This window comes from Pseudomonas simiae, assembly GCF_000934565.1.
Classification (GTDB): Bacteria; Pseudomonadota; Gammaproteobacteria; order Pseudomonadales; family Pseudomonadaceae; genus Aquipseudomonas; species Aquipseudomonas simiae.
Genome location: NZ_CP010896.1, coordinates 4631679 through 4686655, shown reverse-complemented (window position 1 = coordinate 4686655; position 54977 = coordinate 4631679). Strand labels below are relative to the sequence as shown.

The 54977-nt window shown below is 60.1% G+C and carries 61 protein-coding genes and 1 tRNA gene (2 of these 62 cut by a window edge); 49 read left to right on the top strand and 13 right to left on the bottom strand.

What is annotated here, in order from left to right; all coding sequences use genetic code 11:
- Positions 1-959, top strand: the 3' portion of a protein-coding gene (locus PF1751_RS21230) for a S49 family peptidase (RefSeq protein WP_010208371.1). It extends 25 nt beyond the left edge of the window; only the last 959 of its 984 coding nucleotides appear in the window; its start codon lies beyond the left edge, outside the window; its stop codon occupies positions 957-959.
- Between the two features lie 133 nt (positions 960-1092).
- Here the strand turns inward: PF1751_RS21230 and PF1751_RS21225 are convergent, their stop codons facing one another.
- A complete protein-coding gene (locus tag PF1751_RS21225) occupies positions 1093-1671 on the bottom strand; it encodes a Maf family protein (protein WP_010208372.1) in 579 nt (192 codons plus the stop codon).
- 105 nt (positions 1672-1776) lie between these two features.
- Between PF1751_RS21225 and PF1751_RS21220 the strand changes: the two genes are divergently transcribed.
- The 20 genes from PF1751_RS21220 to PF1751_RS21125 all read left to right on the top strand — a co-directional run bounded on the left by PF1751_RS21220 (position 1777) and on the right by PF1751_RS21125 (position 19387).
- On the top strand, positions 1777-2307 hold the full coding sequence (locus PF1751_RS21220; protein ID WP_010208374.1) for a YceD family protein: 531 nt from the start codon (positions 1777-1779) through the stop codon (positions 2305-2307).
- Positions 2308-2320: 13 nt separating this feature from the next.
- Positions 2321-2503 (top strand): 50S ribosomal protein L32, encoded by a 183-nt coding sequence (gene rpmF / locus PF1751_RS21215; RefSeq protein WP_003179396.1) that lies wholly within the window; start codon positions 2321-2323, stop codon positions 2501-2503.
- 4 nt (positions 2504-2507) lie between these two features.
- Positions 2508-3518 (top strand): phosphate acyltransferase PlsX, encoded by a 1011-nt coding sequence (gene plsX / locus PF1751_RS21210; protein ID WP_021491482.1) that lies wholly within the window; start codon positions 2508-2510, stop codon positions 3516-3518.
- Between the two features lie 126 nt (positions 3519-3644).
- A complete protein-coding gene (gene fabD / locus PF1751_RS21205) occupies positions 3645-4583 on the top strand; it encodes an ACP S-malonyltransferase (RefSeq protein WP_044287715.1) in 939 nt (312 codons plus the stop codon).
- A 24-nt stretch (positions 4584-4607) separates the two neighbouring features.
- Complete coding sequence (fabG, locus tag PF1751_RS21200) at positions 4608-5351, top strand: 3-oxoacyl-ACP reductase FabG (protein ID WP_005790544.1); 744 nt, start codon at positions 4608-4610, stop codon at positions 5349-5351.
- 191 nt (positions 5352-5542) lie between these two features.
- Positions 5543-5779 carry an acyl carrier protein gene (gene acpP / locus PF1751_RS21195; RefSeq protein ID WP_003175607.1) on the top strand — a complete coding sequence of 79 codons (237 nt, stop codon included), beginning with the start codon at positions 5543-5545 and terminating at the stop codon, positions 5777-5779.
- Between the two features lie 128 nt (positions 5780-5907).
- Complete coding sequence (fabF, locus tag PF1751_RS21190) at positions 5908-7152, top strand: beta-ketoacyl-ACP synthase II (protein ID WP_010208386.1); 1245 nt, start codon at positions 5908-5910, stop codon at positions 7150-7152.
- On the top strand, positions 7152-7967 hold the full coding sequence (pabC, locus tag PF1751_RS21185; protein ID WP_010208387.1) for an aminodeoxychorismate lyase: 816 nt from the start codon (positions 7152-7154) through the stop codon (positions 7965-7967). The genes fabF and pabC overlap by 1 nt, the downstream gene beginning before the upstream one ends.
- A 1-nt stretch (position 7968) precedes the next feature.
- Positions 7969-9114: an endolytic transglycosylase MltG gene (gene mltG / locus PF1751_RS21180; protein ID WP_010208389.1), complete on the top strand. Its 1146-nt coding sequence runs from the start codon at positions 7969-7971 to the stop codon at positions 9112-9114.
- 19 nt (positions 9115-9133) lie between these two features.
- Positions 9134-9766 (top strand): dTMP kinase, encoded by a 633-nt coding sequence (gene tmk / locus PF1751_RS21175; protein WP_010208391.1) that lies wholly within the window; start codon positions 9134-9136, stop codon positions 9764-9766.
- Positions 9759-10748 carry a DNA polymerase III subunit delta' gene (locus tag PF1751_RS21170; RefSeq protein ID WP_010208392.1) on the top strand — a complete coding sequence of 330 codons (990 nt, stop codon included), beginning with the start codon at positions 9759-9761 and terminating at the stop codon, positions 10746-10748. Before tmk ends, PF1751_RS21170 begins: the two co-directional genes overlap by 8 nt.
- 63 nt (positions 10749-10811) lie before the next feature.
- Positions 10812-11597 (top strand): TatD family hydrolase, encoded by a 786-nt coding sequence (locus PF1751_RS21165; RefSeq protein ID WP_044287709.1) that lies wholly within the window; start codon positions 10812-10814, stop codon positions 11595-11597.
- Between the two features lie 445 nt (positions 11598-12042).
- Complete coding sequence (locus PF1751_RS21160) at positions 12043-12696, top strand: TetR/AcrR family transcriptional regulator (protein WP_010208394.1); 654 nt, start codon at positions 12043-12045, stop codon at positions 12694-12696.
- Positions 12697-12811: 115 nt separating this feature from the next.
- Positions 12812-13780, top strand: a complete 969-nt coding sequence (locus PF1751_RS21155; RefSeq protein ID WP_010208395.1) for a GTP 3',8-cyclase MoaA — start codon at positions 12812-12814, stop codon at positions 13778-13780.
- 75 nt (positions 13781-13855) lie between these two features.
- Positions 13856-14461, top strand: a complete 606-nt coding sequence (locus PF1751_RS21150; protein ID WP_010208396.1) for a DUF4823 domain-containing protein — start codon at positions 13856-13858, stop codon at positions 14459-14461.
- A gap of 16 nt (positions 14462-14477) precedes the next feature.
- Positions 14478-15038 carry a DUF1285 domain-containing protein gene (locus PF1751_RS21145; protein WP_042571979.1) on the top strand — a complete coding sequence of 187 codons (561 nt, stop codon included), beginning with the start codon at positions 14478-14480 and terminating at the stop codon, positions 15036-15038.
- Positions 15039-15108: 70 nt separating this feature from the next.
- A complete protein-coding gene (locus tag PF1751_RS21140) occupies positions 15109-15822 on the top strand; it encodes a GntR family transcriptional regulator (protein ID WP_021491488.1) in 714 nt (237 codons plus the stop codon).
- Positions 15819-16820: an ADP-ribosylglycohydrolase family protein gene (locus PF1751_RS21135; protein ID WP_010208399.1), complete on the top strand. Its 1002-nt coding sequence runs from the start codon at positions 15819-15821 to the stop codon at positions 16818-16820. The genes PF1751_RS21140 and PF1751_RS21135 overlap by 4 nt, the downstream gene beginning before the upstream one ends.
- 190 nt (positions 16821-17010) lie before the next feature.
- Complete coding sequence (locus PF1751_RS21130; RefSeq protein WP_010208400.1) at positions 17011-18477, top strand: purine-cytosine permease family protein; 1467 nt, start codon at positions 17011-17013, stop codon at positions 18475-18477.
- On the top strand, positions 18470-19387 hold the full coding sequence (locus tag PF1751_RS21125; protein WP_042571976.1) for a PfkB family carbohydrate kinase: 918 nt from the start codon (positions 18470-18472) through the stop codon (positions 19385-19387). The genes PF1751_RS21130 and PF1751_RS21125 overlap by 8 nt, the downstream gene beginning before the upstream one ends.
- A gap of 51 nt (positions 19388-19438) precedes the next feature.
- Here PF1751_RS21125 and PF1751_RS21120 read toward each other — a convergent pair whose 3' ends face one another.
- The 3 genes from PF1751_RS21120 to PF1751_RS21110 are packed head-to-tail and all read right to left on the bottom strand — an operon-like array spanning position 19439 to position 20521.
- Positions 19439-19819 (bottom strand): termination factor Rho, encoded by a 381-nt coding sequence (locus tag PF1751_RS21120; RefSeq protein ID WP_010208403.1) that lies wholly within the window; start codon positions 19817-19819, stop codon positions 19439-19441.
- 51 nt (positions 19820-19870) lie between these two features.
- A complete protein-coding gene (locus tag PF1751_RS21115; protein WP_010208405.1) occupies positions 19871-20137 on the bottom strand; it encodes a hypothetical protein in 267 nt (88 codons plus the stop codon).
- Positions 20138-20188: 51 nt separating this feature from the next.
- Positions 20189-20521 (bottom strand): hypothetical protein, encoded by a 333-nt coding sequence (locus PF1751_RS21110; RefSeq protein ID WP_010208406.1) that lies wholly within the window; start codon positions 20519-20521, stop codon positions 20189-20191.
- Between the two features lie 190 nt (positions 20522-20711).
- Here PF1751_RS21110 and PF1751_RS21105 point away from each other — a divergent pair, with 190 nt between their 5' ends.
- The 6 genes from PF1751_RS21105 to PF1751_RS21080 all read left to right on the top strand — a co-directional run bounded on the left by PF1751_RS21105 (position 20712) and on the right by PF1751_RS21080 (position 26758).
- Positions 20712-21191 (top strand): GNAT family N-acetyltransferase, encoded by a 480-nt coding sequence (locus PF1751_RS21105; RefSeq protein ID WP_010208407.1) that lies wholly within the window; start codon positions 20712-20714, stop codon positions 21189-21191.
- 269 nt (positions 21192-21460) lie between these two features.
- The gene (locus PF1751_RS21100) at positions 21461-22282 is read left to right on the top strand and encodes an SDR family oxidoreductase (protein WP_010208408.1); all 822 of its coding nucleotides are present in this window, start codon (positions 21461-21463) and stop codon (positions 22280-22282) included.
- Between the two features lie 32 nt (positions 22283-22314).
- Positions 22315-23295 (top strand): substrate-binding domain-containing protein, encoded by a 981-nt coding sequence (locus tag PF1751_RS21095; protein WP_031290642.1) that lies wholly within the window; start codon positions 22315-22317, stop codon positions 23293-23295.
- Positions 23292-24791, top strand: a complete 1500-nt coding sequence (gene araG, locus PF1751_RS21090) for an L-arabinose ABC transporter ATP-binding protein AraG (RefSeq protein ID WP_044287705.1) — start codon at positions 23292-23294, stop codon at positions 24789-24791. Before PF1751_RS21095 ends, araG begins: the two co-directional genes overlap by 4 nt.
- Positions 24792-24808: 17 nt before the next feature.
- Positions 24809-25774 (top strand): L-arabinose ABC transporter permease AraH, encoded by a 966-nt coding sequence (gene araH / locus PF1751_RS21085; RefSeq protein ID WP_029529058.1) that lies wholly within the window; start codon positions 24809-24811, stop codon positions 25772-25774.
- Between the two features lie 180 nt (positions 25775-25954).
- Positions 25955-26758: an IclR family transcriptional regulator gene (locus PF1751_RS21080; protein WP_010208412.1), complete on the top strand. Its 804-nt coding sequence runs from the start codon at positions 25955-25957 to the stop codon at positions 26756-26758.
- Here the strand turns inward: PF1751_RS21080 and PF1751_RS21075 are convergent, their stop codons facing one another.
- Complete coding sequence (locus PF1751_RS21075) at positions 26759-27811, bottom strand: NAD(P)-dependent alcohol dehydrogenase (RefSeq protein ID WP_021491492.1); 1053 nt, start codon at positions 27809-27811, stop codon at positions 26759-26761.
- 182 nt (positions 27812-27993) lie between these two features.
- Between PF1751_RS21075 and PF1751_RS21070 the strand changes: the two genes are divergently transcribed.
- A complete protein-coding gene (locus PF1751_RS21070) occupies positions 27994-28887 on the top strand; it encodes an AraC family transcriptional regulator (protein WP_010208414.1) in 894 nt (297 codons plus the stop codon).
- Between the two features lie 177 nt (positions 28888-29064).
- Here PF1751_RS21070 and PF1751_RS21065 read toward each other — a convergent pair whose 3' ends face one another.
- Positions 29065-30729, bottom strand: coding sequence for an electron transfer flavoprotein-ubiquinone oxidoreductase (locus PF1751_RS21065; protein ID WP_010208416.1), 1665 nt, complete (start codon positions 30727-30729; stop codon positions 29065-29067).
- A gap of 507 nt (positions 30730-31236) precedes the next feature.
- On the opposite strand from PF1751_RS21065, the gene PF1751_RS21060 reads away from it, so the two are divergent.
- From PF1751_RS21060 to PF1751_RS20995, 14 genes are all read left to right on the top strand, one after another.
- Positions 31237-31986: an electron transfer flavoprotein subunit beta/FixA family protein gene (locus tag PF1751_RS21060; protein WP_010208417.1), complete on the top strand. Its 750-nt coding sequence runs from the start codon at positions 31237-31239 to the stop codon at positions 31984-31986.
- A gap of 2 nt (positions 31987-31988) precedes the next feature.
- Positions 31989-32918 (top strand): electron transfer flavoprotein subunit alpha/FixB family protein, encoded by a 930-nt coding sequence (locus PF1751_RS21055; protein ID WP_010208418.1) that lies wholly within the window; start codon positions 31989-31991, stop codon positions 32916-32918.
- Between the two features lie 70 nt (positions 32919-32988).
- Positions 32989-33804 (top strand): substrate-binding periplasmic protein, encoded by an 816-nt coding sequence (locus PF1751_RS21050; protein ID WP_010208420.1) that lies wholly within the window; start codon positions 32989-32991, stop codon positions 33802-33804.
- 9 nt (positions 33805-33813) lie between these two features.
- A complete protein-coding gene (locus PF1751_RS21045; protein WP_010208421.1) occupies positions 33814-34176 on the top strand; it encodes a DUF4398 domain-containing protein in 363 nt (120 codons plus the stop codon).
- Complete coding sequence (locus tag PF1751_RS21040; protein ID WP_010208422.1) at positions 34173-34988, top strand: OmpA family protein; 816 nt, start codon at positions 34173-34175, stop codon at positions 34986-34988. The genes PF1751_RS21045 and PF1751_RS21040 overlap by 4 nt, the downstream gene beginning before the upstream one ends.
- Positions 34989-35258: 270 nt before the next feature.
- The gene (locus PF1751_RS21035) at positions 35259-36698 is read left to right on the top strand and encodes an aminotransferase-like domain-containing protein (RefSeq protein ID WP_010208423.1); all 1440 of its coding nucleotides are present in this window, start codon (positions 35259-35261) and stop codon (positions 36696-36698) included.
- 104 nt (positions 36699-36802) lie between these two features.
- On the top strand, positions 36803-37288 hold the full coding sequence (locus tag PF1751_RS21030; protein WP_044287703.1) for a hypothetical protein: 486 nt from the start codon (positions 36803-36805) through the stop codon (positions 37286-37288).
- 162 nt (positions 37289-37450) lie between these two features.
- Complete coding sequence (locus PF1751_RS21025) at positions 37451-37705, top strand: YkgJ family cysteine cluster protein (RefSeq protein WP_010208425.1); 255 nt, start codon at positions 37451-37453, stop codon at positions 37703-37705.
- A 41-nt stretch (positions 37706-37746) separates the two neighbouring features.
- The gene (locus PF1751_RS21020; RefSeq protein ID WP_042571971.1) at positions 37747-38352 is read left to right on the top strand and encodes an START domain-containing protein; all 606 of its coding nucleotides are present in this window, start codon (positions 37747-37749) and stop codon (positions 38350-38352) included.
- Positions 38353-38455: 103 nt separating this feature from the next.
- Positions 38456-38692: a hypothetical protein gene (locus PF1751_RS21015; RefSeq protein WP_010208428.1), complete on the top strand. Its 237-nt coding sequence runs from the start codon at positions 38456-38458 to the stop codon at positions 38690-38692.
- A gap of 213 nt (positions 38693-38905) precedes the next feature.
- Entirely contained in the window at positions 38906-39247 is a 342-nt protein-coding gene (locus tag PF1751_RS21010; protein ID WP_010208429.1) for a ribonuclease E inhibitor RraB, read from the top strand.
- 413 nt (positions 39248-39660) lie between these two features.
- Complete coding sequence (locus PF1751_RS21005) at positions 39661-41070, top strand: circularly permuted type 2 ATP-grasp protein (protein WP_021491497.1); 1410 nt, start codon at positions 39661-39663, stop codon at positions 41068-41070.
- A 4-nt stretch (positions 41071-41074) separates the two neighbouring features.
- On the top strand, positions 41075-42025 hold the full coding sequence (locus PF1751_RS21000) for an alpha-E domain-containing protein (protein ID WP_044287701.1): 951 nt from the start codon (positions 41075-41077) through the stop codon (positions 42023-42025).
- The gene (locus PF1751_RS20995; RefSeq protein ID WP_010208433.1) at positions 42022-42825 is read left to right on the top strand and encodes a transglutaminase family protein; all 804 of its coding nucleotides are present in this window, start codon (positions 42022-42024) and stop codon (positions 42823-42825) included. Before PF1751_RS21000 ends, PF1751_RS20995 begins: the two co-directional genes overlap by 4 nt.
- Before the next feature lie 132 nt (positions 42826-42957).
- On the opposite strand, the gene PF1751_RS20990 is transcribed toward PF1751_RS20995, so the two are convergent.
- Positions 42958-43761, bottom strand: a complete 804-nt coding sequence (locus PF1751_RS20990; RefSeq protein WP_044287699.1) for a c-type cytochrome — start codon at positions 43759-43761, stop codon at positions 42958-42960.
- A gap of 646 nt (positions 43762-44407) precedes the next feature.
- Here PF1751_RS20990 and PF1751_RS20985 point away from each other — a divergent pair.
- The 3 genes from PF1751_RS20985 (at position 44408) to PF1751_RS20975 (ending at position 48586) form a co-directional block, all read left to right on the top strand.
- Positions 44408-45613 (top strand): acetyl-CoA C-acetyltransferase, encoded by a 1206-nt coding sequence (locus PF1751_RS20985; protein ID WP_010208436.1) that lies wholly within the window; start codon positions 44408-44410, stop codon positions 45611-45613.
- Between the two features lie 16 nt (positions 45614-45629).
- On the top strand, positions 45630-47777 hold the full coding sequence (locus PF1751_RS20980; RefSeq protein WP_044287697.1) for a 3-hydroxyacyl-CoA dehydrogenase NAD-binding domain-containing protein: 2148 nt from the start codon (positions 45630-45632) through the stop codon (positions 47775-47777).
- A gap of 83 nt (positions 47778-47860) precedes the next feature.
- On the top strand, positions 47861-48586 hold the full coding sequence (locus PF1751_RS20975; RefSeq protein WP_010208438.1) for an amidotransferase: 726 nt from the start codon (positions 47861-47863) through the stop codon (positions 48584-48586).
- Here PF1751_RS20975 and PF1751_RS20970 read toward each other — a convergent pair.
- The 3 genes from PF1751_RS20970 to PF1751_RS20960 all read right to left on the bottom strand — a co-directional run bounded on the left by PF1751_RS20970 (position 48583) and on the right by PF1751_RS20960 (position 51326).
- Positions 48583-49554 (bottom strand): magnesium and cobalt transport protein CorA, encoded by a 972-nt coding sequence (locus tag PF1751_RS20970; protein WP_010208441.1) that lies wholly within the window; start codon positions 49552-49554, stop codon positions 48583-48585. The two genes, PF1751_RS20975 and PF1751_RS20970, sit on opposite strands and share 4 nt — an antisense overlap.
- Before the next feature lie 138 nt (positions 49555-49692).
- Positions 49693-50421: a 1-acylglycerol-3-phosphate O-acyltransferase gene (locus PF1751_RS20965; protein ID WP_038453656.1), complete on the bottom strand. Its 729-nt coding sequence runs from the start codon at positions 50419-50421 to the stop codon at positions 49693-49695.
- A 212-nt stretch (positions 50422-50633) separates the two neighbouring features.
- On the bottom strand, positions 50634-51326 hold the full coding sequence (locus tag PF1751_RS20960) for a crotonase/enoyl-CoA hydratase family protein (RefSeq protein WP_010208444.1): 693 nt from the start codon (positions 51324-51326) through the stop codon (positions 50634-50636).
- A 336-nt stretch (positions 51327-51662) separates the two neighbouring features.
- Here PF1751_RS20960 and PF1751_RS20955 point away from each other — a divergent pair.
- The 4 genes from PF1751_RS20955 (at position 51663) to PF1751_RS20935 (ending at position 53066) form a co-directional block, all read left to right on the top strand.
- A tRNA-Ser gene (locus PF1751_RS20955) sits at positions 51663-51752 on the top strand.
- Between the two features lie 213 nt (positions 51753-51965).
- A complete protein-coding gene (locus PF1751_RS28970; protein WP_144407270.1) occupies positions 51966-52493 on the top strand; it encodes a hypothetical protein in 528 nt (175 codons plus the stop codon).
- Between the two features lie 34 nt (positions 52494-52527).
- Positions 52528-52773, top strand: coding sequence for a hypothetical protein (locus tag PF1751_RS20940; protein WP_044287692.1), 246 nt, complete (start codon positions 52528-52530; stop codon positions 52771-52773).
- 86 nt (positions 52774-52859) lie between these two features.
- Positions 52860-53066, top strand: coding sequence for a hypothetical protein (locus PF1751_RS20935; RefSeq protein ID WP_044287690.1), 207 nt, complete (start codon positions 52860-52862; stop codon positions 53064-53066).
- 161 nt (positions 53067-53227) lie between these two features.
- On the opposite strand, the gene PF1751_RS20930 is transcribed toward PF1751_RS20935, so the two are convergent.
- The 3 genes from PF1751_RS20930 to PF1751_RS20920 form a co-directional block, all read right to left on the bottom strand.
- The gene (locus tag PF1751_RS20930; RefSeq protein ID WP_010208447.1) at positions 53228-53497 is read right to left on the bottom strand and encodes a hypothetical protein; all 270 of its coding nucleotides are present in this window, start codon (positions 53495-53497) and stop codon (positions 53228-53230) included.
- 389 nt (positions 53498-53886) lie between these two features.
- The gene (locus PF1751_RS20925; protein ID WP_010208448.1) at positions 53887-54519 is read right to left on the bottom strand and encodes a hypothetical protein; all 633 of its coding nucleotides are present in this window, start codon (positions 54517-54519) and stop codon (positions 53887-53889) included.
- A gap of 119 nt (positions 54520-54638) precedes the next feature.
- A protein-coding gene (locus PF1751_RS20920) for a DUF4337 domain-containing protein (protein ID WP_044287688.1) crosses the window boundary here: on the bottom strand, positions 54639-54977 show its 3' portion. It continues 240 nt past the right edge of the window; the window shows 339 of its 579 coding nt (coding positions 241-579); its start codon lies off the right edge, out of view; its stop codon occupies positions 54639-54641.

Genomic DNA, 54977 nt, shown 5'->3' with positions numbered 1-54977 from the left:
AAAAGGCTGAAAACAGCGATGATAAAAGCTGGAAGCTACTGGAGAAGACCCTCCTGGCCAGCGTCCAGGAACAGCGTCGTGCACGGCGTTGGGGGATATTCTTCAAGCTGCTGACGTTTATCTGGCTCATCGCCATGCTGGCGCTGTTCAGCCCGTTGATGGACATGGAAAAAAGCGCTACCCGGGGTGCCAACTACACCGCCCTTATCGAAGTGCGCGGGGTGATTGCCGACAAGGAGCCCGCCAGCGCCGACAATATCGTCAGCAGCCTGCGTGCCGCGTTTGAAGACCCCAAGGTCAAGGGCGTGATCCTGCGCATCAACAGCCCTGGCGGGAGTCCGGTGCAGTCCGGTTATGTGTATGACGAGATTCGTCGCCTGCGTGCTCTGCACCCTGATATCAAGCTGTACGCCGTGATTTCTGACTTGGGTGCTTCGGGTGCCTATTACATCGCCAGTGCCGCTGACCAGATCTACGCCGACAAGGCCAGTCTGGTGGGTTCCATCGGTGTGACAGCGGCCGGTTATGGCTTTGTCGGCACCATGGAGAAGCTGGGGGTGGAGCGTCGTACCTACACCTCGGGTGAGCACAAGGCATTTCTCGACCCGTTCCAACCACAAAAGGCAGATGAAACCCAGTTCTGGCAGGGCGTGCTCGACACCACTCATCGCCAGTTCATCGCCAGCGTGAAGCAGGGGCGCGGCGACCGCCTGAAGGATAAGGACCACCCCGAGCTGTTCTCCGGTCTGGTGTGGTCGGGCGAGCAGGCGTTGCCGCTTGGCTTGATCGACGGGCTGGGCAGTGCCAGTTCGGTGGCGCGGGATGTGATTGGCGAGAAGGAGTTGGTGGATTTCACGGTTGAGGAATCGCCGTTTGATCGGTTCTCCAAGAAGCTCGGAGCGAGTGTGGCGGAGAAGCTGGCGCTGTATATGGGCTTCCAGGGTCCGACTCTGCGCTGAAATCCTGAGGCTGGCATCGCTCAAAATGTGGGAGCGGGCTTGCTCGCGAATGCGGTGGTTCAATCAGCACATCAGTGACTGATACACCGCATTCGCGAGCAAGCCCGCTCCCACAATTGGTTTTGTGGTGGGCTTAAGGGATCTGCACGCCTTCGACCAGTAGCATGTCTACTAGGCGGATCAGCGGTAGGCCGATAAGGCTGGTTGCATCCGGCCCTTCGGTACTCTGGAACAGGCTCACACCCAGCCCCTCAGCCTTGAAGCTGCCCGCGCAGTCGTACGGCTGCTCAATCCGCAGGTAGCGCTCAACGCGCTCAGCGTCCAGCTCACGCATGTGCACAGTAAAAGGTACGCAGTCCACCTGGCAGTGCCCTGTCTTGCTGTTCAGCAGCGCCAAGCCGGTGAGGAAGCTGACACGCTTGCCGCTGGCGGCCAACAGTTGTTCGCGGGCGTTCTCGAACGTGTGCGGCTTGCCGATGATCCGGCCGTCGAGCGCAGCCACTTGGTCGGAGCCGATAATCAAATGCCCAGGATGGCTGGCCGCAAGCGCGCGTGCCTTCTCTTCGGCCAGGCGCTTGACCAGCTCAATGGCGGATTCATTCGCACGGTGGCTTTCGTCGATATCCGGCGAGCTGCAGATGAACGGCAGGTGCAGGCGGCTCAGCAATTCCCGGCGATAAACCGAGCTGGATGCGAGTAATAAAGGCAGCATGGGCGTCTCCTCAGGGCAGCCGGGGATTCTAGCGGGGTGACCGGCTGACGCACAGGGCTGAATTTCCTTTGACATGGCTGGGTGCATCCCTATAATGCTGCGCCTATGTTGAATGACCCGATTCCACCTCACGTTGACCCGCGCAAATTGGCTGATCGTGGCACTTCCCTTCAAGGTGAGTTGCTGCTGGCCGATTTGGAGAGACTCTGCGACCCGCTTTCCGACACTGTCGGTAGGGTGCAGGCCAAATTCGTTTTTGAACGAGATGAACGTAAGTCTGTGGTAATCCACAGCTTTATCGACACCGAAGTCAAAATGGTTTGCCAGCGTTGTCTTGAGCTGGTCACCCTGCCGATCCACAGCGAGTGCAGTTATGCTGTGGTGAAGGAGGGTGCGAATACCCAGTCGTTGCCGAAAGGTTATGACGTGCTGGAACTGGGCGAAGATCCTTTGGATCTGCATGCACTGATCGAGGAGGAGCTTCTGCTCGCCTTGCCCATTGTGCCTGCTCATCATCCGGAAGAATGCCAGCAGCCGGCGGGCCTCGATGACGAGCCCGAACCGAGCGAGGACGAGGTAACGCGGTCCAACCCGTTCAGTGTATTGGCGCAGTTAAAGCGTGACCCAAACGTTTAGGAGTTAATCAATTATGGCTGTTCAGCAGAACAAAAAATCCCGCTCCGCCCGTGACATGCGCCGTTCGCACGACGCTCTCGAGGCAAGCACCCTGTCCGTAGAAAAGACCACCGGTGAAGTTCACCTGCGTCACCACGTATCGCCAGAAGGCGTATACCGTGGCCGTAAAGTGATCGACAAGGGCGCTGACGAGTAATCACTTGTCTGCTCTAGTCATCGCGATAGACGCAATGGGCGGGGACTTCGGTCCCCGCAGCATTGTTCAGGCCTGCATTGCCAGCCTGTCCGCTACACCCTCGCTGCACCTGACCCTCGTCGGTCAACCCTCCCTCCTTGAAGAACTGATTGCCAGCCATCCGGCGGTGGATCGCGCGCGCCTGACGATTACGCCGGCCAGCGAAACCATCACCATGGATGACAAGCCGGCGGCGGCCCTGCGTGGCAAACCCGACTCTTCGATGCGGGTGGCGCTTGAGCTGCTGCGTGATGGCAAGGTGCAAGCCTGTGTCAGTGCCGGCAACACCGGGGCTCTGATGGCGCTGTCGCGCTTTGTGCTGAAAACGTTGCCCGGCATTGATCGGCCGGCCATGGTGGCGGCGATTCCGACGCAGAAGGGCTATTGTCAACTGCTGGACCTGGGCGCGAATGTCGATTGCAGTGCCGAGCACCTGTTCCAGTTCGCCGTGATGGGCTCGGTGGCCGCCGAAGCGCTTGGCGTGGCCCGCCCGCGGGTGGCCTTGCTGAATATCGGTACCGAAGACATCAAGGGCAACCAGCAGGTCAAGCTTGCTGCTACGTTGTTGCAGGGTGCGCGCGGCTTGAACTACATCGGCTTTGTCGAGGGTGACGGCTTGTATCGCGGTGAGGCGGATGTGGTGGTGTGCGACGGTTTTGTCGGCAATATCCTGCTCAAATCCAGCGAAGGCCTGGCGACCATGATCGCCACGCGCATCGAGGCGTTGTTCAAGCAGAACCTCGCGTCGCGCCTGGTCGGCGCCCTGGCGCTGCCGTTGATGCGCCGCCTGCAGGCCGACCTGGCGCCAGCGCGGCATAATGGTGCGAGTTTTCTGGGCTTGCAGGGCATTGTGGTGAAGAGCCATGGTTCTGCGGGCGTTGAAGGCTTTCAAAGCGCGATTGCGCGGGCCCTGATCGAGATCCAGGAAAACCTGCCGCAACGCTTGCACGGCCGTCTTGAGGACCTGTTGCCTTAGGCGAATCGGCTCGGGAGTGCTTAAATGTGACCGGCCAGTTCAATTGACCATCCAATCTGTCAGTTTCGTGCACTCCCACCGTAGGCGTGCGCATTTTCGACGACCAGATCATTAGGGGCTTGTTACATGTCTACATCCCTCGCATTCGTCTTTCCAGGGCAGGGTTCGCAGTCCCTCGGCATGTTGGCCGAGCTGGGCGCGCAATACCCGCTGATCCTGGACACCTTTAAAGAAGCGTCCGACGCCCTGGGGTACGACCTGTGGGCACTGACCCAGCAAGGCCCGGAAGAGCAGCTCAATCAAACCGATAAAACCCAGCCGGCCATCCTGACCGCTTCGATCGCCCTGTGGCGTTTGTGGCTGGCGGAAGGCGGCGCGCGTCCGGCATTTGTCGCGGGTCACAGCCTGGGCGAATACAGCGCCTTGGTGGCAGCGGGCAGCCTGACCCTCGGTGAGGCGGTCAAGCTGGTCGAGCGCCGTGGCCAACTGATGCAAGAAGCCGTTCCGGCCGGGCAGGGCGGTATGGCCGCTATCCTGGGCCTGGACGATGCCGTGGTGATCGAAGCCTGTGCCGAAGCGGCCCAGGGCGAAGTGGTCAGCGCCGTGAACTTCAACTCCCCTGGCCAGGTGGTCATCGCCGGTGCCAAGGCTGCGGTCGAGCGTGCCATCGAAGGCTGCAAGGCCCGTGGCGCCAAGCGTGCGCTGCCGTTGCCGGTGAGCGTGCCGTCGCACTGTGAGCTGATGCGCCCGGCAGCCGAGCGTTTTGCCGAGTCCATCGCCGCCATCAACTGGCAGGCACCGCAGATCCCGTTGGTGCAGAACGTCAGTGCAGCCGTGGCTGCCGACCTCGACACTCTCAAGCGCGACCTGCTGGAGCAACTCTACAAGCCCGTACGTTGGGTTGAATCGGTCCAGACCCTGGCGGCCAACGGCGCCACCGAGCTGGTCGAGTGCGGTCCGGGCAAAGTCCTGGCCGGCCTGAACAAGCGGTGCGCCGAAGGCGTGTCGACTGCCAACCTCAATACCCCGGATGCCTTCGCTGCCGCTCGCGCGGCACTGGCCTAATCCCCGAACTAAGGAGAAGCCTGCATGAGTCTGCAAGGTAAAGTTGCACTGGTTACCGGCGCAAGCCGTGGCATTGGCCAGGCGATCGCCCTGGAACTGGGCCGTCAGGGCGCCGTTGTGATCGGCACCGCTACGTCCGCTTCGGGCGCCGAGCGTATCGCCGCGACCCTGAAGGAAAACGGCGTGCAAGGTACCGGCCTTGAGCTGAACGTGACCAGTGATGAGTCCGTGGCTGCCGTACTGGCCGAGATCACCGCACAGTTCGGTGCGCCGGCGATTCTGGTGAACAACGCCGGTATCACCCGCGACAACTTGATGATGCGCATGAAAGACGACGAGTGGTACGACGTGGTCGACACCAACTTGAACAGTCTGTTTCGCCTGTCCAAGGGCGTTTTGCGCGGCATGACCAAGGCGCGTTGGGGTCGAATTATCAATATTGGCTCCGTAGTGGGTGCCATGGGCAACGCAGGCCAAGTAAACTACGCCTCTGCCAAAGCCGGTCTGGAAGGTTTCAGCCGTGCATTGGCACGTGAAGTCGGCTCGCGGTCGATTACGGTCAACTCGGTGGCCCCAGGGTTCATCGACACCGATATGACCCGCGAACTGCCAGAAGCACAGCGTGAAGCCTTGCTGACGCAGATTCCGCTGGGCCGTTTGGGCCAGGCTCAAGAGATCGCGAATGTGGTCACTTTCCTGGCATCCGACGGTGCGGCATACGTGACTGGGGCTACAATCCCGGTGAACGGCGGGATGTACATGAGTTAAATTGTGACGGATCGCTTCAAAAAAATGTCATACGAGCTGTCTAAAATCCGTTATAAAGCTGCAACTTAATTTATAGGCAGGTGGCCGACCGGGTACAGGGTGAAGCTTTCAGTTGAAAAGCTGAAATGGCTTTCTATACACTTACCCACTGGCCAGCTGCCTGAATTTGTCCATTAGGAGTTAAACAAGGTATGAGCACCATCGAAGAGCGCGTCAAGAAAATCGTCGCCGAGCAACTGGGCGTTAAAGAAGAAGAAGTGGTCAACACTGCTTCCTTCGTAGAAGACCTGGGTGCCGATTCCCTTGACACCGTTGAGCTGGTGATGGCTCTGGAAGAGGAATTCGAGACCGAAATCCCGGACGAAGAAGCTGAAAAAATCACTACTGTTCAAGCTGCTATCGACTACGTTACTAGCCACCAGGCGTAATAGTTTGTAGTCGTCGTTTGCTTTCAGGGAAAAACCGCACTGCTGTAACGGCGTGCGGTTTTTTCTTTAGCCCTGATCAAAAGTAAACGTTGAAGCAAAAGTGTCGTCATTAGAAAAAGGAGAGTGCTGTGTCGCGTAGACGCGTCGTAGTCACCGGTATGGGTATGTTGTCGCCACTGGGCACGGATGTGCCGAGCAGTTGGCAGGGCATTCTGGCTGGCCACAGTGGTATTGGTCTGATCGAACACACGGACCTTTCTGCCTATTCCACCCGTTTTGGCGGCTCGGTAAAGGGTTTCAATGTCGAGGAATACCTCTCGGTCAAAGAATCCCGCAAACTCGACCTGTTCATTCAATACGGCCTGGCAGCCGGTTTTCAGGCAGTGCGTAATGCCGGCCTGGAAGTCACCGACGCCAACCGTGATCGCATCGGCGTGGCGATGGGTTCGGGTATTGGCGGTTTGACCAATATCGAAGAAACCAGCCGCACGTTGCATGATTCCGGCCCTCGTCGAATTTCACCGTTCTTCGTCCCGGGATCGATCATCAATATGATTTCCGGTTTCCTGTCGATCCACCTGGGCGCACAGGGGCCTAACTACGCCATCGCCACGGCGTGTACCACTGGCACGCATTGCATCGGCATGGCGGCGCGCAACATCGCCTATGACGAAGCCGACGTGATGATTGCCGGCGGCGCCGAAATGGCGGCCTGCGGCCTGGGCATGGGCGGCTTCGGCGCCTCCCGGGCGCTGTCGACCCGTAATGACGAGCCGAGCCGTGCCAGCCGTCCATGGGACAAAGGCCGTGACGGTTTCGTACTGTCCGACGGTGCCGGTGCGCTGGTACTGGAAGAGTTGGAGCACGCCAAGGCGCGTGGTGCCACGATTTACGCCGAGCTGATCGGCTTCGGCATGAGCGGCGACGCTTACCACATGACCTCGCCACCGTCCGACGGTGCCGGTGCTGCGCGTTGCATCACCAACGCCCTGCGCGACGCGAAGGTCAATGCGGACCAAGTGCAGTACATCAACGCCCATGGCACGTCGACCCCGACCGGCGACCTGGCTGAAGCCGAAGCCATCAAGTCGGTGTTCGGCGAGCACGCCTACAACCTGGCGGTCAGCTCCACCAAGTCGATGACCGGCCACTTGCTGGGCGCAGCGGGCGCGGTCGAGGCGATCTTCAGCGTCATGGCCATCAAGGATCAGGTCGCTCCACCGACCATCAACCTGGATGAGCCGGATGAAGGCTGTGACCTGAACTTCGTGCCTCACGAAGCACAGCCGATGCCGATCGACGTGGTGATCTCCAACTCGTTCGGTTTTGGTGGCACCAACGGTTCCCTGGTGTTCCGCCGGTTCGCCGAGTGATGCACAGCTGGGTCGACGGTCAGCCAGCGGACAGCGTGCCCCTGAAAGATCGCGGCCTGGCGTATGGTGATGGGCTGTTCGAGACCATCGCCGTCAGGGCCGGGCAGCCTGTGCTGCTCGACCGCCACCTGCAACGCCTCGATGAGGGGTGCAGGCGCCTCGCCTTGGTTGCGGATCGTGAATTGATCCGCAGCGAAGTGCTGGCCTATGCCGCCGCCCTCGGCGACGGTGTTCTCAAATTGATCCTGACCCGCGGCGACAGCCTGCGCGGTTATGGCATCAACCTCGGCGCTCCGGTGCGCCGCATCTTGCAGGGCAGTCCGCCTGCTACCTATCCCCACGCCCATGCAGCCGACGGCATCCGTCTGTTCGCCTGTGCGACCCGCTTGGCCGAACAGCCGTTGCTGGCCGGTCTCAAGCACCTCAATCGCCTCGAACAGGTGATCGCCCGCGCCGAGTGGCAAGACACTGAGCACGCTGAAGGCTTGATGCTGGATGTGTCCGGACGCGTCATCGAAGGCGTATTCAGCAACCTGTTCCTAGTGCGCAACGGCTTGTTACTAACCGCTGATCTGACCCGTTGCGGCGTTGCCGGTGTGATGCGCGCCGAGATTCTGGCCCAGGCACAAAGCCTGGGCATCCCGGTGGCCGTGGCCGACATCGATCTTGAGCAGGTACAGCAGGCCGACGAAGTCTTTGTGTGCAACAGCGTTTATGGCATTTGGCCGGTGCGCGGGTACGCTGCGATGAGCTGGCCGGTTGGGCCGCTCACCCGTAAACTGCAGGCCATTGTTCGCGCGCTATTGGAAATTTGAGTTGATACGAAAACTGGTTGTACTGCTGCTGGTCGGTCTGTTCTCGGCGGCTTTGCTGTTGGGCTATGGCGTCTGGAAATTCGACGCTGCCTTGAAGCAGCCCTTGAACCTGACCCAGGAGCAATTGCTCGACGTGCCGGCGGGGGCAACGCCCACAGGCACCTTCAATCGCCTGGAAGCCGATGGCGTGCTGGATGGCGCCTTCTGGTTGCGCCTGTACTGGCGCTTTAACCTCGACGGCCAGCCACTGCACAGCGGCGAATACCGCATGACCCCCGGCATGACGGCGCAGGGCTTGATCGGCCTATGGCAGCGTGGCGAAGTGGTGCAATACAGCCTGACCCTGGTCGAAGGCTGGAACTTCCGCCAGGTGCGCTCGGCCCTGGCCAAGCATGAAAAGATCGTGCAGACCCTCGCAGGCCTGAGCGACACCGAGGTCATGGACAAGCTCGGTCACCCCGGCGTGTTCCCGGAAGGTCGGTTCTTCCCTGATACCTACCGCTTCGTGCGTGGCATGACCGACGTCGAGTTCCTGAAAAAAGCCTACAACCGCCTCGACGATGTACTCGCTCAGGAGTGGAGCAAGCGTGCCGCCGATGCGCCGTACACCGACCCTTATCAAGCGCTGATCATGGCCTCCCTGGTGGAGAAAGAGACTGGCGTGCCTGAAGAGCGTGGGCAGATTGCCGGTGTCTTTGTGCGTCGCCTGAAGGTCGGCATGTTATTGCAGACCGACCCGACGGTGATCTATGGCCTGGGCGAGCGCTACAACGGCAAGTTGACCCGCGCTCACCTCAAGGAAGCCAATCCCTATAACACCTACATGGTGGCCGGCCTGCCGCCGACGCCCATTGCCATGGTCGGGCGCGAGGCGATCCATGCCGCGCTTAACCCGGTGCCGGGCAGCAGCCTGTATTTTGTCGCGCGGGGTGACGGCAGCCATATTTTCTCCGATGACCTGGATGCGCATAATGCCGCCGTGCGGGAGTTCCAGCTCAAGCGCCGGGCCGATTACCGCTCCAGCCCTGCGCCTGCCGTGAAGCCTGAGGAAGACGCAACGCCTGCGGTGGATGTGCCCGCGCAAGCGCCGGTTGAAAAGCCGACCGAGCCTGCGCCGGACACCGCCGCCCCGCAAAGCCCGCAATAATTCTGACTAAGGACTGCCTGTGACTGGCTTGTTTATTACCCTGGAAGGCCCCGAAGGCGCCGGCAAAAGCACCAACCGCGATTACCTGGCCGAGCGTTTGCGCCACGAAGGTATCGAAGTGGTGCTGACCCGCGAGCCCGGCGGCACGCCGCTGGCCGAGCGTATACGCGAGGTGCTGCTGGCGCCGGGTGAAGAGCAGATGAACCCGGATACCGAACTCCTGCTGGTGTTCGCCGCCCGTGCCCAGCACTTGGCCGAAGTGATTCGCCCGGCCCTGGCGCGCGGTGCCGTGGTCATCTGCGACCGATTCACCGATTCCACTTATGCCTACCAGGGCGGTGGCCGAGGCCTGTCCCTGGAGCGCATCGCGACGCTCGAAACCTTCGTCCAAGGCGACCTGCGCCCTGACCTGACCCTGGTCTTCGACCTGCCGGTGGAAGTCGGCCTGGCCCGTGCCAGCGCCCGTGGTCGCCTTGACCGTTTCGAGCTCGAAGGCCAGGCCTTCTTTGATGCGGTACGCACGGCGTTCCTCAAACGGGCTGCGGCCGAACCTGCGCGTTACTACCTGCTGGACGCCGCCCAACCGCTGGCCCAGGTGCAGCGCGCCATCGACGGCCTGTTGCCCACACTGCTGGAGCGCGCCCGTGGCTGAAGCCTACCCGTGGCAGGACAGCCTGTGGCAACAACTGGCCGGCCGTGCCCAGCACGCCCACGCCTACCTGTTGCATGGGCCGGTGGGTATCGGTAAACGTGACCTGGCCGAGCGCCTCATGGCTAGCCTGCTGTGCCAGCGCCCGGTCAACCTGGAAGCCTGCGGCGAGTGCAAATCCTGCCTGCTGCTCAAGGCCGGCAGCCACCCGGATAACTACCTGTTGGAACCCGAGGAAGCCGACAAGGCGATCAAGGTCGACCAAGTGCGCGACCTCGTCAGCTTTGTGGTGCAGACCGCGCAGATGGGCGGGCGCAAAGTCGTGTTGATCGAGCCGGTGGAGGCGATGAACATCAACGCCGCCAACGCCTTGCTCAAGAGCCTGGAGGAACCGTCCGGCGACACCGTATTGTTGCTGGTCAGCCACCAGTCCAGCCGCTTGTTGCCGACCATTCGTAGCCGCTGCGTGCAGCAGGCGTGCCCGCTGCCGAGCGAGGCGATGAGCCTCGAATGGCTCGCGCAGGCGTTGCCGGCGTGCAGCCAGGATGAACGGGTCGAGCTGCTGACCCTGGCGGCCGGCTCGCCCCTGGCGGCGGTGAAGCTGCAAGCCCAGGGCGTGCGTGAGCAACGCGCGCTGGTGGTGGATGGCGTGAAGAAACTGATCAAGCAGGAAGTGTCTGCCACTCAACTGGCCGAAAGTGCCTGGAAGGACATTCCCCTGTTGTTGCTGTTCGACTGGTTCTGCGATTGGTCGAGCCTGATCCTGCGCTACCAGCTGACTCAGGATGAAAGTGGCCTGGGCTTGCCGGATATGCGTAAGGTGGTGCAGTACCTGGCGCAGAAAAGTGCCCAGGACAAGGTGCTGACGATCCAGGACTGGATCCTCGCCCAGCGCCAGAAGGTGCTCGGCAAGGCCAACCTCAACCGCGTGCTGTTGCTCGAAGCGCTGCTGGTGCAGTGGGTCGGCTTGCTTGGCCGCCGTTAAATTCCGTGGCCGACAGGTGTATCGTCGGTCAGACACTTTTCGTGACTGAAGTTGTAGAGCCTTATGCTAGTAGATTCCCATTGCCACCTCGATCGCCTCGACCTGGCCCAACACGGCGGTTCCCTTGATGCGGCCCTCGACGCTGCGCGCCAGCGTGGGGTAGGGCATTTCCTGTGCATCGGCGTCAGCGCGCAAAACGCGGCTGACGTCAAAGCCCTGGCTGATCGCTATGCCGATGTGGATTGTTCGGTGGGTATACACCCGCTGGACCTCAAGCCCGGTGAAGCGCCTGCGCTGGACTGGCTACTGGCTGAGCTCAATCACCCGCGCGTGGTTGCCATCGGCGAAACCGGCCTGGATTATCACTACGAGCCCGAAGCCGCCGAGTTGCAGCAGGCCTCCTTCCGTTTGCACCTGCAAGCCGCCCAGCAAACCGGCAAACCGGTGATCGTCCACACCCGTGGCGCCCGTGCTGACACCCTGTCCTTGCTGCGCGAAGCCGCGCTGCCCCAGGCCGGCGTGTTGCACTGCTTCACCGAAGACTGGGACATGGCCAAGGCGGCCCTGGACCTGGGGTTCTACATTTCCCTCTCGGGCATCGTCACCTTCCGCAATGCCGACGCCCTGCGTGATGTCGCGCGCCAAGTGCCGGCCGACCGCCTGCTGGTGGAAACCGACTCGCCGTACCTGGCGCCCATTCCTCATCGCGGCAAGCCGAACCTGCCTGAATACGTGCGCGATGTAGCGGATTACCTGGCGATGTTGCGCGGCGAGTCCTACGAGCGCTTTGCCGAACAGACTACCGAGAACTTCAAACGCCTGTTCCCGCTGGCTCATGTAACCGTTTGACGCGGCCACATCGCAGGCAAAAAAAACCCGGCTTCTGGGGGGGGAATCCGGGCTAAGACCATTAGGAGTAAAACAAGGGTACGCGGTCCGTTGGTACCCAGGTCGGCGCTTCACTTGGGGGAGATGTCGCGCCGACAGTTGAAGTATTGATCAGTATCCGATTCAGTCCAGTCGCGGCTGATCGTTTTTTAAACAGATTTGGAATACGCGCGCTTCGCTTGAGTTCTCATCGGACAGGAGCACGGTGGCAGTTTTTGCGTGTTATTTCTGACTGGGATCCATGAAATCGTTGGCGCACTGAAAGTAAAGTGCGTTTCGGGTTCACATAGGCATTGCCCAGCGACCGTTCAGTCGGGATAATCCCTCGTACCGGGTAAATCGTATCGCCGCGTATCCGTGGCCCTGCGTTACCCTCCCTATTTTGACCTTTGCAGACCTCTTCCTCATGCACAAAGAACCCCGTAAGGTCCGTGAGTTTCGCCGCCGTGAGCAGGAAATTCTCGACACCGCACTCAAGCTGTTCCTCGAACAGGGTGAAGACAGCGTCACCGTCGAGATGATCGCGGATGCCGTGGGTATCGGCAAAGGCACGATCTACAAGCACTTTAAATCGAAGGCCGAAATCTACCTTCGCCTGATGCTCGACTACGAGCGCGATTTGAACGAACTGCTGCATTCGGCCGATGTGGACAAGGACAAGGAAGCCTTGTCCCGCGCCTACTTCGAGTTCCGTATGCGTGACCCGCAGCGCTACCGCCTGTTCGACCGCTTGGAAGAGAAGGTGGTCAAGGGCCATCAGGTACCGGAGATGGTCGAGGAACTGCACAAGATCCGTGCTTCGAACTTCGAGCGCCTGACCCTGTTGATCAAGGGCCGCATCAGCGAAGGCAAGCTGGAAGACGTGCCGCCGTATTTCCACTACTGCGCCGCCTGGGCCTTGGTGCACGGTGCCGTGGCGCTGTACCACTCGCCGTTCTGGAGCAATGTGCTGGAAGATCAGGAAGGTTTCTTCCAATTCCTGATGGACATCGGCGTGCGCATGGGCAATAAGCGCAAGCACAGCGCTGAGCAGCCACCGGCTGAAACGCCCGCCACGTAATGATTTGCTGCCACGCGTAGTACCCCAGGAATATACTCAGGCATGGACTCTTGCTAAAAGCTGATTTATCAGTCAGCTTTTAGCGCGCCCGAATCATCCTCTGCCGGAGTGATCCATGATCGTTGATCGTCAAGGCAGGCGTTTTCGCAATTTGCGGATCAGCCTGACCTCAGCCTGCAATTACGCGTGTACCTACTGCGTGCCTAACGGCAAGCGGCTGGTGGCTGCCCAGGACGAACTCTCGGCCGAGGCCATGGCCCGTGGCGTGGCTTACCTGATCGAGGCGGCGGGCATTGAGCGCCTGCGCATCACCGGCGGTGAACCGCTGGTCAGCCCCAAGCTGGAAGCCTTCATGGGCGCCGTCGGGCAGATGGGGCTCAGTGACATCAGCCTGACCACCAACGGCCAACTGCTGGCGCGCAAACTGCCGCTGCTGGTCGAGGCCGGGATCAAGCGCATCAACGTCTCCCTCGATACCCTGGATGCGGACGCCTTCCGCAGCATCGCCCGTGGCGGCGACCTGGCCACCGTACTCGACGGCATGGACCAGGCCCGTGCTGCCGGGATCAAGATCAAGGTCAACATGGTGCCGTTGCGCGGCCAGAACCTCGACCAGGTAATGCCGCTGCTCGAATACTGCCTGGCGCGCGGTTATGAACTGCGCTTTATCGAGCTGATGCGCATGGGCCACCTGGCCAAGGACTCCAACGCGTTCCTGCAGCAATTTGTCAGCTTGCAACAGCTGTTGGGCCTGATCGGCGAACAGCATGAATACTTGCAAGCCAGCGCGCCCATTGACGCGACGGCGGTACGTTATGAAATACCTGGCAAGGGCTACTTCGGGGTGATTGCCAACGAAAGCGTGCCGTTCTGCCGTACCTGTTCGCGGTTGCGGTTGTCGTCCACCGGTTGGCTGCATGGCTGCCTGTCGTCGAGCAATCGTCACTATGTCGGCGACTTGCTGGACAAACCGCGCCACCAAGCGCTGCCAGCGTTGCAGGGCCTGTTGATGAAGGCGTTGGGCGACAAGCAGGAAGTTGCCTTCTCCGGGGGCGCGACCATCATGAAGATCATCGGCGGCTAGTCTTCCAAGCTGGCGCAGAACCTGCATCTCACGCCCATTCGCCGGTTTTCCGTCACCGGCTTCTGGAGGATTAGGATGCGTAGTCTGGTTTTGTTGCTGGCGTCGTTGACGCTGAGTGGTTGCATGACCGTCAGCGATATGGCCGAAGGCACCCGCTATCAGATGAGCGATGCCGGTTTGCTGGATCACAGCGATACCCGTCGCACCGCCTCGGTTCGCATACAGCCGGATTCTTTCGTGTTTATTGCCCAAGGCGCCTTCGTACCGCCGGGTAGCGCTTATCCGCGTCCGAACGTGGTGGCTGAGGAAGCCTTCAACGGTTTCATCGAGTATTTCCCCATGGTGCGTCGTGCCCGTCAGCCAGAAGGTCTTGAGCAGGCAATGTCCGAAGCCCGTGCGGCCGGCGCTCACTATCTGCTGTACTGCCGCTTCGCCAAGGCGGATGACCGTATCGGCAATGCCGATGAGTGGTCCGATCAGGAAGCTCTCGACCGTGTCGGGCTGGACAGCGGCGTCATTCAGATCATGTTGATCGAGACCAGCACCCAGTATTTGATTGATACTGCACGTATTCGCAGTCGTGGCGGTTTACTGACGTTCCACGACAACAAGCCAGAAGATCTGATTGCCCGCCCGCTGAGGCAGTACGCCCGCAGTCTGCTGGGTATGAGTGATCAATAAGCACCAGGAGAACGCTATGACCGATTCCGCCAAGGCCAACGATCTGTTGGCCCAGCTGCCCAAGGGCAAGGGACCGGCGCCGGTACATCTGTGGAACCCGGACTTCTGCGGCAACATCGACATGCGCATCGCCCGCGACGGCACTTGGTTCTACCAGGGCACGCCGATCGGGCGTAAGCCGATGGTCAAGCTGTTCTCCAACATCATTCGCCGCGATGGCGATGACTACTTCCTGGTCACTCCCGTGGAAAAGGTCGGCATCAGCGTCGATGATGCGCCGTTTGTCGCGGTTACGCTGGAGGTCGAAGGGCAGGGCGACGGCCAGGTACTGCGCTTCACCACCAACGTGGACGATCAGATCGAAGCGGGCCTTGAACATCCCTTGCGGGTGGTGATCGACCCGGTTACCCAGGAACCTGCGCCCTATCTGCGGGTGCGCACCAACCTCGAAGCCCTGGTGCATCGCAATGCCTTTTACCAATTGGTGGAGCTGGCGGTGAGCCGTCCGATCAATGGTCAGAACTGGCTGGGTGTCTGGAGCGGCGGGGAGTTTTTCCGTATCGGCCTGGAACCTTGAGGCCGGTTTTTTTATTTCCCTGAAATAATTCGCTTGCTGGAATCGGGCACTTTCGGTTATCAATTTGTACATGATTAGACATGTCCGATTTGATAAGAAAAAACGCGTCGTCGACGAGCTCATCCGCCGTATCGAAGGTGGAATGATGGCCGACGGTTTCCTGTTGCCGGGCGAGCACCAACTGGCCGAAGAATTTGCGGTCAGCCGTGGCACCCTGCGCGAAGCCCTCGCCGAGCTGAAGCGGCGCAACTACATCGCCACGCAGAGCGGCGTCGGTTCCATCGTCACCTTTGACGGCATGGTGCTCGACCAACGCAGCGGTTGGGCCCAGGCCCTGGCCGACACCGGAGCGCGGGTGAACACTGACATCCTGCGCCTGGAAGCGGTGACCCGCCCCGACCTGTTCAGCCGCTTCGGCAGCGACCAGTTCATCGCCCTTGATCGCCGCCGCCGTACCACCGATGGCACGTCGGTATCCCTGGAACGCTCATTGATGCCCGCGTCCGGCGGCCTGGAAAGCCTGCCGACAGTCGGCCTGATCGATGACTCCCTGACCATCACCCTGGCCGCCTACGGTTTTATCGGTGCCGAAGGTGACCAGTGGATCGGTGCCGAACCCCTCAGTGACGAAGATGCCGAGTTGCTCGGCCGTCCCGCAGGCACAGTGTTTCTCAAGGCGTCACGAACCACCTATGACCGTCGCGAGCGTTTCATGGAGTATGTGGAAAGCTTGCTCGATCCTCTGCACTTTCGCCTGCACCTCCAGTTTGGACGTTCGACATGACCTCGCTCAACCACGCCATCGGCGCTTTCTACGGCCTGGCCTTGGGTGATGCCCTGGGCATGCCGACCCAGTCCTTGAGCCGCGAGCAAGTCCGCGCGCGTTTCGGCGGCATCACCGGCCTGGAAGATGCCGACGCCGACCAGCCTATCGCACCGAACATGCCCGCCGGTTCCATCACGGATGACACCGAGCAGGCGATCCTGGTGGGTGAGTTGCTGGTCGAAGGGCAGGGCGTCATCGAACCGACGGTGCTTGCCCAGCGTTTGATCGAATGGGAAGCGGTGATGCGTGCCAAGGGCTCGCAGGATTTGCTCGGCCCCTCGACCCAGCGTGCGATCAGCATGATCCTCGCCGGCCACACCCCGGAAGAGTCCGGCCGTTACGGCACCACCAACGGCGCTGCGATGCGCATCACGCCGGTAGGCATTGCCGCCGATGTCAGCGACCCGGCGACATTTATCCAGGCGGTGATCCAGGCCTGTCAGGTGACCCACAACACCACGCTGGGAATCTCCAGCGCGGCGGCGGTGGCGGCGGTGGTATCGGCCGGTATCAACGGCGTGGACCTGGGGGGAGCGCTGAACATCGGCACCCAGATTGCCCAGCAGGCGGAAGGTCACGGTCACTGGGTTGCCGGCGGGCGTATCTCCACCCGCATCAGTTGGGCGCGCACGTTGAGTGTCGGCAGCGGCGACAAAGCCCTGTTCGCCGACCTGCTGTACGAATTGATCGGTACGTCCGTTGCGTCCCAGGAGTCGGTGGTGGTGTCGTTCGCCCTTGCCCAACAAGTGGCGGTGGGTGAGATGAGTGCGTTGGAGGCGTTGTGCCTGGCCGCCAGCCTTGGCGGTGACACTGACACGATTGCCGCCATTCTCGGCGCCATGCTGGGTGCGTGCCTGGGCATGCAGTGCTGGCCTGACGCGATGATCGAGCAGGTCAAACAGGTCAATGGCCTGGATTTGCAGCCGCTGGTTCTGGGGCTGCTCAAATTGCGCTGAACACCACAGAGCAAAAATCTGGGCGCTGGCTTGCCTGCGATATCAGTGTGTCATTCATTGATGCACTAACAGGTTGACCGCTATCGCAGGCAAGCCAGCTCCCACACTGATTGCGTCGAGTCAGGATGACCGGTTAACGCTTTGATTCTCTGCCACAACCACAACAATACAGGCACTTGGAGCACCCCTCATGAGCACGACTTCTTCCGGCCAGAGCGCCGGGCAATTGGAAACACGCGGCATCGAACCGGTCCCAGAAGGCGAGTGCAACGGGCACCCGCTGCAACTGTTCTGGGTGTGGTTCGCCGCCAATATCAGCATCCTTGGCTTACCGCTCGGCGCCACGTTGGTTGCGTTTCGCGGCCTGGCGATCTGGCAGGCCATTATCGTGGCGATCCTCGGCGCTGCCGGGTCGTTCGCGGTGGTGGGCATCATCTCCATCGCCGGTCGTCGTGGACGCGCGCCGAGCCTCACCCTTTCCCGCGCCATCTTCGGCGTGCGTGGCAATATCGGGCCGACGCTGGTGTCGCTGATGTCGCGCCTGGGCTGGGAAACCGTCAACACCACCACGGCCGCCTTTGTACTGCTGTCGTTGTGTTCGATCCTGTTTGGTTCGCCGGTCGAGGCGAAAAGCGCGCCGGTGCTTACCCTGATCTTTATCGCGATCTTCGTGCTGCTGACCCTGTCGGTGTCCGGGCTGGGCCACGCCACCTTGCTGGTGATCCAGAAGTGGGCCACCTATGTGTTCGGTGCCTTGAACATTCTGGTCGGCGGCTTCCTCTGCGCGACCATTGATTGGAGCGCGGTGTTCAACGCGACCCCGGCGCCGCTGAGCGCGATGATCATCGGCGTCGGCACCATGGCCGCCGGCACCGGCATTGGGTGGGCGAATGCCGGTGCCGACATGTCGCGCTACCAGCACCGCAGTGTCACCGCCGTGCGCCTGGTGGCATCGGCCGCGTTTGGTGCAGGCATTCCGCTGGTGTTGCTCATCACCCTCGGCGGTCTGCTGTCGGTGGGCAACAACGACCTGGCCTCGGCCACCGACCCGATCGTCGCGATCCGCGACATGCTGCCGACCTGGATGGCGGTGCCGTACCTGATCACCGCGTTTGGTGGGCTGCTGCTGTCCAACAACCTGTCGGTGTACTCGGCAGGCCTCACGACCTTGACCCTGGGCTTGAAGGTCAAGCGCGTGCATGCGGTGATCGTCGACATCGTGGCGATCTTCGCCGGTTCGATCTACTTCATGCTGATCGCCGACAGCTTCTACGGCCCGTTCATCACCTTCATCTCGTTACTGGCCGTGCCGATCACGGCGTGGGTCGGCATTTTCGTGGTTGACCTGATCCACCGTCACTACTACAGCCCCAAGGACCTGCTGGACGTGAGCCCAAGCAGCGCCTACTGGTATCGCGGCGGTGTGGAATGGCGTGCGTTCGGCGCCTGGGCTGTGGCGATCGTGCTGGGTTTCAGCTTCACCACCATTGGCACCACCGCCGAAAACATCTGGTTCGCCGGGCCTTTGTCCGACTCCTGGCTGGGCCACAACGGTCTGGGCTGGATCGTCACCTTCCTGGTGGCCGGCGGGATTTATGCAGTACTGGGTGGCGCAGCTGACCGTCGCCCGGCTTTGGTAGAGCGTCCTAATGTCTAGATTGCTGCACACCGGCCAGGTCATCGTCGACTTGGTCATGGCCCTCGATACCTTACCCGCCACTGGTGGCGACGTGCTGGCGCAATCGGCCAGCTTTGAGGCCGGCGGTGGCTTCAACGTGATGGCCGCTGCTCGGCGTAACGGGCTGCCAGTGGTCTATCTGGGGCGTCACGGTAACGGGCGCTTTGGCGACCTGGCCCGTGCAGCGATGCAGGCCGAGGGCATTGAAATGGCCCTGGCCGCCAGTGCTGGCAAGGACACCGGCTTGTGTGTGTCCCTGACCGAAGCCACCACCGAGCGCACCTTCATCTCCCACATCGGTGCCGAAGGTGAGCTGAATGCCGAGGACCTGGCCAGGGTTGTGCCGCAGCTTGACGACTATGTATACGTCAGCGGCTATAGCTTGCTGCTGGAGGGCAAGGCGCAGCCGCTGATCGATTGGTTACTGGCGTTGCCACGGGAGATCGTGGTGGTGTTCGATCCAGGCCCGCTGGTGAAGGCACCGGACTCGGCCTTGATGCGCACGTTATTACCGCGTATCGACATCTGGACCAGCAATGGCCCGGAAGCCCTGGCCTTTACCGGTGCATTGGATATCGCCGCCGCGCTGCCCGAGCTGAGCCAGCACCTGCCCGCCGAAACGCTGCTGGTGGTTCGTGATGGGCCCAATGGCTGCTGGGTAGGGCGAACGGGCTCGGTTGAGCATGTGCCCGGCTTCAAGGTGCTGGCAGTGGACAGCAATGGCGCCGGGGATGCGCATGCGGGGGTATTTATTGCTGGCCTGGCGAAGGGGCTGAAGCCTGCTGAAGCGGCACGTCGAGCGAATGCAGCCGCAGCCTTGGCGGTAACACGCTGGGGACCTGCAACGTCTCCAGGCACCGCCGAAGTCGACGCACTTCTTACCGAATAAACACACCAAAACCTGTAGGCACCGGCTTGCCCGCGCCTACAGGTTTTTTGTTCAACCGGCTTTGCGCAGTGCTTCGATCAATTGATCCTTGCGCATGCTGGATCGGCCCGGTATGTCCTTGGCCCGCGCTTCTTTCAGCAGGCTTTCCTTGGTCTGGGTCGCCAGCGAAGCGCGGCTGCTGCGTGGGTGGCCCTCACGGGTGGCCGCGGCACGCTTGGCTGATGCTTGCCGGTCCGCGGCTTTCCTGGCCGGCGCTTTGCGCTGACCCGAGCCGCCGGCCTTTTCGCCCCCGCCGGACTGCTTGTTCACGGTGGCCCAGGCACGGGCTTCAGCTTCATCCTTGGGTACGCCTTTGTGCTCATAACTTTCTTCGATACGAGCAGCTTTGCGCTTCTGTGCGGCGGTGTATTTGGCTTTGCTTCCAAGAGGCATTGCGATACTCCTACTGGCCCCGGCAGCGGGGCCAGACCAGACAAAAATGAATTACTGCGGGCCTGCACCGTCGAGCTTGCGCGCCTCATCCACACCGGACGCGGTCAGCTTGATCGGCAAGTTCAACGAATATTCACCGGCGTCGTCGGTGGTCACATGCCCATCCTTGATCAACCCACGGTCCTGCAGAAACGCCAAGACACTGGCGACCTCTTTTTCGCCGCGGTAGTTATCCAGCACCTCCTTGCCTAGACCTTGCGGGTGAGCGTGCAGCAGGCGGGTGAGGACTTCTTTTTCAAGGTTTCTATCGACGTTCATGCGTACCTCTTCATTGGGAGATGATCGGGTGTTCGTCTAGCGTTCGATGGATCAAGGCGCAGGTTGCTTTGGTGCACCTGGGACGTTGGAGTCATCGCCCTTGTTGATGTTGGGCTGATTGATCGCCGGGCCCATTTTGCCGTTACCGACGGCAGCAGGCGCTTGGCGTTGGGTGTCATTGCCTTTGGTGCGCGGGTCAGCGCCGTTATCGATGACCGCACCACCGTTGGTGTCCATGCCGGTGCCCATGGACTTCTGCGACTCGGTGGTGGCGTCAGGCGTTGGATCGGTCGGTCCGGTGGTCGAGCTGGCGGCGAAGGCGCTCAGCGACGCAGCAGACAACAGGCCAGTGAGGGCGAGGGCGGCAAACTTGGAATTTTTCATGAGGGTGTCTCCATATGATTAATGTCCTTACCTACTATTGGTCAGCCCTCGTTTCGTGTTCGTGCCTTGATGGCGACGAACGGTCTTGTGTCACCTGTAAGATTTTGTGTGCCGGTAACCGCGAAAATGCGCTGCAACTCGTCATGAAAGCGCCTTAGTATGTGTGCTTTGAAATTGCCAAGGCTCGCCCATGACCATCGAGATTCGCCCCGCCGTGCCCAGCGATGCTGCGCAGATCCTGACTTTCATCACCGAGCTTGCCGAGTATGAGAAAGCCCGGCATGAAGTGATCGCCAGCGTGGTGGATATCGAGCGCAGCCTGTTCAGCGAGGGCGCCACGGCCCATGGCCTGATCTGCTTGCGCGACGGCTTGCCGATTGGTTTTGCGGTGTTTTTCTTCAGCTATTCGACTTGGCTGGGCAGCAACTGCCTGTACCTGGAAGACCTTTATATCAACCCGGAACAACGCGGCGGCGGGGCGGGCAAGAAGCTGTTGCGCCACTTGGCGAAGATTGCTTTCGATAACGGCTGCGGGCGCTTCGAGTGGAGTGTGCTGGACTGGAACGAACCGGCGATTGCCTTCTACAAATCCATCGGTGCCCAGCCGCAGGAAGAGTGGGTGCGCTATCGCATGGAAGGCGATGCGCTGCGGGACTTCGCCCTGGGCTAGCACCGTTCTGTAAACACTGAAGATCAAAAATGTGGGAGCGGGGCTTGTGTGGGAGCTGGCTTGCCTGCGATAGCATCACCTCGATGCAACTGAAGAACCGAGGTGCCTGTATCGCAGGCAAGCCAGCTCCCAGACGGGCCCGCTCCCACATTTTTTTTGTGACTGTGCTCAATATATGGGATGAGAATTTATATATTGAGATATTTCAAATGATGGGTTTATAGTCGCCTGCATCAGCACTCACTACCAAAAATAAAACAGGTGAAGCGATGCAGGCACAACCCTTGTCACTCCCCGCCGTGCCCGAGCCAACCTATGGCGAGCGGCTCAACGGCAAAGTGGTGATCATCACCGGCGCCGCCCAGGGCATTGGCGAGGCCATCGTCGCGTGTTTCCAGGCCCAGCAGGCGCGGTTGATCATTGCGGATATCCAGGGCGAAAAGGTCGAGAAGGTCGCCGCCCACTGGCGTGAACGCGGCGCGGACATCTACGCGCAAGCCGTCGACATCACCTCAAAAGATCAATGGCAGGCGCTGGTCAATCTGGCCATCGAACGCTTTGGCCGCGTGGATGTATTGGTCAATTGCGCCGGGGTCAACGTGTTCCGCGACCCGCTGGAAATGACCGACGAAGATTGGCGCCGCTGCTTCGCCATCGACCTCGACGGGGCCTGGTTCGGCTGCCGCGCGGTGTTGCCGCACATGATCGAGCAAGGCATCGGCAACATCATCAACATTGCCTCCACCCATTCCAGCCATATCATCCCCGGCTGCTTTCCCTATCCCGTGGCCAAGCACGGCTTGCTCGGCCTGACTCGCGCCCTCGGCATCGAATACGCGCCCAAAGGCATCCGCGTGAATGCCATCGCGCCGGGCTATATCGAAACCCAGCTCAACGTCGACTACTGGAACGGGTTCCCCGACCCCCACGCCGAGCGCCAGCGCGCCTTCGACCTGCACCCGCCCAAGCGCATCGGCCAGCCGATCGAGGTGGCAATGACGGCACTGTTCCTGGCGACCGACGAGGCGCCTTTTATCAATGCAACCTGCCTGATGATCGATGGCGGGCGTTCTGTGATGTACCACGACTAAAGCGTTTTCCAATAACAAGAAGGAGGTGGTCCATGTTCAAGAAGACTCTAGGCACCCTGGCGCTGGCCATGGCGTTCAGCAGCGTGGCGCTTGCCGAGGAAGTGAAGATCGGCTTCCTGGTCAAACAGGCTGAAGAACCCTGGTTCCAGACCGAATGGGCCTTTGCCGAAAAAGCCGGTAAGGACCAGGGCTTCACCGTGATCAAGATCGCCGTGCCTGACGGTGAGAAGACCTTGTCTGCCATCGATACGCTTGCCGCCAACGGCGCCAAGGGCTTTGTGATCTGCCCGCCGGACGTGTCCCTCGGCCCGGCGATCATGGCTAAGGCCAAACTCAATAACCTCAAAGTGCTGGCGGTGGACGACCGGTTTGTCGACGCCAAGGGCAAGCCCATGGAAGACGTGCCCTACGTCGGCCTTGATGCCTACAAGATCGGCCAGAAACAAGGCGAAGCCATGGCCACCGAAGCCAAGCATCGCAACTGGGACTGGAAGGACACCTACGCCGTCATCAACACCTTTGACGAGCTGGAAACCGGCAAGAAACGCACCGACGGTTCGGTAGAAGGCCTCAAGGCCGCCGGTCTGCCCGCTGACCACATCCTGTTCAGCGCGCAGAAAACCCTCGACGTGCCCGGCAGCATGGACGCCACCAACTCGGCCCTGGTGAAACTGCCCAGCGCTGCGAAAAACCTGATCATCGGCGGCATGAACGACAGCACCGTGCTGGGCGGCGTGCGGGCCACCGAAAGCGCCGGGTTCAAGGCGGCCAACGTGATAGGCGTCGGCATCAACGGCACCGATGCGATTGAGGAACTGAAAAAATCCGACACCGGCTTCTACGGCTCGATGTTGCTGAGCCCTGACGCCTCCGGCTACAAGACTGCCAGCGCCATGTTCGAGTGGGTCACCCAAGGCACGGAGCCGGCCAAGTTCACCGCCCTGGACAACGTGACCCTGATCACCCGCGCCAACTTCAAGGAAGAGTTGAGCAAAATCGGGCTGTGGAAATGATCGGCGCGGCCTTGCGTTTCAACGGCATCGGCAAAGAATTTCCCGGTGTGAAAGCCCTGTCGCAGATCAGCTTTGAAGCGCGGCCGCGCGAGGTGCATGCGTTGATGGGCGAGAACGGCGCGGGCAAGTCGACGCTGCTGAAGATCCTCGGCGGTGCCTACCTGCCCAGCAGCGGCACGTTGCAGATCGGCGAGCAGACCATGGACTTCAAGTCCGCCGCCGATAGCATTGCCTGCGGCGTGGCGGTGATCCACCAGGAGTTGCATCTGGTGCCGGAAATGACCGTCGCTGAGAATCTGTTTCTTGGGCATTTGCCGACGCGCTTCGGGGTGGTCAATCGCAGCCAGTTGCGCAAGCAAGCGTTGGCCTGCCTCAAAGGCCTGGCGGATGAAATCGATCCGGATGAAAAGCTCGGTCGGTTGTCCCTTGGCCAACGCCAACTGGTGGAAATCGCCAAGGCACTGTCCCGTGGTGCCCATGTGATCGCCTTCGACGAACCCACCAGCAGCCTGTCGGCGCGGGAGATCGACCGTTTGATGGCGATCATCACGCGCCTGCGCGATGAGGGCAAAGTGGTGCTCTATGTGTCGCACCGCATGGAAGAAGTATTCCGCATCTGCAACGCGGTGACAGTCTTCAAGGACGGCCGTTATGTGCGCACCTTCGACGACATGAATGCGCTGAGCCACGACCAGTTAGTGACCTGCATGGTCGGTCGCGATATTCAGGACATCTACGATTATCGACCACGGGAACAAGGCGAAGTGGCGCTGAAGGTCGAGGATTTACTCGGGCCAGGCCTGCGTGAACCGGTGAGCCTGAACGTGCACAAGGGCGAGATTCTCGGCCTGTTCGGATTGGTCGGGGCGGGGCGCACGGAGCTGTTTCGGCTGCTGAGCGGTTTGACCCGTAGCACCGCTGGAAGCCTGGCACTCTGCGGGCAAACGCTGCAATTGCGGTCACCCCGCGATGCCATCGCCGCCGGCGTGCTGCTGTGCCCGGAAGACCGCAAGAAGGAGGGCATCATTCCGCTGTCCAGCGTGGCCGAGAACATCAACATCAGCGCACGCGGTGCCCATTCCACCTTTGGCTGGCTGCTGCGTGACGGCTGGGAAACGACCAACGCTGATCGGCAGATCAAGGCGATGAAGGTCAAGACCCCTAACGCCGAACAGAAAATCATGTACCTCTCCGGCGGCAACCAGCAGAAGGCCATTCTCGGCCGCTGGTTGTCGATGCCGATGAAGGTGCTGTTGTTGGACGAGCCGACCCGAGGCATCGATATCGGCGCCAAGTCGGAGATCTACCAGATCATCCACAACCTCGCCGCCAGCGGTATTGCGGTGATCGTGGTGTCCAGCGACCTGATGGAAGTGATGGGTATCAGCGACCGCATCCTGGTGATGAGCGAGGGCGCCTTGACCGGCGAACTGACCCGCGATCAGGCGGACGAAGCTCGGCTGTTGCAACTGGCTCTCCCGCGTTCGCGGGCTTGAAGAACTCGAGGTGAATGATGTCTGAGGTAAAAACTGCAAAGGGCTTCTGGCCGGGTTTCAACCAGCGCAAGTTTCTCGATGACTGGGTGATGTTGCTCGCTGCATTGAGCATCTTTGTGCTCAGTGCGTTGTTTATCGATAACTTCCTGTCGCCCCTGAACATGCGCGGGTTGGGCCTGGCGATTTCCACGGTGGGCATCGCTGCGTGCACCATGTTGTTCTGTCTGGCGTCGGGGCATTTCGACTTGTCGGTGGGCTCGGTGATTGCCTGTGCCGGGGTGGTCGCGGGCATCGTGATCCGCGACACCGACAGTGTGGTGCTCGGCGTGTCCGCCGCGTTGGCCATGGGGCTGGTGGTGGGGCTGATCAACGGTATTGTCATCGCCAAGCTGCGCATCAACGCCTTGATCGCAACGTTGGCGACCATGCAGATCGTGCGCGGCCTGGCTTACATCTTCTCCAACGGCAAGGCCGTCGGCGTGATGGACGAAGGTTTCTTTGTGTTCGGCAACGGCCAGCTGCTGGGCGTGCCGGTGCCGATCATCATCACCGTGCTATGTTTTGTGTTCTTTGGCTGGCTGCTCAACTACACCACCTACGGGCGCAACACCATGGCCATCGGGGGCAACCAGGAAGCGGCGTTGCTGGCCGGGGTGAACGTTGATCGCACCAAGATCATCATCTTTGCCGTGCACGGCCTGATCGGCGCTTTGGCCGGAGTGATCCTCGCCTCACGCATGACCTCGGGCCAGCCAATGATCGGCCAGGGTTTTGAGCTGACGGTGATTTCTGCCTGTGTGCTGGGCGGGGTGTCGTTGAGCGGCGGCATCGGCATGATCCGGCATGTGATTGCCGGGGTGCTGATTCTGGCGATCATCGAGAATGCGATGAACCTGAAGAACATCGACACCTTCTACCAGTATGTGATCCGGGGTTCGATCCTGTTGCTGGCGGTGATCATCGACCGCATGAAGCAACGCTGACGTCCTGCCATGTGACGATCAACATGCGGGAACTGGCTTGCCAGGCTGTGCCAGCCTATAAATTTACTGACTGACACTCCCTCATCGCAGGCAAGCCAGCTCCCACAATGGATCTCCTCTGTTCTGGAGGATGGTATTTGCCATAATGGCGCCGTTTTCGTACTTCCCAATAGGCCCGATATGCAGGAAAACGCCCACACCCCCGTCAAAGACGCTGCCCCCACCGGCACCCAGACCCTGTTGCGTGGCCTGGGCGTGGTGCAAGCGGTGGCGGCCGGTGCGCGGGATCTGAAAGAGATCGCCAAGCGCATCGGCACCACTCGTAGCACCACCCACCGCCTGGCCAGTTGCCTGGTGGAGGAGCGTTACCTGCGCGTGGTGCCGCAGGTCGGTTACCTGCTGGGGCCGAAGTTGATCGAGCTGGGTTTCCAGGCGCGGGAAGAACTGCCGCTGGTGACCTTGGCCATCCCCTATCTGGACGAGTTGTCGGCGCTGACCGGCGATACCATCCACCTGGCGATCCGCGAATACGACGATGTGCTGTACCTGCACAAGAACCCCGGTCGCAATGGTCCGGAAATGCGTTCGCGGGTCGGCCATCGCATGCCGCTGGCGCGCACCGGGATCGGCAAGGCATTGCTGCTCGATGACAGCGTCGCAGAGTGGCAGCGCCTGTACGAAGTCAGCTTGCCGGCGGGTGGTAAAAGTCAGCAATGGCCGCAGCACCCGGAGCAATCCTGGGCGCAGTTCGAGCAGCGCATGCATGAATACGTGGTGGGCGGTTATGCGTTCGACCTGGAAGACAACGAACCGTCGATCCGTTGCGTGGCGGCTCCGGTGCGCGATGCCAGCCGGCGAATTATCGCCGGCATCAGCATCGCCAGTACCGTGCCCTACATGCCGCTGGAGAAAATGGCCGAGCTGATCCCTGTGGTCAAACAGGTCGCAGCCCGGCTGTCGGCGGAGTTGGGGGCAAAGGCCTGATCAGGCCTTCAGGGTCGCCATGTCGATGACAAAGCGGTACTTCACATCGCCGGCGATCATGCGGCTGTAGGCTTCGTTGATGTGGCGGATGTCGAGCATTTCGATGTCACAGGTGATGCCGTGCTCGGCGCAGAAATCCAGGACTTCCTGGGTTTCGGCAATGCCACCGATCAAGGAACCGGCCAGGACTTTGCGGCCCAACACCAGCTTGGCCGCGTTCACGGGCGGGTCCACCGGTTCGATCAGGCCGACCAGGATGTGCACGCCGTCAAAGCGCAGCACGTCGAGGTAGGGGTTCAGGTCGTGTTGCACCGGGATGGTGTCCAGCAGGAAATCGAAGCTGCCGGCGGCGGCTTTCATCTGGGCTTCGTCGGTGGACACGATCACATGATCGGCGCCCTGGCGGCGGCCTTCCTCGGCCTTGCTTGCCGAGCGGGTGAACAACGTCACTTGCGCGCCCATGGCCTTGGCAAACTTGATGCCCATATGGCCCAGGCCGCCCATGCCGAGTACACCGACTTTATCGCCGGCCTTCACGCCGTAGTGCTTGAGCGGCGAGTAGGTGGTGATGCCTGCGCACAGGATCGGCGCGGCGCTGGCCAGGTCGAGCTTGGCCGGGATCTTCACCACGAAGTGCTCGCTGACCACGATGCTGTCCGAGTAGCCGCCCATGGTGTTGCTGCCGTCGACGCGGTCCGGGGTGGCGTAGGTCATGGTCGGGCCTTCGAGGCAGTATTGCTCCAGGTCCGCTTGGCAGGCGTCGCAATGACGGCACGAATCGACCATGCAGCCTACGCCAACCAGGTCGCCGACTTTGTGTGCGGTGACGTTGGCGCCGACGGCGGTGACCTTGCCGACGATCTCATGGCCGGGCATCAGCGGGTACACCGCGATGCCCCACTCGTTGCGCGCCTGGTGGATGTCGGAGTGGCACACGCCGCAGTACAAGATCTCGATCGCCACGTCATCGGCGCGTGGGCTGCGGCGCTGGAAGGACATGGGGGCGAGGGGCGTGGTGGCCGACTGGGCGGCATAACCGATGGCGGTGTACATGGGGGAAACCTCGCTAAAGCAATGACAGGTGAGGCGGCGCATTCTCCGCGCCAGCCCTGGCTACGGCCATGGTGATTGCTCCGAGTCTCATGCCTATTCGTCCGGGAGTGCCCCGTGTTTGGGCCTATGTGACGCCAGACCTGCGATGATGTTCTCATCCCTTTTTCGCGAAGTTTTTTGCCATGTTGCTCACCCGCCATCTCGACGCCAACGCCACACTGGTTGCCTTGATTGAGGGGCTCACGCCCTGCGACGGTTTTTCCCCCACTAACCTGCCCGGCGTTCAAGTGCTGCGCGCCAGTTGCGACGTGGCGCGCGGGCCGCAGATCTATGAGCCGAGCCTGATGTTCGTGGCCCAGGGCAGCAAAGTCGCCTACCTGGGGCCTCGTACGCTGGAGTATGGCGCCGGGCACTACCTGATCCAGGCAATGCCGGTGCCGTTTGAGTGCGAGACGTTTGCCATGGCGCCGGATGCACCGCTTTTGGGTGTGACGGTGGGCATAGATCGCGTGGTGCTGGGCGAACTGGTGATGGCCATGGGCATTCAGGCCGGGCCGCCGCCGACGGCGCAGACGCTGGAGTCGATGAGTTCGGTGGTGCTCGATGATGCCATGCGCGGGTGTGTCGAACGGCTGCTGCAGTGCCTGCACGATCCGCTGGAAAGCCGGATCATGGGCCCGGCGCGGGTACGCGAATTGTTGTTCACCGCGTTGCGCGGGCCGCAGGCCGATGTGCTGCGTGCGCTGGTCGAACAGCAAGGGCAGTTTTCGCGGATTGCCACGTCGTTGAATCACCTGCACGCCCATTACGCCGAGCCGCTGAATATCGAGACGCTGGCGGGCTATGCACACATGAGCGCGTCGACTTTTCATGAGCACTTCAAGCGCTGTACGTTGTTGTCGCCGGTGCAGTATCTGAAGCGTTTGCGCTTGCTCAAGGCCCAACAGTTGCTGCTGGTGGAAGGGATGGGGGTGGCGCAGGCGGCGCATAGCGTGGGGTATCAGAGTACGTCGCAGTTCAGCCGGGAATATAAGCGCTACTTCGAGCGCAATCCCGGGGAAGAGCGGGCGGCCTGATGACTTCAGGTACAACACACTCAATGTGGGAGCGGGCTTGCTCGCGAAGGCGGTGTATCAGTCAGCAAACTTGTATCTGACCCACCGCCTTCGCGAGCAAGCCCGCTCCCACAGTTGATGTGTGTTGACTATAAAAAAGGCTCCCGTTCGGGGAGCCTTTTTGTTCAAGCAACGGACTTACATGTTCGGGTAAGTCGGCCCACCCGCGCCTTCCGGCGTGACCCAGGTGATGTTCTGCGAAGGGTCCTTGATGTCACAGGTCTTGCAGTGCACGCAGTTCTGGGCGTTGATCTGGAAACGCTTCTCGCCGTCTTCCTTGGTGATCACTTCATACACGCCCGCCGGGCAGTAGCGCTGCGCCGGTTCATCGTAGAGCGGCAGGTTGGTGCCGATCGGGATGCTCGGGTCTTTCAACTTCAAGTGGCACGGCTGTTCTTCTTCATGGTTGGTGCCGGAGATGAACACCGAACTCAGCTTGTCGAAGCTCAGCTTGCCGTCGGGTTTCGGGTAATCGATCTTCTTGCTGTCTTTCGCCAGCTTGAGGCAGGCGTAATCCGGCTTGGTGTCGTGCAGCGTGAACGGCATCTTGCCGCCCAGGATGTTCTGGTCGAACCAGTTGAAGCCGGCGCCGATGATCGGGCCGAACTTGTGCATCGCCGGGCCGAAGTTGCGGCTGGCGAACAGTTCTTCGTAGAGCCAGCTCGATTTGAAACTATCGACGTAAGCGGTCAGCTCATCACCGCCTTCGGATTCGGCGAACAGGCGGTCGGCCACGGCGTCGGCGGCGAGCATGCCGGACTTCATAGCGGTATGGCTGCCTTTGATCTTGGCGAAGTTCAGGGTGCCGAGGTCGCAACCGATCAGCGCGCCACCCTTGAAGACCATCTTCGGCAGCGAGTTCAGGCCGCCTTTGCAGATGGCACGGGCGCCGTAGCTGATGCGCTTGCCGCCTTCCAGGTACTGGGCCAGCACCGGGTGATGCTTGAGGCGCTGGAACTCATCGAAGGGCGACAGGAAGGTGTTGCTGTAAGACAGGTCGACGATCAGGCCGACCACCACCTGGTTGTTTTCCAGGTGATAGAGGAACGAGCCGCCTGTGTTTTCGGCGCTCATGATGTCCAGCGGCCAACCGGCGGTGTGCACCACCAGGCCAGGCTGGTGCTTGGCTGGGTCGATTTCCCAGATTTCCTTGAGGCCGATGCCGTAATGCTGGGCGTCGGCGTCGCTGTCCAGGTTGAAGCGCTGGATCAGTTGCTTGCCGATATGGCCACGGCAACCTTCCGCGAACAGCGTGTACTTGCCACGTAGTTCCATGCCTGGGGTATAGACGCCTTCTTTCGGATTGCCTTCGCGGTCGACGCCGAGGTCGCCGGTGATGATGCCGCGGACCACGCCGTTTTCGTCGAACAGCGCTTCCTGGGCGGCGAAGCCTGGATAGACTTCCACACCGAGGTTCTCGGCTTGCTGGGCGAGCCAGCGGCACAGGTTGCCCAGGGAAATGATGTAGTTGCCTTCGTTGTGCATGGTCTTGGGCACAAAGAAGTCAGGCACCTTGGTGGAGGCTTCGGGGCTGCGCAGTACATAGATGTCATCGCGCACCACCGGGGTGTTGAGCGGGGCGCCGAGTTCTTTCCAGTCCGGGAACAGTTCGTTCAGGGCGCGTGGTTCGAACACGGCACCGGAGAGGATATGCGCGCCGACTTCGGAGCCTTTCTCGACCACGCAAACGCTGATTTCCTTACCGGCTTCGGCGGCCTTTTGCTTCAGTCGGCAGGCGGCAGACAGTCCCGCCGGGCCAGCGCCGACGATGACCACGTCGAATTCCATGTATTCGCGTTCCACAGGCTATCTCCTACTCAAGGCTCAACAGGCTTTTTTTTCTAATGGGTGGAGGTTCGGTGTCGTCTTGCAGCAACGGCAGGACCCACCTTTCTCTCTAGGTGGCGCATTATATCTACACCACTGTCAGCGTCCAATACAAACGTTTGTTTGAATTGCCCGCAGGCTAGGTAAATCAAAGTGGTGCGGCTTATGACTGGCTATTTTGCCGTATTGACCAGAATAGGTGTTCCGGTCAATATACGGTCGGTTTTGCGCTAACCGTAGGCAGACTGCAGGTTTCAAGAGCACGTCCAAAAGCAAGACAGGTGGCGCGCGTCCAGACAATGGCGCGCAGTTTACACGCTGCGATAAAGAATGACCTCTCAGTCACTGCTGACGAACGGTCACCATTTCCCGTGAGCAAGGTCATCCGCCGACGTTTTTGGAGGTGCCCTTGTGTGCCGATGAGCATCAACCGCCAGGTTCGCCTAGGCGACTTTCTTTTCACCGGAGAGTAACGAGGAATCCATGAAGGTTCTTGTAGCTGTCAAACGCGTTGTCGATTACAACGTGAAAGTTCGCGTCAAAGCGGACAATTCCGGCGTCGACCTTGCTAACGTCAAGATGTCGATGAACCCTTTCTGCGAAATCGCTGTGGAAGAAGCCGTCCGCCTGAAAGAGAAAGGCGTGGCGACCGAAATCGTCGTGGTTTCCATCGGTCCTACCACCGCTCAAGAGCAGTTGCGTACCGCCCTGGCACTGGGCGCCGACCGCGCCATCCTGGTCGAGTCCGCTGAAGAGCTGACCTCCCTGGCCGTTGCCAAGCTGCTCAAAGCCGTTGTCGACAAGGAACAGCCTCAGCTGGTGATCCTTGGCAAACAGGCCATCGACAGCGACAACAACCAGACTGGCCAGATGCTGGCTGCGCTGACCGGTTACGGCCAGGGCACCTTCGCTTCCAAAGTCGAAGTGAACGGCGACAGCGTAGCCGTGACCCGTGAAATCGACGGCGGCGCGCAGACGGTTTCCCTGAAACTGCCAGCCATCGTCACCACCGACCTGCGTTTGAACGAGCCGCGCTACGCGTCCCTGCCAAACATCATGAAAGCCAAGAAGAAGCCGCTTGAGTCCCTGACTCCGGATGCCTTGGGCGTTTCCACCGCCTCTACCAACAAGACCGTCAAGGTTGAAGCACCGGCTGCTCGCAGCGCGGGTATCAAGGTCAAGTCTGTTGCTGAGTTGGTCGAGAAACTGAAAAACGAAGCGAAGGTGATCTGATCATGACTATCCTCGTAATCGCCGAACACGATAACAAGGTGCTGGCCCCGGCCACCCTGAACACCGTGGCCGCTGCCGCTAAAATCGGTGGCGACATTCACGTGCTGGTTGCCGGCCAAGGCGCTGGCGCCGTGGCTGAAGCCGCTGCCAAAATTGCTGGCGTGAGCAAAGTCCTGAACGCTGACAATGCCGCCTACGCGCATCAGCTGCCGGAAAACGTTGCGCCACTGGTTGCCGAGTTGGGCAAGAGCTACAGCCACATCCTGGCTGCCGCTACGTCCAACGGCAAAAACATCCTGCCACGCGTTGCTGCGCAGCTGGACGTTGACCAGATCTCCGAGATCATCTCGGTCGAAAGCGCTGACACCTTCAAGCGCCCGATCTATGCCGGTAACGCCATCGCGACCGTACAGTCCAACGCTTCGGTCAAAGTCATCACCGTGCGTGCCACCGGTTTCGACCCGGTTGCCGCCGAAGGTGGTTCGGCGACCGTTGAAGCCGTTGCCGCTGCTCACGACGCTGGCACGTCCAGCTTTGTTGGCGAAGAGCTGGCCAAGTCGGACCGTCCAGAGCTGACCGCTGCCAAGATCGTCGTTTCCGGCGGCCGTGGCATGCAGAACGGTGACAACTTCAAGCACCTGTACGCCCTGGCCGACAAGCTGGGCGCTGCGGTCGGCGCTTCCCGCGCGGCCGTCGACGCAGGTTTCGTACCCAACGACATGCAGGTCGGCCAGACCGGCAAGATCGTTGCGCCACAGCTGTACATCGCCGTTGGTATCTCCGGCGCGATCCAGCACTTGGCGGGTATGAAAGACTCCAAAGTGATCGTCGCGATCAACAAGGACGAAGAAGCGCCAATCTTCCAGGTGGCCGATTACGGCCTGGTGGCGGACTTGTTCGAAGCCGTCCCTGAGTTGGAGAAGCTGGTCTAATCCAGTCGCTTCACTTATAAAGAGCCCGGTCCTTGTGACCGGGCTTTTTTTTGACTTGGAGACACCCGCCATGGAATTGCGCCCCTGGGCTGTACTGATGGGCCTCACATTACTGCCTGCGCTGTCGTTGGCCGCCGGCAAATGCGATCGCCTGGTGATCACCGGCAGCCCGGATGCACCGCCGTTGCTCTGGCGCGACCCGCAAGACCCTACGCACCTGATCGGCGCCACCGCCGATGTATTGCAACAAGTGGGCAAGGACCTCGGGTTGAAAATCGACCTGCTCTACGGTGGCAAACGCTCCCTGGCCCTGGAGGAAGTGCGCAGCGGGCGCATGGACATCCTCGCCGACGCGCCGCTGAACCTGGGTGAGCTGGAAACGCTCGACTACATCCACCCGGCGCTGGTGCAACTCGACTACCTGGTGTGGACGCGCAAGGATTCGGCGCTGGACTATGCCACCGCCGCCGACCTGCACGGGCACACAGGCGCGGTGTCAGAGCGCGCGCGGTTGAGCGCGGCCTTCGAAACCTTCGCCAGTGAGCAACTGAGCCTGGAACGCCTGCCGTCGCTGACGCCGGCATTCCAGAAACTGCTGCTGGGTGAGGTGGACTACGTGCTGGCCGGACGTTATTCCGGTATGGCCATCGCGCAGACCTTGGGCATGAGCAACGACCTGGTTGCCCGGGATATACCCATCGACCAGCCGGGCCTGTACCTGGCGATTTCCCATAACTCGGCCTGCAATGATCCGTGGCTGCGCGGACAGCTGGCCAAAAAGATGACAGAATTGCCCGCGTCCGGTGTGGCGCAAGCTGCGTTGCAGAGCAATCTGGAACGCTGGAAAGCGCAATTGCAGCAACCCGTCGGCACCCCAACAAAGTAGGGATTTTCAGTGACTTTTCGACCTCTTTTCGCGGCCCTCGCCGTTGTCGCTCTGGCGGGATGTGCAGCCGATCCTGCGCCGAATGAACAAATGCGCCTCACCCAGCAAGCCTTGGAGCAAGCCAGTGCCGTGGGTGCCAACGCGGATGAATCGCCTGAATTGAAACTGGCCGAAGCCAAGTTCGCCCGGGCCAAGTCGAGCATGGCCGACCAATCCTACAAAAACGCGCGCATGCGTCTCGAACAAGCTGAGCTGGATGCTCGCCTGGCCGAGGCCCAAGTGCTGACCCGCAAGAGCCAGGAACAATTGGACGTACTCAACACCCGTATCACCCGCCTGCGCAAACAACTGCAGTTGGGAGAAGCCCAATGAGCCGGATGATCCGCGGGTTGAGCTGTGCGGTGCTCCTGGGCACCGCCGTGTTGGGCGGTTGCGCCAGCCACCCCGACAGCGAGCAGGCCTTGCAACAGGCGGGTAACGACTTCCAGCAGGTCAAGGAAGACGCCAACGTGCTGCGCTTTGCGCCCAAGGACGTGATCCGCGCCGGTGAGTCCCTGGCCCGCGCCGACCGCTTGTCCAGCTACTGGGGCAGCGGCGCCGACGTGGTGCATTACGCCTACCTGAGCCAGCGCTACAGCGCCATCGCCCGCGAGCACACCGAACAGGCGCTCAACCAGGAGCGTGGCGCCAAGCTCGAACTGGAGCGCCAGCGCCTGCAATTGGCCCTGCGGGAAAACAAGCTGATCAGTGTGCAGCAACAGGGCAAATGGCTTGAAGAGCAGATCGCCAGTTTGGCCACTACCCAGACTGATCGCGGCCTGGTGATGACGCTGGGCGATGTGCTGTTCGATACCGGTGAAGCAGAGCTGAAAAACTCGGCCAACCGCACGGTGTTGAAAATCGTACAGTTCCTGCAACTCAACCCCAAGCGCGTGGTGCGCATCGAGGGTTACGCCGACAATACCGGCGGTGAGCGGGAAAACCTCAAACTGTCCCGCGACCGCGCGCAGTCAGTGGCGGATGTACTGGTAGACCTGGGGATCGACGAAAAACGCATCCAGGTCGAAGGCTATGGCGACCAGTATCCCGTCGAAGCCAACGCCTCCGAGCGGGGCAGGGCGCAGAACCGTCGGGTGGAAATCGTGTTCTCTGACGAGAAAGGCCAGCTCGGCGCCGCGCGTTAGGCGCTTGGCATAGATCAACATGTGGGGGCGGGCTTGCTCGCGAAAGCGGTATATCAGTCGATATTTCATTGGCTGACAAACGGTTTTCGCGAGCAAGCCCGCTCCCACGTTCTTTCGAAGTAGCCCCACAACTCTGTACGCCACCCTTACAGTTTTTACTGTCACTCCCGCCCGCGCTCGACTATTGTGGCAACTGTCCCCGTACACTTCTAAACTGTGCCGGTATGTTTCACACAAAAATAAAATACCCGTGAAATCGAGTGCTGCGTCATGACCAATCTGTTGCTTTACCAACGTATCGCCCAGCAGCTGGCTGAGGATATCCGGCGCGGTGTCTATCAACCGGGCGAGCGCGTGCCTTCGGTGCGCAAGATGAGCTCGCAGTTGAACGTGAGTCACGCCACGGTGTTGCAGGCCTACGCCAACCTGGAAGACCAGGGGCTGATCCGCGCTCGGCCGCAGTCCGGCTATTACGTGCACCAGACACCCGCACTCACCGCGCCGACGCCGGACATTGCGCGTGTCGAACGCCCGGGTCTGGTCACCCGCAGCAGCATCATCCAGCAGGTATTGGGTGAGTCGCGCCGCGAAGGTGTGTTCCCGTTGGGCGCCGCCGTGCCGAGTGTGGATTACCTACCGGTACGCGCGCTGCACCAACAGTTGGCCAAGGTCACGCGCTTCCAGAGCCCACGGGCATTCAGTTACATGTTCAGCCCCGGTTTCGAGCCGCTGCGCCGCCAGGTGGCGATCCGCATGCGCGATGCCGGTGTGGTGGTGGACCCTTCCGAAGTGGTGATCACCCACGGTTGCGTTGATGCCCTGCAGATGTCGCTGCGGGTGTTGACGCGGCCTGGCGACCTGATTGCCGCAGAGTCACCGACCTATTACGGCTTGCTGCAACTGGCCGACCTGCTCGGCCTCAAAGTCATCGAGATCCCCAGCGATCCGTCCACCGGCATGAGCTTGGAGGCGCTGCAATTGGCGGCCAACCAATGGTCGATCAAGGCGCTGGTGTTGACCGCGCGGCTGAGCAACCCGTTGGGCGGCACCATGCCCGAAGAACGGCAGAAACAGTTGCTGCGCCTGGCGTCGGACTTCGATATCCAGATTGTCGAGGACGATATCTACGGTGAGCTGATGTTCGAATTGGGCCGCACCAAGGCCCTGAAGGCCTATGACCGCCTGGATCGGGTGATCTATTGCTCCAGCTTTTCCAAGACGCTGTCCCCCGGCGTGCGCATCGGTTGGATGATCGCCGGCAAGTACCAGCAGGAAATCCAGCGCTTGCAGATGTTCAGCACCCACTCCGCCTGCAGCGTGACTCAGATGGGCGTCGCTGCGTACCTGGAAAACGGCGGCTACGATCGCCACCTGCGTTACATCCGCCAGGAGTACCGCAAGAACCTCAGCGCCTTCCAACTGGCGGTGCAGCAATATTTCCCGGAAGGCACACAGATGACACGTCCGACCGGCGGTTTCATCCTGTGGGTCAGTTTGCCCGGACGGGTCAACACCCAGGAACTGCACGTACGCGCACTGCAACAGGGCATCAGCATTGCACCGGGGCTGATCTTCAGTAACACCGAGCAGTTCAACCACTGCATTCGCCTCAACTGCGGTACGCCGTGGAACCGCGAGGCAGAGCGGGCGCTGATGACCTTGGGGATGCTGGCGAGCCAGTTATGCCAGGAAACCGCAGCCGGACTGTGACGCACGGAAAGGGGACAAATCCTATAGCAAGCTAATCACCGCGCTTGTCATGCCGCGCACAACAAGCGAGCATATGGCCCTCTGCCGTTAATGCTGTAGGCAATATGACTTCGATTTTTCGTGCGGTTTTCGTGATTGGCCTGATAAGCCTGTGCAACGTCGGCACTGCGCTGGCGGCGGCGCCTGTGAGCGAAACCAAGCCCGCCGCCAGTACCGAGCAGAAGCCCCCGACGAAAAAACCGACCCCCGTAAAAAAAGCGCCAGTGGTGAAGAAACCCACCGCCGCCGCCAAAAGGCGGGCGGCCACCAAGGCCAAGGCGTCCCGCGAAGTGGCGCAGACACAATTGCCACCGGCACAGTTGGACCTGTCGCTGCCTTCTGACATGGTCAGGCACTTGCAACCCATTGGCACCATGCCCAAGCCGAAAAGCGTGCCCCTGCTGCCGCCGATGTTTGGCGAGAAACCTACGGACAACAGTGCATTCCAGATCAACGGCCGCCTGCTCAGCAATGAGATGAGGCTGCAATTGCGCAATGACGAGCGGCGCGATGTGGAAGGTGCAGCGCTGGATTTCGAGTTCAAGCAGTAAACTTTTCCCACAAAGGTGACGTCGACCGCCGACCATGTGTCGGAGACTGATCAGTCACTTTTGTTTTCTGCGAAAAACCACTGTTAGGCCATTTTAAAACGGCTGTTTTAGGGCGTACCCTAGCCCGGCCATCCACATTGAGTCGTCGAGGACCTGCTGGTCATGAATTGCCGTGAAGGCTGTGGCGCGTGCTGCATCGCCCCCTCCATCAGTTCGCCATTACCCGGAATGCCACAGGGCAAACCGGCAGGCGAACGCTGCCTGCACCTGTCGGTCGAACAACTGTGCCTGCTGTTCGGTCAGCCGGAGCGACCGGCGGTATGCAGTGATTTCAAGGCGAATATCGAGGTCTGCGGCACCGACCAGGCCGATGCGATCCGTTTGATCGGCTGGTGGGAGCAAATGACGGCGGCTTGATGGGCTTTACTATCGGAACTTCAACAATAAGGAATACAACAATGGGTTCGCTGAAACGAATGGCTGTGTTGTGCGGTTTTACGGTGTTGTTTGCTGCCACTGCCCAGGCTGAGGATTGGCAAGTCGCCAAGGACGAAGACGGTATCAAGGTGTCCCTGAGCGAAATTGCCGGCTCCAAATACAAGGCGTATCGCGGTGTAACGGTGATCAAGGCGCCTGTGGCAAAAATCGTCGCCCTCCAGGACGACGTAGCCGGTGCCTGTGCCTGGATCCACGAGTGCAAGTCCCAGAAGCTGGTCGATAAGAAAGGCGACGAGAGTTGGACCTACACCCAATTCAAAGCCCCGTTTCCCGTGACGGACCGTGATTCCTACCTGCATATCACCACGACCAAGGCGGCCGACGGCACGCTGACGCGTAAGCTGGAAGGTGTGCCGACCTACAAGCCTGAAGAAAAAGGCTACGTACGTGTCGCCCAGGTCGACGGCTTCTGGAAGCTGGTGCCCAAAGGCGACAACCAAACCGAAGTCACCTACCAGGTGCACACCGAGCCAGGCGGCAGCGTGCCATCGTGGCTGGCCAACAAGTTCGTGGTGGACGCACCGTACAACACCTTGAAAGCCTTGAAAGAACGCGCTGAAAAGTAAGCGCAGTTGATCAGGTGTCTCCTACCTTGGGTGGAACGTTTGCCGAGCCCCCAAGGTCCAGATAGAAGTAAGCCCACACCCGGGTTTTATCGAGGAGGCACCGATGCAAAAGTGGCAGATTACCTTCGTTGATGATCACGGCGTGAAGTCCGTCGAGCAGTTCACCTGCGACCAGAAGCCCAGCCTCGAAGATGCGGCACACATGATTCGCAACAAGTTGGTGCCCGTTGCCGCCGAACTCGATCTCAACGACTTCGAAGGCCGCCAGCCCGAACCTACGCTCAAGATCCTCAAAGACCAGAACGGTATCCAGATCCTCGACATCTCTCCCGCCGCCTGAACATTCCCTGTACACCCTTAAAACCCCTCTGGTGGAGGCGAAAGCTTCGCGCTACTCTGCAAGGGAGATCAGCGAATGAATCGCTAGGTTCTGGTCTTGTCAGCTACATGCTTGTTTTCCAGCGGTGAAGTTATTGCCGTAGTTCCCACGCCAGTAAGGCGTGGGCTTCGGGAAGCACGGAAAGTCTATCCATCAATTCGAGGAGCACTTTTCATGAGCACAGCCTATCAAGAAGACATCAGCACCAACGTCCTGCGCCGCATGAAAGAAGGCGGCTTCGACTTCTCGCGTTTTCACCCCATCGAGTTCTACGCCATTTTCCCGGATGAGGAACGTGCGCGCAGGGCTGCGGGTGAGTTTCGTGGGGAATCCCTGAATGCCCAGGTCAGTGCGCGCGACGACGGCGCCTGGTACCTGGAGCTGAGTAAAATCATGTCGGCCACCTACGATGGCATAGGAGACTTCGAGCAGGACTTCGGGGCGGTGGTCGAGCCGCTGGGCGGGATCATCGAGGGATGGGGCGTGAAGCAGGAGGTGCGTGGGTTACCCATGTAGCAGCAGTTTATGAGCAGCACAGCGTGTCGGCTGACCTTTTGGGTCGGCCGATTTTGTTTGTGCAGCATGCTCAACATCGCCCTCACTGCTACACGTTGCAGGGCGCAAAAAAAAACCACCCAAGAGGGTGGCTTAAAGGGAAGAGCGGTTCGCTGAAGCGCTAGGACGTGTCCTGTTCAGCAGATGGGACCATTATCCGCAGACTTGGCCAGGCAGTGAAATCAACTCTGACTATGCTGTTGATAGTCAAAGCCCGCATTGCGATGAAGCGTCGGGCGGTGCACCGGGCATTCTGCGCACCAGGACGGTGCGACTGGATTCTGGTTGTAATTCAACTCACTGATTTTCAAGTGTTTATGCCGCTGGCACGGGCCTTGCGATGGTTCTTTCGCCCGGGTGACAAGGAGTTCGGCATGATCCGCACTTATTACGATGAAATGTACGATGGGGCAGGCCAGGTCCGGCCTCATTACCGCGAGTTCGCGCGCTGGTTGGCCGACACCCCTGATGATCTGTTGGCCCAGCGCCGACGCGAGGCCGATTTGCTGTTTCACCGCGCCGGGATCACCTTCACGCTTTATGGCGACGAGCAGGGCACCGAGCGGTTGATTCCTTTCGATACCATCCCGCGCAGTATTCCGGCCAGCGAATGGCGGATTGTCGAGCGCGGCTGTATCCAGCGGGTCAAGGCGCTGAACATGTTTCTCGCCGATCTGTACCACGAACAGCGCATCATCAAGGCCGGAATCATTCCCGCCGAACAGGTGCTGGCCAACGAGCAATACCAGTTGGCGATGCAGGGCTTGGACCTGCATCGTGACCTTTATTCCCACATCTCCGGCGTCGACCTCGTACGCGATGGTGACGGCACCTATTACGTGCTCGAGGACAACCTGCGCACACCGAGCGGCGTGAGCTACATGCTCGAAGACCGTAAGATGATGATGCGCCTGTTCCCCGAACTGTTCGCCGCCCAGCGCATCGCGCCCATCGACCACTACCCCAACCTGTTGCTGGACACCTTGAAAAGCTCCAGCCCTCTGGATAATCCCAGCGTGGTCGTGCTGACGCCGGGCCGTTTCAACAGCGCGTTCTTCGAACATGCCTTTCTCGCGCGAGAAATGGGCGTGGAACTGGTGGAGGGCGCCGATCTGTTCGTGCGCGATGACCGTGTCTTCATGCGCACTACCGACGGGCCCAAGGCCGTGGACGTGATCTACCGCCGTCTCGATGACGCGTTCCTCGACCCATTGGCTTTCAATCCGGCGTCCATGCTTGGTGTGCCGGGCCTGCTTGCGGCCTATCGCTCGGGTAATGTGGTGCTGGCCAATGCAATTGGCACCGGCGTGGCGGATGACAAGTCGGTATACCCTTTCGTCACCGAGATGATCCGTTTTTACCTGGATGAAGAACCCATCCTGAAGAACGTTCCGACGTTCCAGTGCCGTAAGCCCGACGAACTGTCCCACGTGCTGGCCAACCTGCCCGACCTGGTGGTAAAGGAAACCCAAGGCTCCGGCGGCTACGGCATGCTGGTGGGCCCAGCGTCCACCGTTGCGGAAATCGAAGCCTTCCGCGCCCGTATCAAGGCCAAGCCCCACGCCTATATCGCCCAGCCGACCCTGTGTTTATCCACGTGCCCGACCTTTGTCGAAAACGGCATCGCGCCGCGTCATATCGACCTGCGCCCGTTTGTGTTGTCCGGCAAGGAAACCCGTGTCGTGCCTGGCGGCTTGACCCGAGTGGCACTGCGCGAAGGCTCGTTGGTGGTCAACTCGTCCCAGGGCGGCGGCACCAAAGACACCTGGGTGGTCGAGGACTGATGCCATGTTGAGTAGAACTGCCTCGGATCTGTACTGGATGTCGCGCTACCTGGAGCGTGCGGAAAACCTCGCACGCATGCTCGATGTCAGCTATTCGCTGTCGCTGATGCCCCAGGACGGGCGTGGCGATGGCCTGCACGAACTGGCCATGCCGCTGTTGATCACCGGCACCCTGGAGGATTACCACGAACGTCACGGTGAGCTGCACGCCGAACGCCTGTTGCACTTCTTTGCGCTGGATGCTGCTAACCCGGCCAGCATCTACAGCTGCCTTGGCGCCGCGCGGGCCAGCGCCCATGCGGTGCGTGGGCGAATTACCGCCGACATGTGGGAAAACATCAACGCCACCTGGCTGGATATTCGCGATATCGCCCAGCAGGGCTTGAGCCGCTATGGCATGAGCCGGTTCTGTGAGTGGGTAAAAGAGCGTTCTCATCTGTTCCGCGGTGCCACCTACGGCACCATCATGCGTAACGATGCATTTCGCTTCATCCGCCTGGGCACTTTCATCGAGCGTGCCGACAACACGCTGCGCCTGCTGGACGCCCGCTATGAAATGGCCGGCGACCGTGCCGACGCCGTCACCGATGACACAGCGCACGCCTACTATCAGTGGAGCGCCTTGTTGCGCGCGTTGTCGTCGTTCGAGGCCTACACCGAGATCTACCGCGATGCGCCCGGCGCGCGGCAAGTCGCCGAGTTGTTGCTGTTGCGCGCCGATGTGCCGCGCTCGCTGCGCGCCTGCAGTGAAGAGATCGACCAGATCCTGGCCAGCCTGCCCGGCCTCAACGGCCGGCCGGCCCAGCGCCTGGCCGCCGAGATGGACGCGCGCCTGCGCTTCACCGCCATCGATGAAATCCTCGAGGAAGGCCTGCACGCCTGGCTGACCGACTTTATTCCCCTGGTCCGCCAATTGGGCGACGCCATCTACAGTTCCTACCTGGAGGCGGCATGAGACTCTCCATCAGCCACGAAACCACCTACCACTACGAAGACCAGGTGCGTGCCAGCATCCAGTACTTGCGCCTTACGCCCCACGACAGCGAGCGCCAGCGCGTACTCAGCTGGCAGCTCGACCTGCCGCGCCCGGTGCGTGCCCAGGTGGATCCGTTCGGCAACATCCTGCATGTGCTGACCTTGGATGAGCCCCACGACGCCATCATCATCGGCGCCCGTGGCCAGGTGGACATCGACGAATTGCGCGAGGCCGAACATGAGAGCCAATCGGCGTTCCCGTTTCTGCGTTGCACCCGCCTGACTGAACCTGACGAAGCCTTGCGCGGTTTTGCCGACCAGCAGTGCCATCAACGTCGTGACCGCACCGCGTTGATCGACCTGATGCATGCGCTCAACCAGGCGATGGTCTACACACCCGGCGCCACCGAAGTCGACACCTGTGCCGCCCAGGCCTTCGCGGGTCGTGCGGGGGTGTGCCAGGATCACACCCATGCATTCCTGGCGTGCGCGCGCAGCCTGGGGATCCCTGCGCGGTATGTGTCGGGGTATTTGTACAGTGAGGACAGCACGCACCTGGCCAGTCACGCCTGGGCCGAAGCCTGGCTGGATGACGCCTGGTACAGCTTTGATGTGACCAACCAGCTGTCACGGCCGGAGCGGCATTTGAAACTGGCGGTGGGGTTGGATTACCTCGATGCCTGCCCGGTACGCGGCATGCGCCGTGGCGGTGGGCATGAGCAGATGCATGCCAAGGTGTTTGTGGCGCCGACCCCGGTGATCGCCGTCCAACAGCAATGATCTCCAGAGCGGAGCGTTCCCCCCTCAGTGGGAGCGGGCTTGCTCGCGAATACGGTGGGTCAGCCACACATTTATTGACTGACACACCGCTTTCGCAAGCAAGCCCGCTCCCACAGAGGGAATGCGCCAAGCTTATGGCTGCTTACGCCCTGCCATGTGTTTCAAATACCCCACCAACAAATCCAGCTCACTGTCCGGCAACACACTGGCCGCAAACGCCGGCATCTTCGCCTGCGGCCAGTGCCGCAAACTCTGCGGGTCACGGATGTAGCGCTTGAGGAAATCGGCGCCGAAATACTCGGTGGGGTTATACGGAATATTCAAATCCGGCCCCACCTGCGCATCACCGGCACCATTGAGCCGATGACAGGCCAGGCAGTTCTTCTGGAACACTGCAAAACCCTGATTGATCGGGTCGTTGGCCGCCAGTTTCGGGTCAGGCAATAACGCCGGAAAGCGCTCCGCCACGGTCTTCAATTGTTTGATCCTGGAGATCTGGAACGGCCACTGCTCAGGACTGATGTGTCCGGCTTGCGGATCGGTCCACACCAGGTAGAACGGTCCCGCACTCGGTTTGCCTTCCGCCAATGCCGGCCAGGGTTGCGTAGGATCTTCCACCGCCAGCCAGGCGCGTGCGCCGCGGGTTTCCAGCAGTGGCGCGGCCGTGAGTTCGGCGGCGAAACCATCCAAGGCAATGGCTTGCAGATGGCTCTCAGGTTTCAACCCCGGCAGCAGCGACGCCAAAGGCACTGCGCGATAGCTCATAGTGCGCTTGTAGGAAACGTCATCGACGATTTGCACCGTTTGCACCTGGGGATGCGTGAGCAGGTCATCGGTCTGCCACGTCTTGCTGGTGTGGTCGAGTTCGAGAGTCAATTGTGCTGCCGAAGCGGGAAGAGCGATCAGGAAGGCGAGGAGGGCGAAGATCGATTTCAAGAGGGAGGCCCGGTGTGAAGTGGCGATGACGCTCACGATACCGGAAATCGGCGCGCAAAAAGGCAGCCCCTGCAGGACCGCTATGCGCAATGTCCCGGCAGGTGCTGCCAAAAGCTGCAAACCCGGTGCTGTGAAGGCACTGAACGTAGGCGTTGAGGGGTCACCCAATGACCTTGGTCAGGTTGGGCAAAATCAGAATCAGTGTGGTGGCGAACAGAATAAGTCCCGCCTGACGTACTTTCGAATGTTTAAACATGGCTGACTGCCTTTTGTTGTTATTCCTGAGCGTCAAATGCATGCCGGTGTCTTTCAGTATGGCGAGATGACGTGTCGCTTTTCTTACAGCCGCTCCAGCAAAACCCGGCAGCAGCCTCCTACTGATTCAACCTTAGAGCCCTCGTTCTTCGTGGCTTAGACTCATTTCATATCAGCTAATAAGCATTTCAGCTTAAAAAGGCATGAGGCATATCGCCATCCTGGCGCCAATGCCTTGGCTAGACAGCTAAAACGATTAACCCGGCAATTAGCTTAGGAGACTACCGTTCGTCCGAGCGAGGGGGTCAAAAGCAATGAGCGCATCCGTCATTGAAACCGTGTCAATCGGGCCTAAGGTAGAGGCACACATGCACAGCGGTTCGAGGACGTCATGACCCAAGCTTTGATCTTTGATGCGATACGCACGCCCCGTGGCAAAGGCAAGGCCGACGGTGCCTTGCACAGTGTCAAACCGGTGAACCTGGTGGCCGGCCTGCTCACGGCATTGGCCCGGCGCAGTGACCTCGACACCCACCAAGTGGACGACATCGTGCTCGGCTGCGTGACCCCGATCGGCGACCAGGGCGCCGACATCGCCAAGACCGCCGCCCTGGTGGCGGACTGGGACATCAGCGTCGCTGGCGTGCAGATCAACCGCTTCTGCGCCTCGGGCCTGGAAGCCGTCAACGTGGGCGCGATGAAGGTGCGCTCCGGCTTCGAAGACCTGGTGGTGGTCGGTGGGGTCGAGTCCATGTCCCGCGTGCCCATGGGCAGCGACGGTGGCGCTTGGGTACTCGACCCGCAGACCAATATGCACAGCCATTTCACCCCACAGGGCATCGGCGCGGACCTGATCGCCACCCTGGAAGGGTTCACCCGCGACGACGTCGACGCCTTTGCCCTGCATTCGCAGCAGAAAGCGGCCAGGGCCCGTGCGGACGGTTCCTTCAACAAGTCGCTGATCGCGGTGCAGGACCAGAACGGTATTGTGCTGCTGGACCATGACGAATTCATCCGCGGCGACTCCACCCTGGAAGGCCTGGGCAAGCTCAAGCCCAGCTTCGAAATGATGGGGCAGATGGGCTTCGATGCAACCGCGTTGAGGGTCTACAGCCATGTGGAGCGCATCCACCATGTGCACACACCGGGCAACAGCTCCGGTATCGTCGATGGTGCCGCGTTGATGTTGATCGGCTCCGAGGCCAAGGGGCGCGAGCTGGGCCTGCAACCCCGCGCGCGTATCGTCGCCACGGCGGTCACCAGTACCGACCCGACCATCATGCTCACCGGCCCTGCGCCCGCCACGCGCAAGGCCCTGGCCAAGGCTGGCTTGCGAATCGAAGACATCGACTTGTTTGAGGTCAATGAAGCCTTTGCCTCGGTGGTGCTCAAGTTCATCAAGGACATGGGCATCGACGCGGCGCGGGTCAACGTGAATGGCGGCTCCATCGCCATGGGCCACCCACTGGGCGCCACCGGTTGCGCGATTCTCGGCACCTTGCTCGACGAACTGGAAGTGCGCCAGCAGCGCTACGGCCTGGCCACCTTGTGTGTCGGCGGTGGCATGGGCATCGCCACCATTATCGAACGCCTCTGAGCCCAAGGAATTTGTCATGACCCAAGCTATTCGTTACGAAAAAGGCCAGGACGGCATCGTGGTGCTGACCCTCGACATGCCCGGCCAAAGCGCCAACACCATGAACGGCGCGTACCGCGAGGCCATGGCGGCGATGGTCGAGCGTCTGGAAGCGCAAAAAGATGACCTTGCCGGCGTGGTAATCACCTCGGCCAAGAAGACATTTTTTGCCGGTGGCGACCTGAATGAACTGATCAAGGTCGACAAGGCCCACGCCAAGGATTTCTACGACAGCGTACGGGAACTGAAAGCGCAACTGCGCCGCCTGGAAACCCTCGGTAAACCCGTGGTGGCCGCCATCAATGGCGCGGCGCTGGGGGGCGGCTGGGAGATTTGCCTGGCGTGTCATTACCGCGTGGCGCTGGACGACAAATCGGTGCAGCTTGGCCTGCCGGAAGTCACCCTGGGCTTGCTGCCGGGCGGCGGCGGGGTGGTGCGCATGGTGCGCATGCTTGGGTTGGAAAAGGCTTTGCCGTATTTGCTCGAAGGCAAGAAAGTGCGGCCGCAGCAGGCGCTGCAAGCCGGCCTGGTAAATGAGCTGGCGGCGGATCGCGACGAGCTGCTGGCCAAGTCCCGCGCCTGGATCCTGGCCAATCCGGACGCCAAGCAACCGTGGGACAATAAGGGCTACCAGATCCCAGGCGGTACACCGTCGAGCCCCAAAGTGGCGCAGATGCTGGCGATTGCGCCGTCGATTCTGCGCAGTAAGACCCAGGGCTGTTTCCCCGCGCCCGAGAAGATCCTCTGTGCCGCCGTCGAAGGTGCCCAAGTGGATTTTGATACTGCGCACCTGATTGAAACCCGCTATTTCACCGAACTGGTGACGGGGCAGGTGGCGAAGAACATGATCGGCACGTTCTGGTTCCAGCTCAATGAGATCAACGCGGGTAGCTCCCGGCCGCAAGGTTTTGCGCCGTACGTCACGCGCAAAGTCGGCGTGCTCGGCGCAGGGATGATGGGCGCAGGCATCGCCTACGTCAGCGCCAGCGCAGGCATCGAGGTGGTGCTCAAGGACATCAACCTGGCGGCCGCCGAGAAGGGCAAGGCGCATTCGGCGGCACTGCTGGACAAGAAAGTCAGCCGTGGGCAACTGACCGCCGAACAGAGGGAAACCTTCTTGGCGCGGATTCATCCTACGGCCACCGATGAAGACCTGGCCGGTTGCGACCTGATTATCGAAGCGGTGTTCGAAGACCGCGAACTCAAGGCCAAGGTCTCAGCCGCCGCGCAAAGTGTGGTCGGTGCCGACGCCGTGATCGCCTCCAACACCTCCACCTTGCCCATCAGCGGCCTGGCCACGGCAGTGCCGGATCAAACCCGGTTCATCGGTCTGCACTTCTTCAGCCCGGTGGACAAGATGCCCCTGGTGGAAATCATCAAGGGTGCGCGCACCAGCGACGAAACCCTGGCCCGTGGTTTCGATTTCGTACTGCAAATCAAGAAAACCCCGATCGTGGTCAACGACAGCCGTGGCTTCTTCACCTCGCGGGTGTTCGGCACCTTCACCAACGAAGGTATCGCCATGCTCGGCGAAGGCGTAGCGGCGCCGATGATCGAGACTGAAGCGCGCAAAGCCGGCATGCCGGTAGGGCCGTTAGCGGTGTCGGATGAAGTTTCCCTCAGCCTGATGAACCATATCCGGCAGCAGACGGCCAAGGATCTGCAGGCGGAAGGCAAGGCCGTGCCGACACATCCGGCGACAGCGGTGATCGATCTGCTGGTCAACGAATACCAGCGCATGGGCAAGGCGGCGGGCGGCGGCTTCTATGACTATCCCAGCGGCGGGCACAAGTACCTGTGGCCGGAGCTGAAAAGCCGCTTTGAACGGCCCGACCAACGTATCTCGCCACAGGATGTGCGCGACCGCCTGCTGTTTATCCAAGCGATCGAGACTGTACGGTGTGTGGAGGAGGGGGTGTTGATGTCCACGGCGGACGCCAACGTGGGGTCGATCTTCGGCATTGGCTTCGCGGCCTGGAGCGGTGGCGCGTTGCAGTTTATCAACCAATATGGGCTGAACGACTTCATAGCCCGCGCCCGCTACCTGGCCGAGCAATATGGCGAACGCTTCATGCCGCCCGCGTTGTTGCTGGAGAAAGCCGCGCAAGGTGACGTGTTCCGGTGACCAAGAGGGGCTTGCCTTGAAGGGGCATTTCAAGGCAGGCTCTGGGGTGTGCAATATTCCCATCACCGTGTCAGGTATTTTTTATGTCGCTACGCGTCTGTATCCTGGAAACCGATATCCTGCGTCCAGGCTTGATCGATCAATACCAAGGGTATGGGCAGATGTTCAAGCGCCTGTTCTCCAAGCAGCCCATACCCGCTGAGTTTGTCGTGTACAACGTGGTGAACGGCGAATACCCGTCGGACGATGAAGTGTTCGATGCCTACCTGGTGACCGGCAGCAAGGCCGATTCCTTTGGCACCGACCCATGGATCCAGACCCTCAAGACCTACCTGCTCGAACGTTACGAGCGCGGCGACAAGCTGCTCGGGATCTGCTTCGGCCACCAACTGCTGGCACTGTTGCTCGGCGGCAAGACTGAACGCGCCGGCCAGGGCTGGGGCATGGGCATTCACGACTACAAGCTGGATGCCAAGACACCGTGGATGAGCCCTGAAGTGGAGGAGCTGACGCTACTGATCAGCCACCAGGACCAAGTCACCACGCTGCCGGACAATGCCACGGTCATCGCCTCCAGCGCCTTTTGCCCGTTTGCCGCGTACCACATCGGCGACCAGGTCCTGTGCTTCCAAGGTCACCCGGAGTTTGTCCACGACTATTCCCGCGAGTTGCTGGAGATTCTGCAGACCACATTGGGCGAAAAGGTCTACACGAACGGCGTGGCCAGCCTGGAGCGCGACCACCACGGCGCAACCGTGGCGGAATGGATGATGCGTTTCGTGGCGCACAAGCCCGAGGCCCAGGTTTAAAGCCAGCCCGAACGCTTGAAACTGGCCCACAGGCTGGTGCAACCCACCGCGATAAACCCGAGCACCGCAAAATAGCCGTAGTGCCATTGCAGCTCGGGCATGTTCTGGAAGTTCATCCCATAGATCCCTGCCACCGCGGTGGGGAACGCGAGAATCGCCGCCCATGCAGCAAACTTGCGCTGCACCACACTCTGGCGCGACGCCTCCAGCAGTACACCGATCTCGATGGTCTGGCTGGCGATATCGCGCAGGGTGGTGAGATCTTCCATCTGCCGTGTCACGTGGATCTGCACATCACGGAAATACGGGCGCATGTTTTTGTCGATGAACGGGAAGTTGAGTTTCTGCAGCTCCTGGCTGATCTCCACCATCGGCGCCACATAGCGCTTGAGCCGCAACACATCGCGACGCAGGCCGTGAATCTTCTGGATATCCCGCTCGCTCAGCGAACTGCACAGCACATTGCGCTCCAGCTCATCGATCTCGGCATGGATCGCCTCGCTCACCGGTTGGTAGTTCTCGGTGACGAAATCCAGCAGCGCATAGAGTACGAAATCTTCCCCATGCTCCAGCAACAGAGGCCGTGCCTCACAACGCTGGCGCACAAAACCGTAGGACGCCGAGTGCCCGTTGCGTGCGGTGATGATATAGCCGTTGCCGGCAAAGATATGGGTCTCGATAAACTCCAGCTTGCCGTTTTCGCGCACCGGTGAGTAGGTGACGATAAACAGCGCATCGCCGAAGGTTTCCAGCTTCGGGCGGCTGTGTTTTTCCAGGGCGTCTTCGATGGCCAATTCATGCAGGTTGAACTGGCGTTGCAGGTTGGAGAGCTCCTGAGCGTCAGGCTCTTCCAGACCGATCCATACAAAGTGGTTGGGTTTGGCGGCCCAGGCCGCCCCTTCATCGAGGGTGATATCCGTGACTTTCTTACCGGCACTGTAGACAGCGGCCGCAACAACTCTACCCATGGTGCTGATCGCTTCTTATTGGGAGGACAGGTGTTGGGCAGCTTAGCCTGAATGGCGTTCCGTTGTAGCTACCGTTGCGGCAAGCTTTTTTGTGGTGAACGAGCTTGCTCGTGCTGGGGGGCGAATCGCTCCAAAGCGTTAAAGAGGGCCCGGTGCCAATTCGCGATCCATCTCCTCTATGCACGCCTCCATCTGCGCATGACACGCCTGCATCAACGCGGGGATGTCATCCGGAGTCATCCCAATGGTAGGAATCGGCGGCAACGACCGTATGAGCACATCCCCACTGTTCCAGCGATTGAGCTGCATATGTGTCACGTAATTGCTGACACACACCTGCACGATCGGCACACCGGCCGCAATCGCCATATGGAACGCGCCTTTCTTGAACGGCAGCAACCCCTTGCCCAAATTGCGCGTGCCCTCCGGGAACACCCAGATCGACGTGTCCTCATGTTGCAACGTGTGAGTGGTGGTGAGCATCGCACGGCGAGCCTTGTACGCATTGCCCCGGTCGATCAGCACGTTACCCGCCAGCCAGAACAACTGACCGAACAGCGGCACCCATTTCAGGCTTTTCTTGGCGATACACACGGTGCGGTAAGGCACCACGTTACCGAACACAAACAGGTCATAGTTGGACTGATGGTTGGCGATAACCACGCAGGTGCCGGGCTTGTGGCGCAGCGAGTCCACATCGGCCTTTACGTTCAGCCCCAGAATCCACATGGCCGGCAGCGCGTAGAGGCGAGCACACAGGCGACTGTTGTCCGGGTTGAACGGTCGACACAGACCGACCAACACGCCCAGCACACCGGCGAGCATAAAGTGCAGGCCCATCAACAACATACGCAGCAGAAAAAGCATCGACACAGCCTATCCGGACAAAAGGTGGCGCAGTGTACGGATGTGCACTGTATTCGGCAATTAGCCCTGTAGAGGTAGGAGATAAGCGATGTTTAAGAGCATGTTTCAGCATCTACCGACACGGGCAGGCTAGAGCGGCTCAGTAGGATTCGGATTAGTTTGTAAGAAAAAGCCCGACTCAAGGTCGGGCTCTGGCGTATCAAGGGTAGGACTTAGCTCAGGATATGCCCCTGGTCCTGGATGATTGCATCGTCCAGGGCTTCCAGCAGCGCTTTGCGCACCTTCAACTTGGTGTGTTTGTGAGCATTCATGTTCAATTTCTTCAACTGACGCGCCGCTTCCAGGGCTGCCGCATGCAATTCTTCCGGTGCCACCACCTTGTCGAGGAAACCGGCTTGCAACGCGCCCTGTGGGTCAAACATCTCGGCATTGATCACCGAACGATGGAACGCCGACTTACGCAGACGATCCCGCGCCAGCTCGATACCGGCGTGGTGCATGGTCATGCCGATCGCCACTTCATTCAGGCCAATGCTGAACGGGCCTTCCACGCCAATCCGATAGTCTGCTGACAACAGCAGGAACGCACCCTTGGCCACCGCATGCCCAGGGCACGCCACAATCACCGGGAACGGGTGCGACAACAGACGGCGTGCCAAGGTCGAACCGGACGTCACCAGGCCGATCGCCTCTTTAGGGCCGGCGGTCATCACCTTCAAATCATAACCACCCGACAGAATCCCCGGCGTGCCGGTGATCACCACCACCGCCCGGTCCTTCTCCGCCTGATCCAGCGCTTCATTAAACGCACTGACCACCGCCGGAGAAATGGCATTCACCTTGCCGTTGCTCAAGGTCAGGGTCGCGATACCGTCTTCGAGGTGGTAGGCAATCAACTCACTCATGACGCGGTTCCTTGTAGGATTTTTTATAGAAGGCTAGTTAATAGACGTGCATGCGCAGACGTTACCCACCACGCCCGCCCCGGTAAAGCGCTGTGACTGACTGCCCAGTCAGACTTTTCCCGCATATAGGCGTTTGAAAAGCCGGGGGCAGGGCGCAATCACCGCCCCAGACCCATCCTGCCGATGCCTGAGAATGGCACAATCACCGCCCCTTGCCGGGCGTGGATCGGCATAACCGGCTAACCGCATGAAAATTCTGAAAAAAACCTTTGCCATCAGAAAGGCTTTCGACTACATTAGCGCGCCTCGACAGACTGAACTGGTTTGCCGAGATACGGTGAAGTGTCCGAGTGGCTTAAGGAGCACGCCTGGAAAGTGTGTATACAAGAAATTGTATCGAGAGTTCGAATCTCTCCTTCACCGCCATATTATGAAAACGCAAACCCCTGATTTTCCTAGAGAAAGTCGGGGGTTTGTGGTTTTTGGCGTCCAAAAAATAGCCTCATGGGATCGCCATGGGACTGGCGCGCTGTTTTGGTGCGAAAAAATGTGGCTCACTGATGACGCCTGCCAGGGCATATTCGCGCTTTGGACCGATCAGAATTTCCTATGACACAACTCTCAACGGAGCGGAGAAGAATGAATCAGCAGCAATGGAATGAGCGGGCAAGCGATGTAGTGAATGCGCATGCCAAAGAGATTCAGGAGTTAAAGGAATTTCAGCTTCATCTCGAAAGAGATAAAGATGCTGACCTGTTGATGCAACTGAATGAAAAGCAGATGGCGGGCGCTACCAATTACACAAATCTCCTATTGGTCGCTGGATATGCGGGTCTGTTTGGTTTTTGGTCGACTTTGTCTACGAAACTACCACCCATGCTTTACGCGCTTTGCGGGCTCCTCGGCTTACTGTCCTTGATGCTCTTCATATCATGGGAAATCATCAAAATGATCTGGGGCAGTATCCATATGGCCAGAACAAACGCGATGATTGAGAGCATGAGAGGGCCTCAACTTCTCCAGTTGTTCCTCGCATCTACGAAAAAATTTCAAATCCGTTCACAACGGGTATGGTGGCTTTTCTTAATCCCATCCTTGCTTAGCGGGCTGAGTGCCGGCTTTCTTTTAGTGGGTTTTTTCTGCTATCAGCTTTGGCAAGCATTTTAATAACGCACGTGACAAACAGAAAGGACTCTCTGCTATGCCGACATTCACCGAAAAAGAAAAAGCTCGTTACCTCAATCAAGCGCGGCGCAAAGTGGCCTTGATCCTTCAGGCTACTCGGCAGCAAATCCACCATGCTGAGGTGTTCGCTTGCGGCTATGCCGAAGCGCTGGCCGATGTTGACGCAATCACCCATGAGCAGCGTGCCGACCTGTGCGAATTGGCCAAACAGACTGCCGAGGATCGGGTTCGCGAATTTGAAGCCAGAGAGGCGGATCGCTGACCTACGAATACGCACGCGCGGAAAGGAACCACCGCCACCTCGGCCGCTGTGGTTACAATGGGCCATCATTACAAGGAGCTTTAGCTATGACCGTGTACATCTGTCCTGAGTGCAGCGAACTGTTCCAGAGACATTATCTGAGCGGCACTTTTCCGGGTGGCAAGGAAAAGGAAGATATTGATTGCCCGAGCTGTGGCCACACGGTGGCCACTGAAATGACCAGCGCGGTTATCACGACCAAGGCCCTCAGCGCTGAACAGAAAGCGGCGTATCTGGCCCAAGCCAAAAAGTAGGCGGCGCGTTACCAATAACGCCACTTATGTTCAAAAGGCCCCCACACTTAAGCCAGGTGCGGGGGCCTTTTGTGTGCCCTCGTAAACCAGAACCCCCTGGATTGCTATTCCGAAGCCAGGGGAATTGGTCGCTAAAGCTCTAAAGCGACCTGCAGTATTTTCTAGGGTAGCGGAACATCCATTCGCCGGCCTATGACATCCAGCAAGTCACACCCGTCGCGCATTGGAATTGAGCACAGCAAGGCAAAGTCGCTGAGTACCACCGCATCGCTGCCTATCTCACTACGTAGCGCAAGATTCTCAAGCACCTGCGTCACCGAGCGGATTCGATAGTTCGCGGCATCAAGAAGGATTTCCAACGGGACGGTTGTGTCGACGAAAAGGGCGGGTGTGGCGCTGTCGTTGCTGGTGAGTGCTATGTATTGGTTCATGCCTTAAGTCCGTTCACTTAGAGGATGTGAGCCACGCATTTGTCGCCAAACAAAAGGTGGCAGCTGTACGCAGGTTGGCGAACCGGGACAAGAACGGACAAAGACCGGCAGACCCGAAGGTCTCCCACGCACAGCTACCATGAAGCAGCTTATTGCGTGCAGGGGCATCCCGCAAATCTGCCGGGAAGCTTTTGCCATCTTGTAGTCGAGTCGCCAAACCCGGTCGCCCTGTGAGCGACCGTTGGACTATAGGCGGGGTGAATTTGAAGTGGGAGAGTGGCGCTTCTGAATAGGCCGTAGGAAATTGCCCAAATCAATTATCAGGGCCAGTACAGCCGATTCAGTGGATATACACCCGGCCTATTTTCTTCACGCTCAACCGTCGCAGGTTAAGGTGTCTCTTCCGTATTCAATAACGGCCCAACCGACCCAAATGGATAGCTGCCCATTCCGATGCGCAACGGCGCTATCGGGTTCGCTGCGGCGCCTATCAGCAGTACATTGTCGATGACAATGGTTTCCCCTGGCGCACGGTTATCCGCTGCGACGATAAGGTAGTAGGTTCCGCTGTTTTTCACCGTGCCTTTCAAGACCTGGCTGATGACCCCCACGATGCCAGACGCCTTGCCAAAGCCTTCAGCCTGCACATTGCCTTGGGCGTCCATCAGGATCAAATAAGGGTTCAGGGCGTATTTGCTGAATCCCAGGCACGCGTTGACGCACCAAGAGTTAACGTCGATATGGAAGGGTTTATCTTTTATTAAGGCTACGCTGAATAATCGGTAGTTCGACGGGATCCCGTTGATCAGGATGCGCGGTTCTTCGGCCGTGATCTTCCACTGGGGCGGCCGCCACCCTGGGTCGATCGGCATGGGCACCGCTTGAGTGTTACGCATGGCCTCAGAGGGGGTTCGCGCTAACGGCGTGCTGCTGTTTTTGACTTGTTCTTCAAACAGTGTTGTCGGATTGCTTGAACAGGCGGTGATTAACAAACAGCACAGCAATAGAAACAGACTCCGCATTCGTACTTCCCTGTCATTGTCGTTTTCGAGAGGGCAAGACTACCACCCCGCGCGTCAGGCTTGTACGTACACCCAAGCCCTCAACCCCACAGCCACCCCCACCTTTTGACTGCACCGCGTCAGATATGCAGCCACGCCAGGCTGCCCAATACCACTGCCACACCCGCTGCCGCATACGACAGGCGCTTCAACCATTCCCGCCTCGTCAACAACGTAATCGCCGCCAACGAGATCGCGATCTGAATCGCGGTCATTGCCTGGGCCCAGCGGTGATGCTGGTGCAGCGCCTGTTCCGATTTTTCATCCCATTCCTTTGAGGTGGCTTCAAGCGTTTCGGCTTGTTTGCGCACGTCTTCCTTCTGGCGCTTGTAGCGTTCGATCTCGTCCTTGTAATGCGCTGCATCTACGCCGGGAATGTGAGTGGCCAGTTCCGCAAGGTTCTGCCGGCTGGATTTGGC

Bases quoted from the DNA above. Each gene is read 5' to 3' on its own strand.
- PF1751_RS21225 (WP_010208372.1), bottom strand. From the start codon at position 1,671: ATGCTGCCTTTATTACTCGCATCCAGCTCGGTTTATCGCCGGGAATTG.
- PF1751_RS21220 (WP_010208374.1), top strand. From the start codon at position 1,777: ATGTTGAATGACCCGATTCCACCTCACGTTGACCCGCGCAAATTGGCT.
- rpmF (WP_003179396.1), top strand. From the start codon at position 2,321: ATGGCTGTTCAGCAGAACAAAAAATCCCGCTCCGCCCGTGACATGCGC.
- fabD (WP_044287715.1), top strand. From the start codon at position 3,645: ATGTCTACATCCCTCGCATTCGTCTTTCCAGGGCAGGGTTCGCAGTCC.
- fabG (WP_005790544.1), top strand. From the start codon at position 4,608: ATGAGTCTGCAAGGTAAAGTTGCACTGGTTACCGGCGCAAGCCGTGGC.
- acpP (WP_003175607.1), top strand. From the start codon at position 5,543: ATGAGCACCATCGAAGAGCGCGTCAAGAAAATCGTCGCCGAGCAACTG.
- pabC (WP_010208387.1), top strand. From the start codon at position 7,152: ATGCACAGCTGGGTCGACGGTCAGCCAGCGGACAGCGTGCCCCTGAAA.
- PF1751_RS21165 (WP_044287709.1), top strand. From the start codon at position 10,812: ATGCTAGTAGATTCCCATTGCCACCTCGATCGCCTCGACCTGGCCCAA.
- PF1751_RS21160 (WP_010208394.1), top strand. From the start codon at position 12,043: ATGCACAAAGAACCCCGTAAGGTCCGTGAGTTTCGCCGCCGTGAGCAG.
- PF1751_RS21155 (WP_010208395.1), top strand. From the start codon at position 12,812: ATGATCGTTGATCGTCAAGGCAGGCGTTTTCGCAATTTGCGGATCAGC.
- PF1751_RS21150 (WP_010208396.1), top strand. From the start codon at position 13,856: ATGCGTAGTCTGGTTTTGTTGCTGGCGTCGTTGACGCTGAGTGGTTGC.
- PF1751_RS21145 (WP_042571979.1), top strand. From the start codon at position 14,478: ATGACCGATTCCGCCAAGGCCAACGATCTGTTGGCCCAGCTGCCCAAG.
- PF1751_RS21140 (WP_021491488.1), top strand. From the start codon at position 15,109: ATGATTAGACATGTCCGATTTGATAAGAAAAAACGCGTCGTCGACGAG.
- PF1751_RS21135 (WP_010208399.1), top strand. From the start codon at position 15,819: ATGACCTCGCTCAACCACGCCATCGGCGCTTTCTACGGCCTGGCCTTG.
- PF1751_RS21130 (WP_010208400.1), top strand. From the start codon at position 17,011: ATGAGCACGACTTCTTCCGGCCAGAGCGCCGGGCAATTGGAAACACGC.
- PF1751_RS21125 (WP_042571976.1), top strand. From the start codon at position 18,470: ATGTCTAGATTGCTGCACACCGGCCAGGTCATCGTCGACTTGGTCATG.
- PF1751_RS21120 (WP_010208403.1), bottom strand. From the start codon at position 19,819: ATGCCTCTTGGAAGCAAAGCCAAATACACCGCCGCACAGAAGCGCAAA.
- PF1751_RS21115 (WP_010208405.1), bottom strand. From the start codon at position 20,137: ATGAACGTCGATAGAAACCTTGAAAAAGAAGTCCTCACCCGCCTGCTG.
- PF1751_RS21110 (WP_010208406.1), bottom strand. From the start codon at position 20,521: ATGAAAAATTCCAAGTTTGCCGCCCTCGCCCTCACTGGCCTGTTGTCT.
- PF1751_RS21105 (WP_010208407.1), top strand. From the start codon at position 20,712: ATGACCATCGAGATTCGCCCCGCCGTGCCCAGCGATGCTGCGCAGATC.
- PF1751_RS21100 (WP_010208408.1), top strand. From the start codon at position 21,461: ATGCAGGCACAACCCTTGTCACTCCCCGCCGTGCCCGAGCCAACCTAT.
- PF1751_RS21095 (WP_031290642.1), top strand. From the start codon at position 22,315: ATGTTCAAGAAGACTCTAGGCACCCTGGCGCTGGCCATGGCGTTCAGC.
- araG (WP_044287705.1), top strand. From the start codon at position 23,292: ATGATCGGCGCGGCCTTGCGTTTCAACGGCATCGGCAAAGAATTTCCC.
- araH (WP_029529058.1), top strand. From the start codon at position 24,809: ATGTCTGAGGTAAAAACTGCAAAGGGCTTCTGGCCGGGTTTCAACCAG.
- PF1751_RS21080 (WP_010208412.1), top strand. From the start codon at position 25,955: ATGCAGGAAAACGCCCACACCCCCGTCAAAGACGCTGCCCCCACCGGC.
- PF1751_RS21075 (WP_021491492.1), bottom strand. From the start codon at position 27,811: ATGTACACCGCCATCGGTTATGCCGCCCAGTCGGCCACCACGCCCCTC.
- PF1751_RS21070 (WP_010208414.1), top strand. From the start codon at position 27,994: ATGTTGCTCACCCGCCATCTCGACGCCAACGCCACACTGGTTGCCTTG.
- PF1751_RS21060 (WP_010208417.1), top strand. From the start codon at position 31,237: ATGAAGGTTCTTGTAGCTGTCAAACGCGTTGTCGATTACAACGTGAAA.
- PF1751_RS21055 (WP_010208418.1), top strand. From the start codon at position 31,989: ATGACTATCCTCGTAATCGCCGAACACGATAACAAGGTGCTGGCCCCG.
- PF1751_RS21050 (WP_010208420.1), top strand. From the start codon at position 32,989: ATGGAATTGCGCCCCTGGGCTGTACTGATGGGCCTCACATTACTGCCT.
- PF1751_RS21040 (WP_010208422.1), top strand. From the start codon at position 34,173: ATGAGCCGGATGATCCGCGGGTTGAGCTGTGCGGTGCTCCTGGGCACC.
- PF1751_RS21035 (WP_010208423.1), top strand. From the start codon at position 35,259: ATGACCAATCTGTTGCTTTACCAACGTATCGCCCAGCAGCTGGCTGAG.
- PF1751_RS21030 (WP_044287703.1), top strand. From the start codon at position 36,803: ATGACTTCGATTTTTCGTGCGGTTTTCGTGATTGGCCTGATAAGCCTG.
- PF1751_RS21025 (WP_010208425.1), top strand. From the start codon at position 37,451: ATGAATTGCCGTGAAGGCTGTGGCGCGTGCTGCATCGCCCCCTCCATC.
- PF1751_RS21020 (WP_042571971.1), top strand. From the start codon at position 37,747: ATGGGTTCGCTGAAACGAATGGCTGTGTTGTGCGGTTTTACGGTGTTG.
- PF1751_RS21015 (WP_010208428.1), top strand. From the start codon at position 38,456: ATGCAAAAGTGGCAGATTACCTTCGTTGATGATCACGGCGTGAAGTCC.
- PF1751_RS21010 (WP_010208429.1), top strand. From the start codon at position 38,906: ATGAGCACAGCCTATCAAGAAGACATCAGCACCAACGTCCTGCGCCGC.
- PF1751_RS21005 (WP_021491497.1), top strand. From the start codon at position 39,661: ATGATCCGCACTTATTACGATGAAATGTACGATGGGGCAGGCCAGGTC.
- PF1751_RS21000 (WP_044287701.1), top strand. From the start codon at position 41,075: ATGTTGAGTAGAACTGCCTCGGATCTGTACTGGATGTCGCGCTACCTG.
- PF1751_RS20995 (WP_010208433.1), top strand. From the start codon at position 42,022: ATGAGACTCTCCATCAGCCACGAAACCACCTACCACTACGAAGACCAG.
- PF1751_RS20985 (WP_010208436.1), top strand. From the start codon at position 44,408: ATGACCCAAGCTTTGATCTTTGATGCGATACGCACGCCCCGTGGCAAA.
- PF1751_RS20980 (WP_044287697.1), top strand. From the start codon at position 45,630: ATGACCCAAGCTATTCGTTACGAAAAAGGCCAGGACGGCATCGTGGTG.
- PF1751_RS20975 (WP_010208438.1), top strand. From the start codon at position 47,861: ATGTCGCTACGCGTCTGTATCCTGGAAACCGATATCCTGCGTCCAGGC.
- PF1751_RS20970 (WP_010208441.1), bottom strand. From the start codon at position 49,554: ATGGGTAGAGTTGTTGCGGCCGCTGTCTACAGTGCCGGTAAGAAAGTC.
- PF1751_RS20965 (WP_038453656.1), bottom strand. From the start codon at position 50,421: ATGCTTTTTCTGCTGCGTATGTTGTTGATGGGCCTGCACTTTATGCTC.
- PF1751_RS20960 (WP_010208444.1), bottom strand. From the start codon at position 51,326: ATGAGTGAGTTGATTGCCTACCACCTCGAAGACGGTATCGCGACCCTG.
- PF1751_RS28970 (WP_144407270.1), top strand. From the start codon at position 51,966: ATGAATCAGCAGCAATGGAATGAGCGGGCAAGCGATGTAGTGAATGCG.
- PF1751_RS20940 (WP_044287692.1), top strand. From the start codon at position 52,528: ATGCCGACATTCACCGAAAAAGAAAAAGCTCGTTACCTCAATCAAGCG.
- PF1751_RS20935 (WP_044287690.1), top strand. From the start codon at position 52,860: ATGACCGTGTACATCTGTCCTGAGTGCAGCGAACTGTTCCAGAGACAT.
- PF1751_RS20930 (WP_010208447.1), bottom strand. From the start codon at position 53,497: ATGAACCAATACATAGCACTCACCAGCAACGACAGCGCCACACCCGCC.
- PF1751_RS20925 (WP_010208448.1), bottom strand. From the start codon at position 54,519: ATGCGGAGTCTGTTTCTATTGCTGTGCTGTTTGTTAATCACCGCCTGT.